52 protein-coding genes and 2 tRNA genes (2 of these 54 running past the window's edge) are annotated in these 57671 nt (G+C 75.0%); 24 read left to right on the top strand and 30 right to left on the bottom strand.

Going from position 1 to position 57671, the window contains the following annotated elements:
- The 3 genes from Q1A09_RS11820 to Q1A09_RS11810 all read left to right on the top strand — a co-directional run.
- Positions 1-477: the final stretch of a branched-chain amino acid ABC transporter permease gene (locus Q1A09_RS11820; protein ID WP_299955090.1), read on the top strand. Its footprint begins 687 nt before the window's first position; the window shows 477 of its 1164 coding nt (coding positions 688-1164); its start codon lies off the left edge, out of view; it ends in the stop codon at positions 475-477.
- A gap of 113 nt (positions 478-590) precedes the next feature.
- Positions 591-1922: an ABC transporter substrate-binding protein gene (locus tag Q1A09_RS11815; RefSeq protein WP_299955087.1), complete on the top strand. Its 1332-nt coding sequence runs from the start codon at positions 591-593 to the stop codon at positions 1920-1922.
- Between the two features lie 333 nt (positions 1923-2255).
- A complete protein-coding gene (locus tag Q1A09_RS11810) occupies positions 2256-3929 on the top strand; it encodes a VWA domain-containing protein (RefSeq protein WP_299955084.1) in 1674 nt (557 codons plus the stop codon).
- Between the two features lie 61 nt (positions 3930-3990).
- Here the strand turns inward: Q1A09_RS11810 and Q1A09_RS11805 are convergent, their stop codons facing one another.
- The 10 genes from Q1A09_RS11805 to Q1A09_RS11760 form a co-directional block, all read right to left on the bottom strand.
- Complete coding sequence (locus Q1A09_RS11805; RefSeq protein WP_299955081.1) at positions 3991-4911, bottom strand: glycosyltransferase family 9 protein; 921 nt, start codon at positions 4909-4911, stop codon at positions 3991-3993.
- A 152-nt stretch (positions 4912-5063) separates the two neighbouring features.
- Positions 5064-6431, bottom strand: coding sequence for a D-glycero-beta-D-manno-heptose 1-phosphate adenylyltransferase (rfaE2, locus tag Q1A09_RS11800; RefSeq protein ID WP_299955078.1), 1368 nt, complete (start codon positions 6429-6431; stop codon positions 5064-5066).
- Positions 6428-7123, bottom strand: coding sequence for an SIS domain-containing protein (locus Q1A09_RS11795; protein WP_299955075.1), 696 nt, complete (start codon positions 7121-7123; stop codon positions 6428-6430). Before Q1A09_RS11795 ends, rfaE2 begins: the two co-directional genes overlap by 4 nt.
- Positions 7120-8379, bottom strand: a complete 1260-nt coding sequence (locus Q1A09_RS11790) for a glycosyltransferase (protein ID WP_299955072.1) — start codon at positions 8377-8379, stop codon at positions 7120-7122. The genes Q1A09_RS11795 and Q1A09_RS11790 overlap by 4 nt, the downstream gene beginning before the upstream one ends.
- Positions 8376-9359: a glycosyltransferase gene (locus Q1A09_RS11785; RefSeq protein ID WP_299955069.1), complete on the bottom strand. Its 984-nt coding sequence runs from the start codon at positions 9357-9359 to the stop codon at positions 8376-8378. Before Q1A09_RS11785 ends, Q1A09_RS11790 begins: the two co-directional genes overlap by 4 nt.
- Positions 9356-10402, bottom strand: a complete 1047-nt coding sequence (locus tag Q1A09_RS11780) for a glycosyltransferase family 9 protein (protein WP_299955066.1) — start codon at positions 10400-10402, stop codon at positions 9356-9358. The genes Q1A09_RS11785 and Q1A09_RS11780 overlap by 4 nt, the downstream gene beginning before the upstream one ends.
- The gene (locus Q1A09_RS11775) at positions 10399-11898 is read right to left on the bottom strand and encodes an HAD-IIIA family hydrolase (protein ID WP_299955063.1); all 1500 of its coding nucleotides are present in this window, start codon (positions 11896-11898) and stop codon (positions 10399-10401) included. Before Q1A09_RS11775 ends, Q1A09_RS11780 begins: the two co-directional genes overlap by 4 nt.
- A 131-nt stretch (positions 11899-12029) precedes the next feature.
- A complete protein-coding gene (locus tag Q1A09_RS11770; RefSeq protein WP_299955061.1) occupies positions 12030-12545 on the bottom strand; it encodes a MarR family winged helix-turn-helix transcriptional regulator in 516 nt (171 codons plus the stop codon).
- A gap of 63 nt (positions 12546-12608) precedes the next feature.
- Positions 12609-13655, bottom strand: coding sequence for a hypothetical protein (locus tag Q1A09_RS11765; protein WP_299955056.1), 1047 nt, complete (start codon positions 13653-13655; stop codon positions 12609-12611).
- Between the two features lie 154 nt (positions 13656-13809).
- Positions 13810-15087, bottom strand: a complete 1278-nt coding sequence (locus Q1A09_RS11760) for an Nramp family divalent metal transporter (RefSeq protein ID WP_299955053.1) — start codon at positions 15085-15087, stop codon at positions 13810-13812.
- A 68-nt stretch (positions 15088-15155) separates the two neighbouring features.
- On the opposite strand from Q1A09_RS11760, the gene Q1A09_RS11755 reads away from it, so the two are divergent.
- Positions 15156-16442, top strand: a complete 1287-nt coding sequence (locus tag Q1A09_RS11755) for an alpha-hydroxy-acid oxidizing protein (RefSeq protein ID WP_299955050.1) — start codon at positions 15156-15158, stop codon at positions 16440-16442.
- Between the two features lie 138 nt (positions 16443-16580).
- Positions 16581-17492: a universal stress protein gene (locus tag Q1A09_RS11750; protein ID WP_299955046.1), complete on the top strand. Its 912-nt coding sequence runs from the start codon at positions 16581-16583 to the stop codon at positions 17490-17492.
- A 293-nt stretch (positions 17493-17785) separates the two neighbouring features.
- Here the strand turns inward: Q1A09_RS11750 and Q1A09_RS11745 are convergent, their stop codons facing one another.
- Complete coding sequence (locus Q1A09_RS11745) at positions 17786-20566, bottom strand: penicillin-binding protein (protein ID WP_299955043.1); 2781 nt, start codon at positions 20564-20566, stop codon at positions 17786-17788.
- 253 nt (positions 20567-20819) lie between these two features.
- On the opposite strand from Q1A09_RS11745, the gene Q1A09_RS11740 reads away from it, so the two are divergent.
- On the top strand, positions 20820-21239 hold the full coding sequence (locus tag Q1A09_RS11740) for a PaaI family thioesterase (RefSeq protein ID WP_299955040.1): 420 nt from the start codon (positions 20820-20822) through the stop codon (positions 21237-21239).
- Positions 21240-21627: 388 nt separating this feature from the next.
- Here the strand turns inward: Q1A09_RS11740 and Q1A09_RS11735 are convergent, their stop codons facing one another.
- The 5 genes from Q1A09_RS11735 to Q1A09_RS11715 form a co-directional block, all read right to left on the bottom strand.
- Positions 21628-22449: a hypothetical protein gene (locus Q1A09_RS11735; RefSeq protein WP_299955037.1), complete on the bottom strand. Its 822-nt coding sequence runs from the start codon at positions 22447-22449 to the stop codon at positions 21628-21630.
- Positions 22446-22967: a SigE family RNA polymerase sigma factor gene (locus Q1A09_RS11730; protein WP_299955034.1), complete on the bottom strand. Its 522-nt coding sequence runs from the start codon at positions 22965-22967 to the stop codon at positions 22446-22448. The genes Q1A09_RS11735 and Q1A09_RS11730 overlap by 4 nt, the downstream gene beginning before the upstream one ends.
- Positions 22968-23313: 346 nt before the next feature.
- Positions 23314-23386, bottom strand: a tRNA-Arg gene (locus tag Q1A09_RS11725).
- 23 nt (positions 23387-23409) lie between these two features.
- Positions 23410-23498 (bottom strand) — tRNA-Ser (locus Q1A09_RS11720).
- Positions 23499-23588: 90 nt separating this feature from the next.
- A complete protein-coding gene (locus tag Q1A09_RS11715) occupies positions 23589-24797 on the bottom strand; it encodes an MFS transporter (protein ID WP_299955032.1) in 1209 nt (402 codons plus the stop codon).
- 102 nt (positions 24798-24899) lie between these two features.
- On the opposite strand from Q1A09_RS11715, the gene Q1A09_RS11710 reads away from it, so the two are divergent.
- The 10 genes from Q1A09_RS11710 to Q1A09_RS11665 all read left to right on the top strand — a co-directional run bounded on the left by Q1A09_RS11710 (position 24900) and on the right by Q1A09_RS11665 (position 32631).
- The gene (locus tag Q1A09_RS11710; RefSeq protein WP_299955030.1) at positions 24900-25430 is read left to right on the top strand and encodes a CGNR zinc finger domain-containing protein; all 531 of its coding nucleotides are present in this window, start codon (positions 24900-24902) and stop codon (positions 25428-25430) included.
- A gap of 80 nt (positions 25431-25510) precedes the next feature.
- Positions 25511-26929, top strand: a complete 1419-nt coding sequence (locus tag Q1A09_RS11705) for a bifunctional phosphatase PAP2/diacylglycerol kinase family protein (protein ID WP_299955028.1) — start codon at positions 25511-25513, stop codon at positions 26927-26929.
- Between the two features lie 130 nt (positions 26930-27059).
- The gene (locus Q1A09_RS11700; protein ID WP_299955026.1) at positions 27060-27632 is read left to right on the top strand and encodes a DUF6318 family protein; all 573 of its coding nucleotides are present in this window, start codon (positions 27060-27062) and stop codon (positions 27630-27632) included.
- Between the two features lie 476 nt (positions 27633-28108).
- Positions 28109-28534, top strand: a complete 426-nt coding sequence (locus tag Q1A09_RS11695) for a hypothetical protein (RefSeq protein ID WP_299955024.1) — start codon at positions 28109-28111, stop codon at positions 28532-28534.
- Positions 28535-28660: 126 nt separating this feature from the next.
- Entirely contained in the window at positions 28661-28828 is a 168-nt protein-coding gene (locus tag Q1A09_RS11690; protein ID WP_299955021.1) for a hypothetical protein, read from the top strand.
- A gap of 170 nt (positions 28829-28998) precedes the next feature.
- Positions 28999-29181: a hypothetical protein gene (locus tag Q1A09_RS11685; RefSeq protein WP_299955018.1), complete on the top strand. Its 183-nt coding sequence runs from the start codon at positions 28999-29001 to the stop codon at positions 29179-29181.
- Between the two features lie 57 nt (positions 29182-29238).
- On the top strand, positions 29239-29424 hold the full coding sequence (locus Q1A09_RS11680) for a hypothetical protein (protein ID WP_299955015.1): 186 nt from the start codon (positions 29239-29241) through the stop codon (positions 29422-29424).
- A gap of 110 nt (positions 29425-29534) precedes the next feature.
- Positions 29535-30083: a DoxX family protein gene (locus Q1A09_RS11675; protein WP_299955012.1), complete on the top strand. Its 549-nt coding sequence runs from the start codon at positions 29535-29537 to the stop codon at positions 30081-30083.
- Positions 30084-30092: 9 nt separating this feature from the next.
- A complete protein-coding gene (locus tag Q1A09_RS11670) occupies positions 30093-31142 on the top strand; it encodes a PHP domain-containing protein (protein WP_299955009.1) in 1050 nt (349 codons plus the stop codon).
- A gap of 154 nt (positions 31143-31296) precedes the next feature.
- Entirely contained in the window at positions 31297-32631 is a 1335-nt protein-coding gene (locus tag Q1A09_RS11665) for a hypothetical protein (RefSeq protein ID WP_299955006.1), read from the top strand.
- 40 nt (positions 32632-32671) lie between these two features.
- On the opposite strand, the gene Q1A09_RS11660 is transcribed toward Q1A09_RS11665, so the two are convergent.
- The 7 genes from Q1A09_RS11660 to galE form a co-directional block, all read right to left on the bottom strand.
- The gene (locus tag Q1A09_RS11660) at positions 32672-36238 is read right to left on the bottom strand and encodes a lipopolysaccharide biosynthesis protein (RefSeq protein ID WP_299955003.1); all 3567 of its coding nucleotides are present in this window, start codon (positions 36236-36238) and stop codon (positions 32672-32674) included.
- Complete coding sequence (locus Q1A09_RS11655; protein WP_299955000.1) at positions 36231-37028, bottom strand: polysaccharide deacetylase family protein; 798 nt, start codon at positions 37026-37028, stop codon at positions 36231-36233. The genes Q1A09_RS11660 and Q1A09_RS11655 overlap by 8 nt, the downstream gene beginning before the upstream one ends.
- On the bottom strand, positions 37025-37993 hold the full coding sequence (locus Q1A09_RS11650) for a glycosyltransferase family 2 protein (RefSeq protein WP_299954997.1): 969 nt from the start codon (positions 37991-37993) through the stop codon (positions 37025-37027). Before Q1A09_RS11650 ends, Q1A09_RS11655 begins: the two co-directional genes overlap by 4 nt.
- A 70-nt stretch (positions 37994-38063) precedes the next feature.
- Positions 38064-39188 carry a GNAT family N-acetyltransferase gene (locus Q1A09_RS11645; protein ID WP_299954995.1) on the bottom strand — a complete coding sequence of 375 codons (1125 nt, stop codon included), beginning with the start codon at positions 39186-39188 and terminating at the stop codon, positions 38064-38066.
- Positions 39189-40337, bottom strand: coding sequence for a GNAT family N-acetyltransferase (locus tag Q1A09_RS11640; protein WP_299954993.1), 1149 nt, complete (start codon positions 40335-40337; stop codon positions 39189-39191).
- Positions 40334-40732, bottom strand: coding sequence for a hypothetical protein (locus Q1A09_RS11635; protein ID WP_299954991.1), 399 nt, complete (start codon positions 40730-40732; stop codon positions 40334-40336). The genes Q1A09_RS11640 and Q1A09_RS11635 overlap by 4 nt, the downstream gene beginning before the upstream one ends.
- A 4-nt stretch (positions 40733-40736) precedes the next feature.
- The gene (gene galE / locus Q1A09_RS11630) at positions 40737-41717 is read right to left on the bottom strand and encodes a UDP-glucose 4-epimerase GalE (RefSeq protein ID WP_299954989.1); all 981 of its coding nucleotides are present in this window, start codon (positions 41715-41717) and stop codon (positions 40737-40739) included.
- 125 nt (positions 41718-41842) lie between these two features.
- On the opposite strand from galE, the gene Q1A09_RS11625 reads away from it, so the two are divergent.
- The gene (locus tag Q1A09_RS11625) at positions 41843-42439 is read left to right on the top strand and encodes a metal-dependent hydrolase (RefSeq protein WP_299954986.1); all 597 of its coding nucleotides are present in this window, start codon (positions 41843-41845) and stop codon (positions 42437-42439) included.
- Positions 42440-42454: 15 nt separating this feature from the next.
- Here the strand turns inward: Q1A09_RS11625 and Q1A09_RS11620 are convergent, their stop codons facing one another.
- The 3 genes from Q1A09_RS11620 to Q1A09_RS11610 form a co-directional block, all read right to left on the bottom strand.
- Entirely contained in the window at positions 42455-43447 is a 993-nt protein-coding gene (locus tag Q1A09_RS11620) for a glycosyltransferase family 2 protein (protein WP_299954983.1), read from the bottom strand.
- Positions 43448-43633: 186 nt separating this feature from the next.
- Complete coding sequence (locus Q1A09_RS11615) at positions 43634-45262, bottom strand: hypothetical protein (RefSeq protein ID WP_299954980.1); 1629 nt, start codon at positions 45260-45262, stop codon at positions 43634-43636.
- A gap of 740 nt (positions 45263-46002) precedes the next feature.
- Positions 46003-46938, bottom strand: a complete 936-nt coding sequence (locus Q1A09_RS11610) for an ATP-grasp fold amidoligase family protein (protein WP_299954977.1) — start codon at positions 46936-46938, stop codon at positions 46003-46005.
- Positions 46939-47038: 100 nt separating this feature from the next.
- On the opposite strand from Q1A09_RS11610, the gene Q1A09_RS11605 reads away from it, so the two are divergent.
- Both Q1A09_RS11605 and Q1A09_RS11600 read left to right on the top strand, forming a co-directional pair.
- Positions 47039-48229 (top strand): hypothetical protein, encoded by a 1191-nt coding sequence (locus tag Q1A09_RS11605; RefSeq protein WP_299954974.1) that lies wholly within the window; start codon positions 47039-47041, stop codon positions 48227-48229.
- A gap of 47 nt (positions 48230-48276) precedes the next feature.
- Entirely contained in the window at positions 48277-48420 is a 144-nt protein-coding gene (locus tag Q1A09_RS11600; protein WP_299954970.1) for a hypothetical protein, read from the top strand.
- Between the two features lie 42 nt (positions 48421-48462).
- Here the strand turns inward: Q1A09_RS11600 and Q1A09_RS11595 are convergent, their stop codons facing one another.
- The gene (locus tag Q1A09_RS11595) at positions 48463-49149 is read right to left on the bottom strand and encodes a hypothetical protein (protein WP_299954968.1); all 687 of its coding nucleotides are present in this window, start codon (positions 49147-49149) and stop codon (positions 48463-48465) included.
- Between the two features lie 290 nt (positions 49150-49439).
- Here Q1A09_RS11595 and Q1A09_RS11590 point away from each other — a divergent pair, with 290 nt between their 5' ends.
- Together Q1A09_RS11590 and cysC are read left to right on the top strand one after the other, a co-directional pair.
- Positions 49440-49580, top strand: a complete 141-nt coding sequence (locus tag Q1A09_RS11590; protein ID WP_299954965.1) for a hypothetical protein — start codon at positions 49440-49442, stop codon at positions 49578-49580.
- A 48-nt stretch (positions 49581-49628) separates the two neighbouring features.
- Positions 49629-50657, top strand: a complete 1029-nt coding sequence (cysC, locus tag Q1A09_RS11585) for an adenylyl-sulfate kinase (RefSeq protein WP_299954963.1) — start codon at positions 49629-49631, stop codon at positions 50655-50657.
- Here the strand turns inward: cysC and Q1A09_RS11580 are convergent.
- The 3 genes from Q1A09_RS11580 to Q1A09_RS11570 form a co-directional block, all read right to left on the bottom strand.
- Positions 50639-51388 carry a 3'(2'),5'-bisphosphate nucleotidase CysQ gene (locus Q1A09_RS11580; RefSeq protein WP_299954962.1) on the bottom strand — a complete coding sequence of 250 codons (750 nt, stop codon included), beginning with the start codon at positions 51386-51388 and terminating at the stop codon, positions 50639-50641. The genes cysC and Q1A09_RS11580 overlap by 19 nt on opposite strands.
- 17 nt (positions 51389-51405) lie before the next feature.
- Positions 51406-51600: a hypothetical protein gene (locus Q1A09_RS11575; protein WP_299954959.1), complete on the bottom strand. Its 195-nt coding sequence runs from the start codon at positions 51598-51600 to the stop codon at positions 51406-51408.
- Between the two features lie 64 nt (positions 51601-51664).
- On the bottom strand, positions 51665-53167 hold the full coding sequence (locus tag Q1A09_RS11570) for a sugar transferase (RefSeq protein WP_299954956.1): 1503 nt from the start codon (positions 53165-53167) through the stop codon (positions 51665-51667).
- 347 nt (positions 53168-53514) lie between these two features.
- Here Q1A09_RS11570 and Q1A09_RS11565 point away from each other — a divergent pair, with 347 nt between their 5' ends.
- The 3 genes from Q1A09_RS11565 to Q1A09_RS11555 all read left to right on the top strand — a co-directional run.
- Positions 53515-54630 carry a glycosyltransferase gene (locus tag Q1A09_RS11565; protein WP_299954933.1) on the top strand — a complete coding sequence of 372 codons (1116 nt, stop codon included), beginning with the start codon at positions 53515-53517 and terminating at the stop codon, positions 54628-54630.
- Positions 54627-55976, top strand: a complete 1350-nt coding sequence (locus tag Q1A09_RS11560) for a glycosyl hydrolase family 28-related protein (RefSeq protein WP_299954931.1) — start codon at positions 54627-54629, stop codon at positions 55974-55976. The genes Q1A09_RS11565 and Q1A09_RS11560 overlap by 4 nt, the downstream gene beginning before the upstream one ends.
- A gap of 471 nt (positions 55977-56447) precedes the next feature.
- Positions 56448-57671, top strand: the 5' portion of a protein-coding gene (locus Q1A09_RS11555; RefSeq protein ID WP_299954929.1) for a glycosyl hydrolase family 28-related protein. It continues 336 nt past the right edge of the window; only the first 1224 of its 1560 coding nucleotides appear in the window; its start codon is at positions 56448-56450; its stop codon lies off the right edge, out of view.

Here is a 57671-nt window from a genome sequence, read left to right as displayed (position 1 = left end):
CTGGTCCGCAGCCGGATCGGCCGCACCTGGCGGGCGGTGCGCGACCAGGAGGTCGCCGCCGAGCTGGCCGGGATCAACCTCGGCGCCTGGCGGGTGCTCGCCTTCACGGTCAGCGCGGCCGCCGCCGGGCTCGCCGGCGGGGTGCTGGCCCTCGTCGTCCGGCTGGCCGCGCCCAGCGGGTTCACCCTGGTCCTGTCGCTGTCGCTGCTCACCGCGATCGTCATCGGCGGGCTGGGCAGCCTGCTCGGCGCCCTGCTCGGCTCGGCGCTGCTGGTGTTCCTGCCGCCGTTCGTCACCGACCTCGGCTCCGGCTGGGGCCTGGACAACACCGAGGCAGCCCAGCTGGCGCCCTTCGTCTACGGCGTGGTGCTGATCGTCGCGATGATCTTCGCCCCCGCCGGGTTCGTCGGCAGCATCCGGATGCGCTGGCTGACCCGCCAGGCCACGCGCTCGGCTGCCCGCTCGAGCAGGGGGTGAGGACGACCCGGCACGCCCGCCGCTCGCGGCCCCCCGCCCCACCACCGACTCCCGGGCAACGCAGCCCGGGCCGCACCAGAGGAGAACCGTTGTCCAGATCCTCCCGACGCCTCATGACCGTCCTCGCCGCAGCCACCGCCGCCTCCACCCTCGCCGCCTGCGGCGGGGGCGGCGACGACGGCGGCGGTGGCACCAGCAGCGGTGACAGCGGGTCCAACGAGGCCTCCGACATCGGCATCACCGAGACCTCGATCAAGCTCGGTGCCCACTTCCCGCTCACCGGTGTGGCCGCCCCCGGCTACAGCGAGATCCCGACCGGCGCGCAGGCGTACTTCGACTGCCTCAACGAGCAGGGCGGGGTGAACGGCCGGGAGATCGAGTACATCTACCGGGACGACGCCTACAACCCCACCAACACCAGCCAGGTGGTCCAGCAGCTGGTGCTCGAGGACGAGGTCTTCGCCATCGTCGGCGGGCTCGGCACCCCGACGCACAGCGCCGTCCTGGACTTCCTGAACAGCGAGGGCGTGCCCGACCTGTTCGTCTCCTCCGGCTCGCTGCTGTGGGGCGACGACCCGGAGACCAACCCGTACACGTTCGGCTGGCAGACCGACTACACGAGCGAGGGCAAGATCATCGGCGACTACATCGCCGAGAACTTCCCGGACGCGCAGGTCGGGCTCTTCCTGCAGGACGACGACTTCGGCGAGGACGGCGAGGCCGGCATCCGGGAGTACATCGACGACCAGATCGTGGCCGCCGAGCGCTACACCCCGGGCAACACCAACGTCGGCCCGCAGATCGCCGCGCTGCAGGCCGCCGGGGCCGACTTCGTCGTCGGCTTCAACGTGCCCAGCTACACCGCGCTCTCCCAGCTGACCGCGCTCCAGCTGGGCTACGACCCGCAGTGGTTCTACTCCAACGTGGGCTCGGACCCGACGCTGGTCGGCAACCTGCTGAACAACTTCTCCGAGGGCCAGGTGAGCGACGCCAGCCTGCTCGACGGCGCGCTGACCACCGACTACCTGCCGACGGTCGACGAGCCGGACAACCCGTGGGTGCAGGAGTTCCAGCGCATCTGGGACGAGTGCGGCGGTGAGGGCGAGCTGACCAACTACCGGATCTACGGCATGTCCCAGGCCTACACCACGGTGCAGGCCCTCCAGGCGGCCGGGCAGAACCCGACCCGCGACGGCCTGGTCGAGGCCATCGAGACCGCCGGCTCGGAGTGGGAGGGCCCGGTGCTCGCACCGTTCCGCTACTCCGAGGACAGCCACATGGGCACCGCCGGCATGTCGATCAGCCGGGTCACCGGCACCACGACCGAGGAGGTCGCGCCGGTCCAGCTGACCGACATCGGGGACGCCGAGATCGAGGCCTACGACGGCGAGCCGGCCGAGGTCCCCGAGAACGGCATCCCGGACGAGGAGTCGGTCGTCGACTGAGGAAGGACCCCTCCTGCCCCACCCGGCACGAGGGTCGGACGGGCCGTCGGTCTCTACGCGGAGGCCGGCGGCCCGCCCGCACGTCCGGGCCCGGGCACGACCCCGACGGTCGGTCCGCACCGCGTGGTCGTGCGGTCCGCCGCTCAGCGCGCAGCGGGCCCGGACGGGTCCGCTGCGAGGACGCTCGGGAGGGGGTCCAGAGGGCCGTCGATCTCGCCACACGAGGGCTCGACGGGGGCTGTTGCCTGGGTAGAGTGACCGTCCGACCGCTGCCCGTGCGCGGCCCGCGTGAGCGGGGACCAGCTCGGTGCCACGAGACGACGGAGAACCCAGATGGGGCGCCACGCCCACACTCGCGCCCACGCACGGGCCCGGACGCGGACGCCGGGCCGCCGGCCGGCCCTGCTCGCCGGCCTGTCCGCCCTGCTGGTCGCGGCGGTCGTCGCCGCGCTGGTCTGGTGGGTCTCCGGCCGGGACGGCTCCACCGCCGAGGCCGCCGAGTGCGCGGACCGCGAGACCGTGCGGGTCACCGTCGCCCCCGAGCTGGGCGAGCTGGCCGGGCAGCTGCTGGCCGACCCGCTGCCGCTGGGCGGCTCCTCCTGCGCCGTCGCCGAGGTCACCGCCACCGAGCCGCTGCAGACCCTGGCCGCCCTCGGCTCGCTGGACGCCGCCGCGCTGCCGCAGGTCTGGGTGCCGGACTCCTCGTTGTGGACCGCCCGCGCCGGGAGCACCGAGCTCGAGGCCGCCGGGTCCCTGGCCACCTCCCCGCTGGTGCTGGCCACCAGCCGGGCCGCCGCCGACGAGCTCGGCTGGACCACGACGCCGCCGACCTGGGGCGAGGCACTGGGCACCGGCCGACCGCTGGCCGTCCCCGACCTCGCCGCCAGCGCCGAGGGCCTGTCGGTGCTCGCCGCCGTCCGCCAGTCGCTGGGTGGCGACGAGGATGCCGACAACGCGGTCGTCCAGGCCGTGCTGGCCGCCGGCCGCGGCGACGTCCCGACCGTGGCCGACGCCCTCGCGGCCGGCACCGACGGCGGGGCCGACGCCCCGCTGGTGCCGGTCAGCGAGCAGGAGGTGCTCACCACCAACCAGGCGGCGGGCTCGGACTCACTCGTCGCGGTCTACCCCAGCGACGGCTCCCCCGCGCTCGACTACCCGGTCATCCGCGTCGGGGCCCCCGAGGACACCGCCGCCGTCGACGCCGTCGTCAGCGCGCTGACCGCCGACTCGGCCGCCGCGGAGGCCCGCGCAGCCGGCTTCCGCGACCAGGAGGGCACCGCGCCCGAGGGCGCCGGCGCCGGGACGGGTGTACAGGAGGCCGCGCCGGAGCAGCTGCAGCTGGACCCGGCGGCGCTGCAGGCCCTGCTCGGCCGGCTGTCCAGCCTGGCCACGCCCTCCCGGCTGCTCACCGTCATCGACGTCTCGACCTCGATGAACGCCCCGGCCGGGAACGGCACCCGGGCCACGCTGGCCCGCGACGCGACCAAGAGCGCGCTCACCCTGCTGCCCGACTCCTACTCCGGCGGTGTCTGGGCGTTCGCCTACCAGCTGGACGGCGACCGCGACTGGGTCGAGCTGGCACCGCTGCGCACCTTCGGTGCCGACGCCGGCGGGCAGACCCACCGGGAGCTCATCGACCAGCAGTTCGACACCCTGCCGAGCCTGCTCTCACCCGGCGGCACCGGGCTCTACGACACGACGCTGGCCGCCGTCCGCGCCGCCCGGGAGGCCTACGACCCGAACGCGGTCAACAGCGTCGTGCTGATCACCGACGGCGACAACGACGACGACGAGGCCGGCGTCCAGCTCGAGCAGTTGCTGAGCACGCTGCGCGCCGAGGCGGACCCCGCCCGGCCGGTCAAGGTCATCGGCATCGCGCTGGGCCCGGACGCCGACCTCGGGGCGCTGGAGCAGATCGGCGAGGCGACCGGCGGCGCCGCCTACCAGGCACTGGACCCGGAGGACCTGCAGGGCGTGCTGTTCGACGCCATCCGCCGCCGCAGCTGAGGAAGGACCCCCGGTTCCCCCCACGCTTCGCAAGCTCAGCGCGGGCCCCTGAACGGGGCCGTCAGCCCCGGGCCGCGAGGAGGGTGTCGAGGGCGATGGTGACCTCGTCGACGGTGACCCGGGCCAGCGCGGGGTCCAGCTCGGTGCCGTGCGGGTCGCCGGTGCCGTCGCCGTGCCAGAGCACGACGTGCTGCGGTCGGGGCGGCGGGCCCCACAGCGCGGGGGACACCGGGCCGAACAGCACCACCGACGGCCGGCGGTAGGCGGTCGCCAGGTGCGCCACCCCCGTGTCACCGCAGACCACGACCCGGGCGGCGGCGACCACGGCGGCCAGCTCCAGCGACGTCGTCCGGCCGGCCAGCACGGCGTCGTCGGAGAGCCCCGCCAGCTCGGCGACCCGCTGTGCGAGCTCCTGCTCCGCCGGGCCGCCGGTGACCACCACCCGCTCCCCCGCCTCGGCCAGGTGCCGGGCGACCGCGGCGAAGCGCTCGGCCGGCCAGCGGCGGCCGGGGAAGGCGGCGCCCGGGTGCACGACCGCGACGTCGCGCACCGGTGGCTCGACGTCCGGGACGGCGAGGTCGAGCGCGTCCGGGTCGCAGGCCACGCCGAGGCCCTCGGTGACCAGCCGGCACCAGCGGCGCACCTCGTGCTCGTCGGCGTACCAGGTCGGGCCCGGGTAGCCGCGGCTGTCGAAGGTGAGCAGCCGCCGCGGGTGCAGGTCGGCGACGACGACGTGCGAGGCCGGGCCCTTGCCGTGCAGGTCGACCGCGAGCTCGGGCGGCGGCGCCGGCCAGTCCAGCGGCTGCAGCTCGCCGGCGGGCAGCACCTCGTCGACCGCGTCGACCAGCCCGGCCAGTGGCGCCAGCGCGCGGGTGGTGGCCAGCACCAGCCGGTGGTCGGGCAGGGCGGCCCGGATGCCGCGGATCGCCGGCACCCCGGTCAGCAGGTCGCCGAGCCCCAGCGGTCGCAGCACCACCGCCACCGGCCGCCCGTCCTCCGGATCCCGGCCATGTTGGCCAACATGGCCGGAGGAGGGGGCGGGGAGGCGGCCATGTTCGCCAACATGGCCGGAGGTCCGGCGCCGCGGCAGGGGCCCGCGCTGAGCTCGCGAAGCGTGGGGGGCCGTGGGGTCCTTCACCACACCCGGGAGCGCTCGACCAGGGCGGTGGTCGAGTGGCCGTCCAGGTAGGGCAGGACGACGGCCTGCCCGCCCCAGGTCTGCAGCACCGCGGCCTCGGGGAGGTCGGCGCCGGCGTAGTCGCCGCCCTTGGCCCACACGTCCGGGCGCACCTGCTGCAGCACCTCGCTGGGGGTGTCCTCGTCGAAGACCACGACGGCGTCCACGAACTCCAGCGCCTCCAGCACCCGGGCCCGGTCGGTCGCGGTGACCAGCGGGCGGGTCGGCCCCTTCAGCCGGCGCACCGAGTCGTCGGAGTTGATGCAGACGACCAGGCAGTCCCCCAGCCCCCGGGCGGCGCGCAGCGTGGCGACGTGACCGGCGTGCAGCAGGTCGAAGCAGCCGCCGGTGGCCACCACCGTGCCGCCGGCCGCGCGCACCCGGTCCAGCAGCGCGTCGACGCCCGGTGCGGCGGGCTCGCCGGGACCGGCCGGGACGGCATCCCATGCGGTGGCCCCGCCCCGGCCGACGAAGGCCCCGGCGGCGGCGACGGCGGAGGTGACCGCCTCGCCGGTGACCGCTCCCCCGGCCAGCGCCACCGTCACCGCGGCGGCGAAGGAGTCACCGGCACCGCACGGGTCGCCGCCGGTCACCGGGGTGGCGGGCACGACCATCGGGGCGCCCTCACCGTAGGAGAGCAGCGCGCCGCGGGCACCGATGGTGACCGCGACCGCGCCGACGCCCCAGCGCCGGATCAGCGCCTCGGCGCGGGCACCGACGGCGGCCAGCCCTTCGCCCTGCACCTCGCCCCCCACCTGGGCCCCGGCCACCCGGGCGGCCTCGGCGCCGTTCGGGGTGACCAGCCGGGTGTTCGGCACCGGGTCGGCGCCGCGCGGGTGCGGGTCCCAGACGACCGGCCCCCGGGCGGCCGACAGCGCGGCCCGCACATCGGGCGCGGACGTCGTCCCCCGGCCGTAGTCGGCGACCAGCACCGCGGCGGCGTCCCGGATGGCCGCGGCCGCGGCGGCCGGCAGCGGACCGAACGTGGTGGTGGTGCCGCCGGCGTCGAGCCGGGCCACCGAGTGGTCCCCGACCCGGATCCGCTGCTTGACCGCGGTGCCGCTGGTCGCCGGGATCTCGATCAGCCGCACCCGGCCGGCCAGCAGCGCGCGCAACCGGTCCGCGCCCGCGTCGTCGGCGAGCGGGGCGACCAGGGTGACGTCGGCGCCGGACTGGGCGGCCAGCACCGCGGCCAGCGCGGCACCGCCGGGGCGTTCCCGGGTCTCGACGTCCTCGACGACCGGCACCGGCGCGTCCGGGGTGAGCCGGGAGGCGGTGCCGACCAGGTCGACGTCCAGCAGCGCGTCGCCGACCACGACGATCACTTGATCACCTCGACGTGGTTGGTCGAGGAGACCCGCGGCGACTCGGCCAGCACCGCGGCGTCGAAGGCGGCGCAGAGCAGGTGCAGCGCGACCAGGTGGCACTCCTGCACGGTGGCCGTCCACGGCGAGTCGATGCTGACCACGTCGTCGGCGACGGCGGCCAGCGGGTTCGGCGCCGGCCCGGTCATCGCCAGCACGGTGATCCCGCACTCGCGGGCCCGGCGGGCGGCGGCGACGGCGTTCGGCGACCGGCCGGACGTCGACAGCAGCACCAGCACGTCGCCGTCCCGGCCGTGCGCCTCGACCTGGCGGGCGAACAGCTCGTCGGCCGGGTAGTCGTTGGCGATCGCGGTGAGCGAGGAGGTCTCCGCGGTCAGGCAGATGGCGGAGAACGGCGGCCGGTCCGCGCGGTACCGGCCGACCAGCTCGGCGGTCAGGTGCTGGGCCTGGGCGGCGCTGCCGCCGTTGCCGGCGGCCAGCAGCCGGCCGCGGGCCGGGCCGGTGAGCACGTCGGCCAGCAGCCGGCCCCAGCGGTCGAGGACGTCGACCTGGTCGGTGAGGCTGCGCAGCGCCACGGTCAGCGAGGTGACGTGGTCGTGCCCGGTGAGGTGGGTGCAGGTGTCGGGCGAGACGACCTCGAGCTCCGACGACGGCGCGGTGGTCATGACGTTCCTCTCGGCGGACGGGTTCATCGGGCTGCCTCCACGGGGGTGCGGGCGGCGAGCACCTGGCGGTAGACGGCGTCGGTGTCGGCGACGACCCGGGACCAGCGGTAGCGGGTGCGGGCGCGCTTCACGCCGGCGGCGCCGTAGGCGGTCCGGCGGTCCTCGTCGGCGAGCAGCGCGGCGAGCACGCCGCCCAGCGCCGCCGGGTCACGGGGCGGCACGAGCTCGCCGGTGACCCCGTCGGCGACGGTGTCGACCAGCCCGCCGACGGCGGTGGCGACCACCGGGCGGCCGCAGGCCATGCCCTCCAGCGGGGTGATGCCGAACGGCTCGTACCAGGGCACGGCCAGGACGACGTCGGCGGAGCGGATCCAGGACGGCACGTCGGCGCGGGCGATCGCGCCGGTGAACACCAGCCGGTCGCCCACCCCCAGGGAGTCGGCGATCTCCCGCAGCCGGCAGACCTCCGGGTCGGCATCCAGCTCGTCGGTGGGCGGCCCGCCGACGACGACGAGCTCGGCGTCGGGCACCGCGGTCAGCGCGCGGACGGCGTCCTCCTGGCCCTTGCGCTCGACCAGCCGGCCGAGCACCAGCAGCCGGTGCCGGTCGGTGCGCGGGGCCACCGGGCCGCGCGGGGTGAACACGGCGGTGTCGACGCCGCACGGCACGATCGACACCCGGTCGGTGGTGAGCCCGAGGCGGCGCAGCTCGAACACCTCGTCGGTGCAGGTGGCGACCACGTGGTCGACGTCGGCGCAGAGCCCGCGTTCGAGGTCGATCCGCTGCTCGGGGGAGGTGTCGGCGTCGCCCTGGTGCCGTCGCTTGACCGAGCCGAGGGCGTGGAAGGTCTGCAGCACCGGCACGCCGAGGCCGGCGGCGGCCTGCACGGAGGCCAGGCCGCTCATCCAGAAGTGCGCGTGCACGACGTCGGGGGGCGCGGCGGCCCACTCGGCGCGCAGCACGTCGGCGAAGGTGCCCATGTGCTGCAGCAGGTCGTCCTTGGGCAGCGCGGTGGCCGGGCCGGCGGTCACGTGGGAGACGACGTAGCCGTCGGCGGTGGTCACCCGGTCGGGCAGGTCGGGGTCGTCGCGCCGGGTGTGCACGGTGACCTGGTGCCCACGGCTGGCCAGACCCGCGGCGAGCGCGGCGACGTGCACGTTCTGGCCGCCGGCGTCGACGCCGCCGATGGCGGCCAGCGGGCTGGCGTGCTCGCTCACCAGGTCGATCCGCAGCGTCGAGGTGCCCTGCGGCGCCGGGGAGACGCTCACCTGGTCGCTGGTCATCGGGTCACCTCGTCGAGCAGCCGGTCCCAGTCGGTGAGGAAGCGCGCGAGGCCGTACCGGTCCAGCGCGGCGGCGCGGGCGGCCTTGCCGGCCAGCCGCGCCCGATCGGGGTCGTGCACGAACTCGCGGAGCGCCGCGGCCAGCCGGTCCGGGCGGGTGGAGATCACCCCGGCGTCGGCCGGCACCGCCTCGACCGCCTCGGTGGTGGCCAGCGCGACGACCGGCATGCCCAGGTGCATCGCCTCCAGCAGCGAGAGGCCCAGCGATGTCCAGCGCACCGGGTGCACGTACACCCGGCGGCGGGCCAGCTCGGCGTGCATGGCGGCCTGCGGCGGGTCCTCGTGCAGCGCGACCCGGTCGGGGTCCAGTCCGTAGCGCTCGTGCAGCCCGGCCAGCCCCATGCCGAACACGTCCAGCGGGGCCTCGGCGGCGAACCGCGGCAGCAGGTCACCGCCGGTGTACCGGCCGCGGCGCACCGGTTCGTTGACCACGACGCCGGCCCGGGCCAGCTCACCGGTGTACAGCTCGCCGGGGTCGACGATTCCGTGCTCGATGACGGTCGTCGGCGCCGAGCCGTTGTCGTAGAACAGCTCGTTGAAGTACGTGACGTGCGCGATCGGGATCGTGTCCTGGTCGGCCATCGGGTGCCGGGTTTCCGGCACCCCGCCGGCTTGGGGGCCTGCACTTCCGGGAGCATTGTGCTCCAGGAAGACCGCGGGCAGGTCGCGGCCGGGCTCGCGGCCCAGCCACTCGCGGACCAGCTCGAGGTCGCGCTCCCGCTGCAGCACGACGACGTCGGGCTGCTCCTCGCGGAGCTGGTCGGGGGTCACCTCGCGGGCCGACGACGGCCAGTCCCAGGTGCGGGCCCGGCCGAGACCGTCGGGGCCCCGGTCCGGGACGACGGGCAGCAGGTAGTCGTGCCCGCCCTGGACGAACGCCGTCGTCCAGGAGCCGTGCACGTGCCAGAGCAGGACCTTCATGCGCTCACCAGCTCCTCGACAGCGGCGACGACGTCGGCTGGGCTCACCGACGAAAGACAGGGGTGGCCGGCCACCGGGCACTCGCGCGCCCGGGTGTCGCGGCAGGGGGCGGACTGGTCGCCGAGCAGCACGGTGGGCACGCCGTAGGGCGCCCACCGCACGGCCGGCACGACCGGGGAGAACAACGACACGACCGGCGTGCCGACGGCGGCGGCCAGGTGCGCCGGGCCGGTGTTGCCGACGACGACCGCGGCGGCACCGTCCAGCAGCGCGGCCATCTCGGCCAGCGTGGTGGCGCCGCCGAGGTCGGTGCCGCGGGTGCCGGCGACGGCGGCGGTGAGCGCCCGCTCCCCCGGTCCCCCGGTGACCAGCACCCGGTGGCCGGCGTCGGCCAGCGCCTCGACCGCCGCGGCGGAGTGCTCCGCGGGCCAGGCCCGGGCGGGCACGGAGGCGCCGGGGTGCAGCACCACGTAGCCGGGCCGGTGCTCCACCGCAGGAAGCGGGCGGCGGACGGCGAGCCGCCCGTCGTCGCCCTCGGGCAGCTCGAACCCGGCGGCGCGCGCCAGGGACAGGGCACGCTCGGGCTCGGGCAGGTCGTCGTCCACCCGGTGCCGGACGTCGAGCAGCGAGCCGGGGTAGTCGACGCTGATCGCGCTGACCCGCCCCACCCCGGCGGTGCGCAGCACCAGGGCCAGCGGCAGCGGCGACTGGTGGAAGGACGTCGAGACGACCGCCTCGTCGACGCCGAGGGCGCGCACCCGGTCGGCGAGCGCGGCGATGTCGGCGGCGTCGACCGGCTGCGGGGAGCCGTCGATCCACGGGCAGTGCCAGGTCAGCACCTCGTCGACGCCGGGCAGCAGCTCGGCGGCGGCGGTGCCCTGCGGGCTGGCCAGGAACACCACCCGGTCGGCGCCGGCCGCGACCGCGCGCACGAGCGGCCCCTGGAGCAGGACGTCCCCGGCGTTGTCCAGCCGGGCGACCAGCACCGTCCCCGCACGCTCCCCTGCGATCTCGCGCGCGGGAGCGCTGGAGGAGGGGGTCACCAGGCGCCTGCCAGGACGTCGTCGACCGCCTCGGTGAGCGTCGGCGCGCGGTGCGTGGCGGCGGTGACCTCCTCGGGGCGGGTGACCGGGGTCGGCACCAGGATGCCGACCGCGCCGGCGGCCTCGGCGGCCAGCACGTCGGCGGAGATGTCGCCGATCAGCACGCAGCGGGCCGGGTCGACGTCGAGTTCGGCGCAGGCGGCCTTGACCATCCCGGGTGCGGGCTTGCGGCAGTCGCAGCCGTCCTCGGGCGCGTGCGGGCAGACCTGCACGGTGTCGAAGGGGCCGAGCAGCTCGGCGACCCGGGCGTTGACCGCGTCGGCCTGCGCCCGGGTGATCAGCCCGCGACCGACCCCGGACTGGTTGGTGACCAGCCCGATCCGCACACCGCGGGCGCGCAGCGCGTCCAGCGCCTCCCGGGCGCCGTCGACCGGGCGGACCAGCGCCGGGTCGCCGTTGTAGGGGACGTCGTGGACGAGCGTGCCGTCCCGGTCGAAGAGCACCAGGTCGGGCAGCCCACGCCAGCGGGTGACCGTGCGGTGCTGCACCGCACCGCGGAGGAAGTGCCAGGTGGCCAGCGGCGGGATGACCGCGCTGGTCAGCGCCATGGTGGTGACCTCGTCGCGGGTGCGCGGGCCGGGTGCGATCCGGGCCCGGGCGAACTCCGCGGTGCCGGCGACCCAGCCGAGCGCGGCCAGCGCGGCTGCCCTCGGCTTGCCGGCGACCAGCAGCCCGACCGCGCCGAGCGCGGCGGCGGTGACGGCGAGGTGCCGGGGACGGCGGCCGACGGCGGCGTCGGCACGCTCTCGCCAGGTCGGGCCGTGCAGCCGGCGCATCAGCACGTCGTCGGCGTTGCCGGCCTGCACCCGGGCGGACACCCAGCGGTCGGTCGGCCGGACGGGGTGGGTGATCCACCGCTGCCCGCGGGTCAGCCTCGAGCCGGTGTCCATGACCCGGAGCGCGAGGTCGGAGTCCTCCCGGAAGGCCCGGGGGAATCGCTCGTCGAACCCGCCGACGGCAGCGAGCGCGGCGCGGCGGTAGGCGAGGTCGGCGGTGATCCAGCTGCTGGTCGCCAGGCCCGCGGTGCCGCGCTCCCAGTCGGTGGGGCGACGGTCGGGAGGCAGCGGCACCCGGACCCGGCCCTGGGTGCCGGCGGCATCGGCGGGCAGCGCGACCAGGTCGGCGGCCAGCGCCTCGTACCAGTCGGCGTCGGGGACGACGTCGTCGTCGAGGAAGGCGATCCACTCGGTGCGCGCGGTCCGCCAGCCGAGGTTGCGGGCCACCGCCGGGCCGCCGCCGCCGGTGCGCACCACCCGGACCGGCGGGAGCCCCGGGCGCTCGGGCCGCAGCGGCTCACCGGTGGGCCGGTCGTCGACCAGCACGATCTCCGCCGGACGCGGCCCGGTCGCGCCGGCCAGCGCGTCGAGCAGGACGTCCAGGGACGGCCGACCGATGGTCGGCACGACCACCGTGCAGTTGGCCAGCGCACCCGTCATGCCCGGCTCCGTGCCCCCAAGATCGCCGACGAAACACTACGGGCTTGAAGTTTTCGGCGACCGGACGGTGACGTACCCGGTCGGGTGACGCGCGCACGCCGGGAAGTCGTGTCGCTGGGCTCCTCTCTCCGTCAGTGCGGACGGCGGGCGGCGGCGGAGACCCGGGCCAGCGCGTCGGTGACCACCGAGGCGTCGTCCCCGAGCAGGGTCAGCAGGTGGGCGACCAGGTCGTCGTGGGTGACCGTGGCCGCCCGCACCCGCTCCCGGCCGACGTCGGTGAGCTTGGCGTGCAGCAGCCGCCGGTCGCCGTCCAGCCGCTCGCGGGTGACCAGCTCGTCGTCCACCAGCCGGTTGACGGTGCTGGTGATCCCGGGCCGGGACAGGCCGACGGCCTCGGCGAGGTCGCCCATCGACGCCCGCTCCCCCGGTGACTCCGCGACCCGGCGCAGCACCTCGAAGCCGGTGAGCGAGAGGCCGTGCTGGCGGTGCAGGGCGGAGTCGACGCGGCGGGTGATCCGATCGTGCACCTGCACGATCCGCAGCCAGGTCTCCGGCGCGCTGGGACCGGCGGCGGCCAGCCCGCGCACGTCCCGGGGCACCCCGCGCGGGGGTGCGGCGTCGTGCAGTCGGTCCGCGTGCTGGTCCATGTGCGGTTCCTCGTCGCCGATCTCGTCAGTCCTCGTCGCTGGTGCGGTGGGGCGGGCGGCCGGTCAGCGGGGGCCCGTGGTGCCGTGCCGGCCGCGGGTGCGCCGCGCCCCGACCAGTCCGAGCGTGCCGGCCGCGCCGACCAGGGCCAGGCCGGCGGCGACCGCCGCCGGTGAGCCGGTCGGCCCGGTCACCGGCCGGGACCGGGCGGCGACCTGCAGGTCCAGACCGGCGGTGGCGGCGGACTCACCGCCGACGAACTGCACCGTCGCCGTGCCCAGGGCGGCGCTGCGCGGGATCTGCACGACCGCCTGCACGCTGCCGTCGGCGGCCGCGGCCACCGTGGTCAGCGGCTCGGCCAGCCCGGCGATGCCCACCGCGACCAGTTCGCCGGGCACGAAGCCGGTGGCCCGCACGGTGACCACGCCACCCGGGGAGACCGACGCCGCGGAGGCGCTGCCGGCCGTCCCGCTGGGCTGATCGCGGTCCGGAACACCGCCCTCGGCGGCGGCGGTCGACGGGACGCTCGGCGACGGTGAGGGCGGGGCGCTGCGCGGCGGCGAGCTGGCGGCCGGGCCGGGGGTCGACGTCGGCTCACCGACCGGCGCCGGTGCGGTGGACGGCGGGCTCGTCGAGGGCTCGGTGGTGCCGCTCGGCGCCGGCGCGGTCGGGGACGGCGTCGGGGCGGCGGTGACCGCGGCGCAGTCCTCGGCGCTGGGCCGGGTGTAGGTGCTCAGCTCCAGGGGCTGCTCGGGCGCCCCGTCCTCGTCGGTGACCGCGACCGAGACGTCGACGGTCACGCCCCACTCGACGTCGGTGCTGACCAGCTCCACCTGCTCACCGGGGCCGACCAGGGCGGCGTCCTGCTCGGTGACACCGTCGAACACCAGCGCGACGCGGTGCGGCTCGCTGCCGTTGGTGACCAGCGTGCGGACGACGCCGGGGCCGCAGCTGGGTCCGTGCGTCACCGTCGCGGTGGGCCGGCGGGGGTCCTCGATCGCGGCGGCCGGAGCGGCCAGGACGATCCCGGCCGCCAGCAGCCCACCGGCGGCCAGAGCCACGACGAGGGCAGCGGGCAGCCCGGTGCGGGCGGACGATGACGTCGGCAGCACGCGTTCCCCCGTTCTCGTCCACCCGGTGGACGGCGTCCGGACGTCCCTGCCCAGGATCTGCACCCACCATGCCCGCCCCGGCCGGGGACTTGCTGCTCCGTCACACCCGTCACTTCCGTGTCGCTGGCGTGTCGCAATGGGCGCGTCGCCCAGGTCAGCCGATCAGCCCGGCCAGCTCGTTGACGCAGAGCACGACGAAGAGGGCGGCCGCGCCGGCCAGCAGGGTGTTCGACAGCCAGCCGCTGCGCCACTCCCGCGGCGTGCGCCGTCCGTTGAGCAGGTAGAGCAGCGTGCCGGCCAGGAACGGCATGAAGAACGCGCCGAAGGCGCCGTAGGCGACGACCAGCGCGAACGGCCGGCCGAGGAACAGCAGCGCCATCGGCGGGAAGGTGAGCCACAGCAGGTAGCCGCGGTAGGGCCAGCTGCGCTCGACCGCGCCGGTGAGCTGCCCCTCGGCCTTCCGGCGGTTCCGGACGAAGTCGGCGAACAGCAGGCTCACCCCCTGCCAGACGCCGAGCAGCGAGGAGAAGGAGGTGGCGAAGAAGCCGACCAGGAAGAGCGTGGCGACGACCGGGCCGAACCGGTCGCGGAGCACCTCGTCCAGGTCGAGCAGCCCGCGGTCGCCGCTCTCCAGCGCGATGCTGCTGGCGTAGAGCAGCTCGGCGCCGACGATCAGCATGGCGACGACGAAGACCCCGGTGGTGAGGTAGGCGACCCGGTTGTCCAGCCGCATGACCCGCATCCAGGAGGCGTCCCGCCAGCCCTTGGCGTTCACCCAGTAGCCGTAGGCGGCCATGGTGATCGTGCCGCCGACCCCGCCGACCAGGCCGAGGGTGTAGACCGCCGACCCCTCGGGCAGCCGCGGCACCAGCCCGCTGACCACCTCGCCCAGGTCAGGCGTGACCAGCACGGCCAGGCCCACGACGATGACGAACATGACGCCGATCAGCGCCGTCATCGCCTTCTCGAACACCGCGTAGTTGCCGAACCAGACGAAGGTCAGCCCGGCCAGGCCGCAGAGGATGCCCCAGGCCCAGATGGGCAGCGCCGGGAACAGCGCGGCCAGCGGCAGGGCGGCCGACGTCATGGCCGTGGCGCCGTAGACGAAGCCCCAGATGGCGACGTAGACGGCGAAGTAGACCGACGTCCACACCCCCAGGGAGCGCCAGCCGGCGAAGATCGTCGAGCCGGTGGCCAGGTGCCAGCGGCCGACCGCCTCGGCCAGTGCGATCTTGACGACCACGCCGAGGACGACGGCCCACATCAGCGCGTAGCCGTACTCGGACCCGGCGATCAGGGTCGCCACCAGGTCACCGGCGCCCACGCCGGTCGCGGCCACCACGATGCCCGGGCCGACCAGCCGCCACTTCCGGGTGGGCTGCGGTCCGGCGTCCGGCGCCGGGTCGACGTGCTGGGTCTGCGGGTCGTCCACGGTGACTGCTCCCCTTGCTCGGCGGTCCAGGGAGCGTACGGGGAGAGCCAGGTCACTACGGTGGCCCGATGAGCTCAGCGGCAGGGACCGGGCGGCGACGGCAGGACGCGGTCTACCGCGCGGGCGTCTACGGCAGGCACCCGCGGGTGCCCACCGTCTACCGCGCACTGGCTCGCGAGGCGAGGCGCCGGCTGGACGCGCGCGCCTACGGCTACGTCGCCGGCGGTGCCGGCGACGAGGCCACCCAGCGGGCCGACCGGACGGCGTTCGACCACTGGTCGGTGGTGCCCCGGGTGCTGCGGGACGTGAGTGCCCGGGACACCTCGGTCGAGCTGTTCGGACGGCGACTGCCCGCCCCGGTGCTGCTCGGGCCGGTGGGCGCACTCGAGCTGGTGCACCCCGAGGCCGACCTCGCCGTCGCGCGCGCGGCCGCGGCGGTCGGGGTGCCGATGGTCTTCTCCAACCAGGCGTCGGTGCCGATGGAGACCACCGCCGCCGCGATGGGCGACGCCCCGCGGTGGATGCAGCTGTACTGGTCGACCTCCGACGAGCTGCTGGAGAGCCTGCTGGGCCGGGCCGAGGCCAGCGGCTGCGACGCCGTCGTCGTCACGCTGGACACCACGATGCTCGGCTGGCGCCCCCGCGACCTGGACCTGGGCCACCTGCCGTTCGCGCTGGGCAAGGGCATCGCGCAGTACACCTCCGACCCGGTGTTCCGCCGGCTGGTCGAGGAGCGGGCGGCGACGACCGGGGCACCCCGCGACCCCCAGCCGCGGCCGAACCTCGCCGCCGTCCGGGCGCTGGTGGGGATGGCCCGCGCCTGGCCCGGCCCGCTGGTGGAGAACCTGCGCTCACCGCTCCCCCGCGCCGCCGTCGAGACCTTCCTGTCCATCTACTCCCGGCCCTCGATCACCTGGGCCGACCTGGCCTGGCTGCGCGAGCGCACCCGGCTGCCGATCGTGCTCAAGGGCGTGCTGCACCCCGACGACGCCCGGCGCGCGGTCGACGAGGGCGTCGACGGGCTGGTGGTCAGCACCCACGGCGGGCGGCAGGTCGACCGCTCGATCGCCGCCCTGGACGCGCTGCCCGACGTGGTGGACGCCGTCGCCGACCGGGTGCCGGTGCTGTTCGACAGCGGGGTGCGCAGCGGCGCCGACGTGCTGGTCGCGGTGGCCCTGGGCGCCCGCGCCGTCCTGCTGGGCCGGCCGTACGCCTGGGGGCTGGGCGTAGCCGGCGAGGACGGCGTCCGGCAGGTGGTCGAGGACGTGCTCGGCGAGTTCGACCTCACCCTCGGCCTCACCGGGCACACCGCGGTCGACCAGCTCACCCGCGAGGTCCTGCGCCGCCGTCCCTGACCCCCAGAATGGCCATCTCGGTGGCGCGGCGGGAGGCTGTGCGGACCCAGCCGCCGAGGAGGTCATCGGAGTGAGCGCCCCGTCCGCGCGACAACAGCTGTTCCGGCGCGAGCCGGCCACGCTGCCGACGAGGGGCCGATGACCGTCCTGCTGGGCTGGGAGGCCGCCGAGCACGGCGGCGGGGACGACGCCGCCCTCCGGCTGGCGGCGGGGCTGGCCGGCGCCGAGCGGTCGCCGGTGGTGGTCGCCACCGTGGTGCCCCCGGACGACGGGGGCTCGATCGCCTCCCGGGTCGACCGGGAGTACCGGCAGTGGCGGGCCGCGCTGACCGCCACCCGCCAGGCCGAGGCGCTCACCGGGCTGCGCGCGGCCGGGGTCGACGACGTCCGCGCCGCTGTGGTCCCGGCGTCCTCGGTGCCCTCCGGGCTGGTGGAGGCCGCCGGCCGGTACCGCGCCCGACTGCTGGTGCTCGGTGCCGCCGCCGAGGCCCCGGCCGGCCGGTTCGCCGCCGGTTCGGTCGCCGAGCGACTGCTGCACAGCTCGCCGGTGCCGCTGGCCCTGGCGCCCCGCGAGTGGGCGGCGCCGGCGGCTCCCCGGCGGCTGACCTGCGCCTGGGCGGGCACCGCGCGCTCCCGGGAGGCGCTGGCCGCGGCCCGCGGCTTCGCCGACCGATGGGGGGTGCCGATCCGGCTGGTCACCTTCGTGCCGGAGCGGGCGGCGATGCTGCCCTCGGAGACCGGCCTCCGGATGGAGCAGGTGGTCAGCGAGGAGTGGGCCGCGCAGGTGCAGGGCTCGCTGGACGAGGTGGTGGCCGGCTGGCCCGGTCCGGGTGCGGCACCGGAGACGCTGCTGGCCCGCGGCGCCGGCTGGGCGGGGGCGATCGCCGCCGTCCCCTGGGAGCCGGGCGACGTGCTGGTGGTCGGCTCCTCCCGGATCGGGCCGCTGACCCGGGTGTTCGTCGGGTCGACCGCGACGAAGATCCTGCGCGCGACGACCGTGCCGGTGCTGGTCGTCCCGCGTGGCGCCGGGGGCTCGCCGACGTCCCCTTGACGGCATGCTGTGGCCTGGGTCACAGTGAAGGCCGGGCGGGGGAAGCCGGTACGAGTGGCTCTCCACCGCTGGAGAGACCGACCAACGCGGCCAGACCGTCAGGACCGGCCCCCCGCCCGCCACACTCCCCCGGCACGCCTCCGCTCGGCTGGTCGAGGCGGGGCCGGCCGCGACTCGGGTGACGCTCCGTCCCGGGCGCCCGCCCCGGCCCCGGACCGGACCTCTCCCTCGGCTCCGTGCCGGGCTCTCTGCTCGGCCCGGCCGCGGGTCCTCGGCTCGGTCCTCGTCCGGGACTACGGCTCCGGGGTCGGCGCGGGGGCCGGATCGGGGGTCGGCTGCGGCGCGGGCTCAGGGGCCGGCTCCGGGCTGGGCTCCGGCGACGGCTCGGGAGCCGGCTCCGGCGCGGGGATGGGCTCCGGATCCGGGCTGGGCACGGGCACGGGAGCCGGCTCGGGCTGCGGCTCCGGCGAGGGCTCGGGGGTCGGCTCGGGCGCGGGGGGCGGCTCCGGGCTGGGCTCCGGGATCGGATCGGGCGACGGCTCCGGCTGAGGTTCCGGCGTCGGCTGGGGCTCCGGGGTCGGCTCGGGCTCCGGGGTCGGCTCGGGCTCCGGGGTCGGCTCGGGCTCCGGCGAGGGCTCGGGAGTCGGTGACGGCTGGGGAGTCGGCGTGGGCTCCGGGGCCGGGGTGGGCTCCGGGCTCGGTTCCGGGGTCGGCGACGGCTGCGGCTCCGGGCTCGGTTCCGGCGACGGCTCGGGGGTCGGCTCCGGGGTGCGGGGCGGCGGCGGCGGAGGCGGGGTCCAGTCCGACCCGTTGCTGACCAGGACCCGCACGGCGTGCCCCTCGGGGACCGTCGTCCCGCTCGACGGGGACAGGCCGATGACCCGGCCGGCCGGCAGGTCGCCGTCCACCGTCGTCCGCTCGACCTGCAGGCCGGCGTCGGCCAGCAGGGTCCGGCAGCGGTCCAGCCGGGCACCGACGCAGCCGCGGGGCACGGTGCTGCCGGTGCCGTCCAGGTAGCGGGCGTCGGCCGGCGGGAAGGCCGCCGTGGGCCGGCCGTCGAGCACCGGCGCCATCGCGTCGTGCCAGACGGTGGCGGCCTTGCCGCCGCCGAACCCGCCGACGTCCTGGTTGCGCACCGGGTTGTAGACCATCACGCTCGCCGCGAACTCCGGCGTGTAGCCGACGAAGGTGACCGAGTAGTTGTCCTGCGTGGTGCCGGTCTTGCCGGCGATCTGGTGGCCGGGCACGTACGCGCGGCGGCCGGTCCGGCCGGGGTTGCCGGGCTCGACGTCCTTGCGCAGGGCCTGGGTCAGCGTCGTGGCGATGCCCGGGGCGATCACCTCCGGGGTGCACTGCGGCCCGCCGACGAGCGGCTGCCCGTCGGGGCCGGCCAGCGGCTGCCCGGACCGGTCCAGCACGGCCTCGACCAGCCGCGGCTCACAGTGCGTGCCCTGCGCCGCCAGCGTCGCGTAGGCGTTGGCCAGCGCGAGCGGGCTGGTCGCCTCGGCCCCGAAGGTGAACGACCCCCGGTTCTCCGCGACCACCTGGTCGGCGACGGGGTCCAGGCTGGTCAGGCCCATCCGCTGGGCGATGCGCACCGGGCCCTCGACGCTGCCCAGTGCGTCCTCCAGCGCCAGGAAGTAGGTGTTGGAGGAGCGGTAGAGCGCCTCCTCCATGTCCAGCCGGCGGGGGTACCGGCCGGCGTTCTGCACGTCGTAGGGGCCGTCGCCGTCGCGGTACACGGTCGAGACGTAGGGGTCGGAGGTGCGCAGCTCCAGGTCCAGCCCGAAGCCCCGCTCCAGCGCGGCGGCCGCGGTGAAGACCTTGTAGGTCGAGCCGGCGCCCTGGCCGGCCACCGCGGGGAGGTCGACGGTGGTCTGGGCCGGATCGGTCTCGCTCAGGCCGTAGGTCCGGTTCACCGACATGGCGAGCACCCGACCGGTGCCCGGCTGCACGTTGACGTAGACGGCGGCCCGGGGGTCGTCCAGGGCGAGGGTCTGCACGACGGCGGCGTCCCCGGCCCGCTGCACGGCCGGGTCGAGGGTGGTCTGCACGGTCAGCCCGCCGTCCTGCAGCTCCTCCCGGGTGAGGCCGTACTGCTCGGCCAGCACCTGCAGCAGGTGCCCGCAGAAGAAGCCGCCCATGGTGGCCTCGGTGCACCCGTTCGGCGGGCTGCCGCCGTCGACGACGCCCAGGGGCTCGGCGCGGGCGGCCTCGGCGGCGGCCGGGTCGAGCAGCCCCACCTCGGCCATCCGGGTGAGCACCAGGTCCCGGCGGGCGAGGGCGTGCTCGGGCTCGGTGACCGGGTCGTAGTACGCGGGGCTGCGGACGACGCCGGCGAGCACCGCGGCCTGGGCCGCGGTGAGCTGGTCGGCGGTGGTGCCGAAGTAGCGGCGGGCAGCGGCCGAGACCCCGTAGGCGCCGTTCCCGAAGTAGACGGTGTTGAGGTAGCGGGTGAGGATCTCGTCCTTGCTGTACTGCTCCTCGACGGCCAGGGCGATCTGCGCCTCGCGGAGCTTGCGGCCGACCGTGTCGGCGGTGGCGGCCTCGCGGCCGCTGGCGTTCCCGGCCGTCTGCAGCCGCAGCTGCTTGACCAACTGCTGGGTGATCGTCGACCCGCCCTCGGTCACCTCACCGGCCGCCAGGTTGCGCACCAGGGCCCGGAGCAGGCCCCGGGAGTCGACGCCGGCGTGGTCGCGGAACCGGGCGTCCTCGATGGCGATCAGCGCGTCGGTCATCACCGGCGCGATCTGGTCGGGGGCCAGCGGCTCCCGGTTGCGCCGGTAGAACTCGGTGATCAGCGAGCCGTCGGCGGCCAGCACCCGGCTGTTGCCGGGCAGCCGGGTGTCCACGGCGGCGGTCTCCACCGGGTGGGCGAGGGCCGCGCCGCGCTCGGCGACCACCCCGGCGCCGCCGATCCACGGTGCGGCGACCCCGGCCACCAGCGCGCCGGCGACCACGACCGCCAGGGTCAGCCGGGCGACCACCCCACCGGGACGGCGACGCCGAGCGGGCACCGGCTCGGCGGTGGGCAGCAGCCAGGGCTGCCGGCGCGGTTCGTCAGGGGCGCTCATCGCGGGCCCCGGTGGTCACGGCGTCGCGCCTGCTCCCCTGTCGCCGGCACACCACCGGAGGACCACGTCGACATCCACACCACTCCCGGACAGCTCACGGACGCCCCCGGTCGGGGACGTCGACCCCTTCCTTGGTGCCACGCGATCGGCAGCCCACCCACCTGGGCGCCGCTTCTCCACACGATCGTCATGTGCGCACCGGGACGCCGGACGCGCTGCCGGCCGCCGGTCCGCGGGTCGTACCGTCGCCGGCGTGACCTCCTCCGACGACCTGCTGGCCGAGCGCGTCCGCGGGGTGCTCGAGGTCCCGCTGCACGCCTGGCTGGGCCTGCGACTCGCCGACCCGGACGCCCCGGCCGCCGGCCTCGTGCTGCCGGTGCGGGAGCCGGCGCTGAACAACGGCGGGGTGCTGCACGGCGGGCTCGTGGCGGCCCTGCTGGACGTGGCTGCCTACGTGCACCTGCTCCCCCACCTGGGGCCGGGCGAGAACGCGGTGACCCACGACGCGACCAGCTCGCTGCTGCGGGCGGTGCAGCCGGGCGCCGACGTGCTGCTGACGAGCACGCTGCTGCGACTGGGCCGCTCGGTGGCGTTCCTGCGGTCGGATGCGACGGTCGAGGGGGTCCTGGTCGCCTCCGGGCAGGTCACCAAGTCGGTGTTGCGGCCCCGCTGAGCCCGGTCGGCCCCGCGCGCCGGCCACCGCGTCAGCGACCGCCCCCCGCCAGGGCTCGCCGTGGCCGGTCAGCACCAGGTCGGCGTCCAGCTCCGCCAGTGGCTGCAGCGCGGCACGGTCGCCGTCCGGGCGTGGGAGGAGAAGCCGGGCAGCAGCTGTGGACCGGTCGACGCGGAACACGCCGTCGGCGACCTGCTGGACGTCGCTGCGCTGCAATCCACGAACTCGGCGCAGGAAGACGAACGGCCCCGCACTCACCAGGAGTGCGGGGCCGTTGCGCTGCGGCGGCCGCCCACAGCGGTGTTGTCAGCACACGACGGAGTTGCTCGTTTATTCGCGGTGGGCGCTTGGACCAGGCTGCTCAGGTCCGAGGCCACCGTCGAGGCGGCTACTCGTAGCAGTCCTGGTCGAAGTACTGCAGGGTCAGCTCGGCGACGGCCCCGTCAACGAACGCGATGCGGTACACCGCGCGGTCGCTACCGGGCACCCCGACCTGACCGCGCCCGAACTCGCCGTGCAGCTGGAAGGACGGGTAGGCGTCCTGCACGGCAGCGAGCGAGCTGCCGATGCCGACGCCCTCGGGAGTCCGGACGCCGGGGTAGGCGTCGATGGTGGCGACCCCGAGGTTCTCGGAGTGCAGGACCAGCGCCTCCCCGGCGGGCGCACCAGCCAGTGCGGCCCGCCAGCTGCACGTCTCACCGGGGTACTCGTCCCGGAACGGCTCGACCAGGCCCGTGGTCTCCGCCTGTTCCCGACTCATGCCGAGCCGCAACGAACCGAGTCCCTCGGGTCCCAGCACGACGGCAGCGGCGCCGCCGGCCGGCACCTCGGCCTCGGTCGACGGGGTCACGGGCGCGGGCACCGGGACCGGGGTCACCGGCTCCGGCGACGGGGGCGTCGGCTCGGGCGACGGCTCGGGCGATGGGCTCGGCGAGGGGCTCGGCAGCTCGGGCGACGGGCTCGGCGCCTCCGTGCTGACGGTCGGCGTCGGATCGGTGGCCAGACCGCCCTCCGCGCCACCCAGGAGCGCGCCGCCGAGCGGGATCCCGGCCGCGATGACCACGACGGCCAGCAGTGCGCCGCCCACGCCGATCCGCTGACGGTGTTGCTGCTGCCGGCGCCTGCGCAGCTGATCCAGCAGGTCCGGGGCGGGCTCACCGACCAGGTCGGCGTCGCGGTGCAGTGCGGTGCGCAGGTCCAGGTCGTTCATCGTGCTCCCTCCGGGGTGGGGACGGTCGTGGTGGTGGACTGGTCGAGCAGGACGCGGAGCCGGGCCAGCCCACGGGAGGCCTGGCTCTTCACCGAGCCCACCGAGCAGCCCAGGGCCTCGGCTGTCTCGGCCTCGGTGAGGCCCTCGTAGCAGCGCAGGACCACCACCGCCCGCATCTTCGGCGGCAGGTCCTCCAGCGCCTGCAGCGCCCGCCCCGCCCCGATCCCGGCCGACTCACCCACCGGCAGGTCGGGCACCTCGTCGATGAGCACCTCGTGCACCCGACGGCGCCGGCGCCAGCTCGTGTGCGTGGTGACCAGCACCCGCCGCACGTAGGCGTAGGCCGCCTCGCGATCGGCCAGCCGATCCCAGTGCCTCGACGTCTTCAGCAAGGCCGTCTGCAGCAGGTCCTCCGCCTCCCCCCGGTCGGAGGTCAGCAGGAACGCCACCCGCAACAGCGCCGGCGACCATCGCGTCACGAACTCCGCGAAGTCGTCGTCGAACCCAGCTCGCGCCACCGCAACCCCCCTCGGCTCGGGCCACGGCGGCCCTCGTCCACCCATAGACACGCTCCCCGGCGCGCCAGAGGTTGAGTGGCCGATCGGGATTCTGTGGCAGTCCCCCCTTCGGGTCGCCCCAGGCGCGCGGGGGGCGGGCGCGACGAGCCTCGCCACCGCGATGTCCGGCGTGCCCTCGCCGACGCCGCGGCCGGAGAGCGAACGCCCTGCTGTGCTCACAGGTCACCGGCCGGAGACGCCGGCCGTGGCACGGGCGACGAGGGCTGCGCTGCGCACGCTTGCCAGCAACACGAACGGCCCCGCACTCACGAGGAGTGCGGGGCCGTTGCGCTGTCTCAACCAGACGTGCACCCGAAGGGACTCGAACCCCTAACCTTCTGATCCGTAGTCAGATGCTCTATCCGTTGAGCTACGGGTGCGTGGTACCTGTTCAGTTGTAGCGCGGAGGCTCCGGGATTTGAACCCGGGATGGGGATTAACCCAAACCGCATTAGCAGTGCGGCGCCATAGACCGGACTAGGCGAAGCCTCCCGGGGACCGGGTCTCCCCGGAACCACCGAGAGAGAAGGCTACCAGCGCCGCTGGGCAGCCCCCCACGGGGGTCGGGAGCCGCCCCTCGGGTCAGGCCGGGACGGCGTCGCGCCGGGCGGCGGCGGGCAGCTCGGGACGGCGTCCGGGCAGCAGCGTCACCGCCACGGCCAGCGCCGCGGCGGTGGTGGCCATCACCAGGGCACCGGCCACACCGGCCGAGCTCTCGATCAGCCAGCCACCGACGGCCGCGCCGATGGCCGAGGCGCCGAAGGTCACCGTGGACAGCCAGGTGAAGGCCTCGGTGACCGCCGAGGCGGGGGCGATCGAGCCGACGAGCGAGCTCTGCACGGTCAGCGTGGGGGCGATCGCCGTCCCGCCGAGGAAGAGCAGCGCGGCCAGCAGCCACGGGCTGGACACCGCGGCGAGCGGGGCCAGGCCGATCGTCACGCCGAGCAGGCACCAGCGGTACTGCCGGGGCAGCGAGGCGCTGACCACCCGAGCACCGAACCAGAGGCCGCCGCCGGCGGAGCCCAGCGCCCAGACGGCCAGCAGCACACCGGACATGCCCGGCGAACCGGCCGCGTCGGCGAAGGCCGGGACGGCGACCTCGAGGCCACCGATGCCGAACATCAGGGCGGTACCACTGAGCAGCACCCGCGGCATGCCCGGCGTGGCGACCGTCGCCAGCAGCGGGCGCGGCGGGGCGACGACCGGCTGCCACGCCCGCATCGGTGCACTCGTCGCGATGCCCAGGGCGCCGGCCACGCCGAGCACCCCGGCGACGGCGAGCGCTATCGAAGGGCTGGCCAGCAGGGTGAGCGCCGCGACCAGGGTCGGGCCGGCGACGAAGACCAGCTCGGTGGCGGTCGCGTCCAGGGCGTAGGCGGTGGGGCGCACCCGGGGGTCGACCCGCGACCACAGGGCACGCACGGTGCCCGACACCAGCGGGGTGCTCGCACCGACCGCGCCCGCCGCGGCCAGCATCAGCGCGACGGGGGCGTCGGACAGGACGACGAGGGCGACGGCGGCCAGCAGCAGCGGGTAGAGCGCGGACTGGGTGAGCAGCACCCGCCGGGGGCTGCGCCGGTCGGCCAGCCGGCCCAGCACGGGCGCGAGCACCGCCGTCGCGATGCCGTAGGTCGCCGAGACAGCGCCCGCCACCGCGTACGAGCCGGTCTGGTCCTGCACCATGAGCAGCAGCGCGAGCGGCACCATGGAGGACGGCAGACGGCCGGCGAAGCCGGAGAACAGCAGCACCGGGGCGGCCGGAAGCCGCCACACGGTGAGGTACGAACGCATGACTGGACTCACTTCAGGACGTGCGAGACAGGGAATCGTAGGTGGTCAACAGCGGTTGACCCCCTACAGATTCCGAACGGTATCACGGCGGTAGGGAGTCAAATGGACTACGACACCTACGGGTCGAACGCCGTCGAGCTGGCCATCGACCTGGCCAACGCCGACCGCGACGACCCGCAGTGGGTGCAGCTGTTCCTCGACGCCCACGACGAGTGGTTCACCGAGGGGACGGCGCTGGAGCTGACCACCACGGACGCCGGGTCGGTGGCGCGGACCGCGACGCTGGTGCGGGACGTGGCGCTTGCCGACAGCGAGCCCGACGTGATGGCCCGGCTCAACGCACTGCTGCAGCTCGCCTCCCCCAAGCCGTACGCCACCGACCACGACGGCGAGCTGCACCTGCACTACGCCCGTCCGGACGCCGACGCCGTCGAGCAGCTGACGACGACCGTGGCCATGGGGCTGTCCCAGGTGGTCGTGCAGCACGGCTGGCAGCGGCTGGGGGTCTGCTCCGCCGAGGGCTGCGGGCACGTCTACGTCGACACGTCCCGCAACGCCAGCCGCCGCTACTGCTCCAACACCTGCGCCAGCCGCTCGACGGTCGCGGCCTACCGGGCCCGCCAGCGCACCTGATGAAGGGCCTGGCCGCCCCCCACCTCTCGCCCGCTCGCGGCGGACCCCTGCGGGGAGGCCGGAGGAGCGCACTCTCACCGTTGAGCTGGGACGCCGCTCTGCTCGCCCGCATCGGCCGGCTGCCCACCACGCGGATGGACCGCTGGCTGCGCCGGCTGTCGACCTTCGCCGACCACGGCAAGCTCTGGCTGCTCCTGGCTGGCGTGCTCGGGTCCCGACCGGGCCGGTCGCGCCGGGCCGCCGTCCGCGGCGCCGGGTCGCTGCTGGTCTCCAGCGCACTGGTGAACGCCGTCCTGAAGCGGTCGTTCAGCCGGGTGCGGCCGGATCTCGCCGCCGTCCAGGGCGACCGCGCGCTGCGGCGCGCACCGCACACCTCCTCCTTCCCCAGCGGGCACTCGGCGTCCGCGGCGGCGTTCGCCACCGGCGTGGCCCTGGAGAGCCCGCTGACCGGTGCGCTGATCGCGCCGCTGGCCCTCGGCGTCGGCTACTCCCGCGTGCACGTCGGGGTGCACTACCCCGGCGACGTCCTGGCCGGGATGGCCGTGGGCAGCGGGGTCGCGCTGGCCACCCAGCACTGGTGGCGGGTGCGACCGACCGACCCGGCCCGCGTGTGGCGGGCCTGGGACGCGCCGGCACTGCCGGACGGCGACGGCCTGGTCGTCGCGGTCAACCCGCGGTCCGGACGGGAGGACTACGACCCGGCCGCGGACATCGCCGAGCTCCTGCCGAAAGCCGAGGTGCTGGAGCTGACCGAGGACGCCGGAGTGGCCGAGCTGCTCGGCGAGGCCGCCCGGTCGGGCCGGGCGAAGGCGCTCGGCGTGGCAGGCGGGGACGGCAGCGTGGCGGCCGCCGCGGCGCTCGCGCTGGAACACGGGCTGCCGCTGGCCGTCGTGCCGGCCGGGACGCTCAACCACTTCGCCCGCGACCTCGGCGTCGCCACGCCCCCCGAGGCGGCGACCGCGGTCATCGGCGGAAGCGCCGTCCAGATCGACGTCGCCGAGGTCAACGGCGTGCCGTTCCTGAACACCGCCAGCATCGGCAGCTACCCGGAGATGGTGCGGCGCCGCGACCGGCTCAGCGGGCGACTGGGCACGTGGGCTGCGCTGACCGTGGCCACCGCCCAGGTGCTCCGGCGCGGGTCGCCCGTCGAGCTGGAGGTCAACGGACGGCGCATCTCGGCCTGGATCCTGTTCGTCGGCAACGGCTGCTACGTGCCCAGGGGACTGTCCCCGGCCTGGCGGCCGCGCCTGGAGGACGGCCTGCTCGACGTGCAGTACCTGCGGGCCGACCTGCGCTTCGGCCGCACCCGGACGGTGCTCGCCACGCTGTTCGGGGTGAGCGAGCACAGCCGGTGCTACGCCGAGTTCCAGGCACCGGAGCTGCGCGTGCGGGTGCTGTCGGGTGCCCAGCAGATCGCCTACGACGGCGAGACCGGTGAGACGTCGACGGAGTTCCTGTTCCGCAAGCGCGAACGGCTGACCGTCTACTGCTCCCGCTGACGCTAGTGCTCTGCTGCCCCCTGGGCAGCAGCACCAGCGTCCACAGGTACGGCTTTCGGGGGACGCGACAGCCCGCTGACCTGCGTAGTCTCCGCAGGGATTCTGCTCGCGGGGCTCAGGAGGACGACGGATGCGACTGGTCAGGACGGTTGCCGCCACGGCCGTGGGCGTCGCACTGCTCGCCGGGTGCTCGAACGGCGGGACGGCCAACGAGACGCTGCCCTCGGCGTCGTCGTCAGCCGCGGAGACCAGCGAGTCACTCCCACCGCTCGGCCCGCCGGACATGCCCATGCCCGCCGAAGCCCGCGAGAAGACAGAGGCTGGCGCGATTGCCGCTAGCCGCTACTTCATTCAACTGACCGTTCGTGCCTACCAGCAAGGTGACACCGAGCCAGTCCTTAACTTGAGTCGCGACTGCGAGTACTGCAAAGACTTGACCACAGGGGTGACGGAAGACCAGACAGCTGGCAACCGCATTAGCGGCGGCGACGTGACATTCGTCGACCCGGGCCAGGCTCGCCTTGACGGCGACAACGTCGAGACGGCTTTCACGGTGGACCAGACCAGCCTTTCCGTCTTCGGTCCCGACGGCGAGGAAATCGCCGATCGAGCGCAGCCAAGCTTCAGGGTATTCACGGCCCTTGCAGCGACATGGAGCCCACAGCTGCAGGCTTGGCTCGTGAATCAGGTGACCATCACTTGAGGGCCGCTGCATACGCACTGACCATCGGAATCATGTTGGCCCTCGGTACACCAAACGCTGCAGCCGCACCCTGCTATGGCTGCCCGTCACCCCCAACTCCAACGACGTCGATTGGTAGCGGATCACTGGTAGTTAGTTTCGTGGACGGCACGCCGGGCGCCGACGTTCGCAAGGCGTACGCCGCAGCACCGCAGCCAGTGCTCTACCAGTGGCGACTGCGAACCCCATGCCAAGCTGACGAAGAAGAGATGGGAGCCTGCGAACCAGGTGCGCAAGCGTGCCCTGCGACACCTGGTGCCGTGGTGGTCCGCTACGAGGTCGGAAGACAACGGCTGGTGCAAGCGGGTGCAGTTGAGGTGGATGGCATTGCTCCACCCCCCGGAGTGCCGGTGGGCGAAGGGTATGGAACCTGGGTCAATGAGGGCAGCACCTGTGTCGACGTCACGGACTTGAATCCGCCGCCGTCGCCGGATGAGGTGTTCCGGTACTTCCAGACGCTGCCACTGCCGGAGCTGGCCACCCGCCAGCAGCCGCCCGGCGAAGCGCTCGTCGGCCTGCCGGTCGTCTTCTTCACCGACAGTCCGACGACGCAGACGTTCACCGTCGACATCCGCGGCTTCGCGGTGGTCATCGTCGCGAGGGCGCAGAGCTACGCCTGGGACACCGGCGACGGCGCCGTGCTCACCACCACCGAGCCCGGCGCCCCCTACCCGGACCAGACGATCACCCACGACTACGCCGCCGGCACGTACACGGCGTCGTTGACGACCACCTGGGCGGCGACCTACTCCGTCGACGGCGGCGTGCAGGCCGACGTCCCCGGGACGACCACCACCCAGGGTGAGCCGGCGACCTTCACCGTCCGGCAGGCGCGCTCGGTCCTGACCAGCCCGTACGACTAGCAACCCGCCACCACCCGCTCGCCCTCCGACACGCCGCACCACCGCGCCGGGTGGTGCCAGGCCACACCATTGCGCGGCACCCTTGCCGCAGGCATGATCCGTCCACCTCAACGAGGAGGTGTACGGATGTCCTGGTGGGCATGGGCGCTGGTGGCGTGGGCACTGGTCGCAACCGGTGGTGCGCTGTGGCTGGGCCAGGCGGCCTTGGCCGTCAAGCGTCAGGAGCGGGAAGACCGCAACCGGCCCGTCGCCGGCTTCGACCAGCCGGCGGCTGACCACCGCCTCGCCGGCTGAGCGGCGGGTGACTCACCTGTCACAGCAGCCACTGCCACACCGAGCGTGGTCATCAGGCGCTGGAGTTGTCTGACATCGCCCATGATCACCCAACGGAGTCGCGGCGCCTCATCAACTGTTGCCCACGCAAGTCTGCGTGGACACCAAGCCTGGCCGATTAGAAACGTCTCGTGGTCGTCGCCGTGGTCTCCCTCAGCTGGGTCGTCGTCTCTGCCGGGCTCGCCCTGGCCGTCGGTGGCGGCATCCGCCTGGCCGATCGCCGCGCCCCGTTCACCGACCACCTCGCCGGGCTGCCGGCCGACCTCACCGTCGACGACGTCCTCGGCGGCCGACCGGTCCAGCCCAGCCACTGACGCGGTCGCGCCGGCCGTGGACTCAAGGAGCCGGCCACCCTGGTCGATGACCAGGGAGTGACGACGACGCTGCTGCTCATCGCCGCCGTCTGGATCGTCGTCGCGGTCATCGCCGCACTGTGGGTCGGCGCCGCGATGCACCGCGCCGACCAGGGCGAACGCGCTCGCCTCGAGCGCGAGCGAGCCGCCCGGGACGAGGCGGCCCCGGACTCCCAGCAGGACGACGGCCGGTACAGCGCCTGACGCTCGCCCAGCGATGATCGGCACTTCTCACTACGGTCACGGATCAGAGGTTGTCCTGGCGCTGACCAGGGCACTGCACCGCTGACGTCACCGATGGGAAGAGGTTCCAGATGTTGGTCCGCCGGATCGCCCGGCCCATGCTCGCCGCCACGTTCATCTACGGGGGGATCGACACCCTGCGGAACCCGCAGTCCCGTGTTCCTGGCGCAGCACCGGTCGTCGAACAGATCACCGAGATCGCCGAGAAGCAGCTGCCCGTCGAGGTCTCGCACGACGTCGAGCAGTGGGTGAAGATCAACGCCGGCGTGCACGTGGGTGCCGGCACCCTGCTCGCGCTCGGCAAGTTCCCCCGCTTCTCCGCCCTCGCCCTGGCCACCTCGCTGGTGCCCACGACGCTGGCCGGCCACCGCTTCTGGGAGCACACCGACCCGAAGGAGCGCTTCGGGCAGACCAGCAACTTCCTGAAGAACGTCGGCATGTTCGGCGGGCTGCTGATCGCCGCCGTCGACACCGAGGGCAAGCCGTCGGTGGGCTGGTGGGCCAAGCGCACCGCCAACTCGGCAGCTGCGGCCGCGGAGGCCAGCTACGAGAAGGCCTCGAAGAAGGCCGTCAAGGCGCAGAAGCGCGCCGCCAAGCAGACGAAGAAGCTCACGCACTGACCTGACCGCATGAGCACGGCACTCACGCCCGCGGGCGCGCTCCGGAGGATCGCCTTCCTCCTGGAACGCGCCCGCGAGCCGTCCTACCGGGTGCAGGCTTTCCGCACCGCGGCCGGCATCGTCGCCGGCCTGGACGACGGCGAGCTGGCGCGCCGGGTGCGCACCAAGACGCTCACCGACCTCAAGGGGATCGGTGACAAGACCGCCGCCGTCGTCCTGGAGGCGCACCGCGGCGACGTCCCGGCGTACCTGCAGCGGCTCGAGGAGTCCTACGCCGAGCTGGCGCCGCTGGCCGGCGAGGCCGCCGCGCTGCGGGCGGCGCTCAAGGGCGACCTGCACGCCCACTCGGACTGGTCCGACGGCGGCAGCCCGATCCGGGACATGGCCGAGGCCGCGATCTCCATCGGCCACGAGTACCTCGCGCTCACCGACCACTCCCCCCGGCTCACCGTCGCCAACGGCCTGTCGCCCGCGCGGCTGGAGCAGCAGCTGGACGTCGTCGCGGCGCTGAACGCGGAGCTCGCCCCGTTCCGCATCCTCACCGGCATCGAGTGCGACATCAACGTCGACGGGTCCCTCGACCAGACCGACGAGCTGCTCGGCCGGCTCGACGTGGTCGTGGCCAGCGTGCACTCCGAGCTGCGCGCGCCGGCGGCCCAGATGACCGAGCGGATGCTCGCCGCGGTGGAGAACCCGCACACCGACGTCCTGGGTCACTGCACCGGCCGACTGGTCATCGGCCGCAAGCAGCGCAACGGCACCCAGCGGCCGCGGCCGGAGAGCGAGTTCGACGCCGACGCCGTCTTCTCCGCCTGCGTGGACCACGGGACGGCGGTGGAGATCAACTCCCGGCCGGAGCGGCTGGACCCGCCGCGCCGGCTGCTGACCCGGGCGGTGGAGCTCGGCTGCGACTTCGCCATCGACACCGACGCGCACGCCCCCGGTCAGCTCGACTGGCAGGACGCCGGGTGCACCCGGGCCGTGGAGTGCGGCGTGCCGGCCGACCGCGTGTCCAACACGTGGTCGGCCGAGGAGCTGCTGGCCCGCACGCACGGCTGACCGCGACCGCTGCTGACCCAAGGTGACGAGCTCAGCGGGCCCACGGGTCGACCCGGCGCAGCCCGCCCACCGGCGGAACCCGGGGCCTCAGCGGATCGTTCCTCTGCACACACCCTCAGCCGGGGGTCCTCGGAACCGCACCGCGGGGGTGTCCGTGAGACGTCGCCACCTCCTGGCGCTGGCCGTGCTGATGTCCCTCCTCGTCGGCACCGTGGTCGCTGCCCGGGTCGTCCCCGGCCCGTGGCGCTCCGGCGGGGAGACCCTCGAGCGGGCCGAACTGGCCGAGGAGCCGGCGACGTGGCCCACGTGGGGCTTCACCCACACCCAGTACAGCGCCGACCACGGGTCCAGCCAGGCCGTGCAGTCCGTCGCCCGGTCGTTGACCGGCCAGCCGCTTGTGCAGGCCCAGGCCCTGATGGGCTGGGGGGCCGGCAACCCGGAGCCGACGCCCGGCGAGTACGTCTTCGACAGCCTGGACAGCCGGATCGACTTCATCCGCCGGTCCGGCGGGGTGCCAGTGATCACCCTGTGCTGCGCGCCCGACTGGATGAAGGGCGGCGAGGAGGGCGAGACGGACTGGTCGGAGCTGGAGACCGCCCCCGAGCCGGAGCACTACGCCGACTTCGCCCGGCTGGCCGCCGTGGTCGCCGAGCGCTACCCGGACGTGCACCACTTCATGGTCTGGAACGAGTTCAAGGGGTTCTGGGACGAGGAGGCCGACACCTGGGACGCCGTCGGGTACACCGACTTCTACAACCAGGTGCACGCAGCGGTGAAGGCCGCCAACCCGCAGGCCCTCGTCGGTGGGCCGTACGTGACCCTGGGCCTGGACACCGACGCCCGGGGAGACCGGTCGAGCGCGGCCACCGATGCCGCGACCCTGGTCAGCGGGACCTGGGGCACGGTCGACCCGCGCCCGCTCGAGGCCTTCGACTACTGGCTGGCCAACAACGACGGGGCGGACTTCGTCGTCGTCGACGGGCACGCCGTCGCCCAGGAGGGCAGCACCGATCCCTTCGAGGCCCTCCCGATGTTCTCCGCGGTGAACGAGTGGATCCAGGAGCGGACCGACCTGCCCATCTGGTGGGCCGAGTGGTACCTGGACCCGGAGGTGCGCGAGTGGCCGGCCGACCAGCAACAGGCCGTCTACACGGCGGCGATGATGGAGCTCGCCCGCAGCGGCGCGGAGACCGTCCTGTACTGGAACCCGCGACCGGCGGACGCCTCCTGCGCCGGCTGTCTGTGGACGGACACGTCGTCGGGCGACGGTGGGCAGACCCTGGACCTGCTGGCGGTGCTGCAGGACCTCGCGCGGTGGTTCCCGGCCGGCACGGAACTGCAGGACGTCGACGTCCCGGCCGGGGTGGCGGCTCTCGCGCAGCGCGAGGCCGTGCTCCTGGTCAACACGACCGGCCGGTCGATCACCGCGACCGTCAACGGCGACCGGCTGAGGCTCACCCCCTACGACGTCCGGTGGGTGACCACGTGACCCGGCCGGGCCGGAACACCACCCGCTGACACAGGGCCGGTCAGCTGCCCAGCACGAGCAGGCGCTCCACCACCACGGCGGCCAGCCCGAGCAGCAGCGGGAGGGCCGCCCAGCCCGACCGCCCGATCACCGGGTCCACACCCCCCGGAGCCCGGACCCGGCGAAGCTCACGCCAGCCGAGGACGACGACGAGCAGCACCAGCAGGACGACCCCCAGCGGCGTCCACGGCGTGCTCAGCAGCTGCGCGCCGGTGGCCGTCACCGGCTGCGCGGCCTCACCGTCGGGCGTGCCGTCGGCCGCGTAGACCACCGCGTCGTCGTTCTCCGTGACGACCCGGATCCCCGGGGACGCCGCCATCGCCTGCCGGAACTCCTCCCCCCAGCCTGCCGGGTAACCGGCCCCGAACTGGAGGCTCGCCTCCAGCCCTCGGGTGGTGAGCAGGAACGCGCCCGCCCCCTGGGCCTGCAGCTCGGCGACGACGTCCTCGACCTCGGAGGCGTCCCGCGGCACCTGGACGCCGTTCCAGCTCACCCGCTCGACGTCCCGGGACCCCAGCGGGCTGAACGGGGTCGTCCCCTCCTCCCCGGTGGAGTCGGGGAAGAGCACGACCGCGGCGTCCACGTCCTGCTGGTAGATCTCCTCCACCGCGGCGATCTCGGCCGGCCGGATCCGCTCGAAGGCCTCGTTGCCGTACCGGGCGACGAAGAAGCCGCCGGCCAGCACCAGGGCGCAGGTCCCGGCGGCGACCAGGGCCCGCGCCCCGGGCCGCGCCGCCGCTCTCGGGAAGAACGCCAGCGCCATCAGGCAGCAGGCGGCCGGCAGCGCGAAGAAGTAGATGCGCAGGCTGATCTCGCCGCCGTAGTCCTGCAGCCCGAACGCGCTGAACGGCACGACCAGCAGCACCAGCAGGACCCGGTCGTCGAAGCCCCGCAGCCGCCGGCGCAGCACCCCGACCGCCGCGAGGCCGAAGACCACCAGCGCGAAGGCGATCCGGGTGCGGACGACCAGCTGGTGATCGGCGTCGCCGCCCTGCGCACGCCCGCTGACGCTGGAGGTGAGGTTGCCGGTCAGGTCGCCCAGCCCGGACAGCAGCCCTTCCAGGTTCCCCGACCAGTAGGTGGCCGCCATGAAGCTGATCCACGAGCCGAGGAGGACGGCCAGCAGCAGCGGCAGGCCCCGTGCGGTGTTCCGGCCGACCACGACCAGTGCGGCGCAGACGAACAGCATGAGGAACGGGGTCAGCTGGTGGCTGACGGTCGCGGCGACGAACACCCCGACGAGCAGCAGCAGGAGACCGGCCCGCTCCCCCGCCCCGACCTCCCGGGGCGGCACCGTGCCCGGGACCACCGGCGGGAAGAAGCGACCCCAGACGCGCCGCACGCCCGGCCAGGCCGGCAACCGGACCAGCGGGGCCCCCGACTGCGGCCGGAACCAGGTCACCAGGACCGCGACGAAGACGAGGTAGAGCAGGTAGGTGGCGCCCTGCGGGGAGAAGTAGTCCTGGCCCACCCAGTTCAGCGAGGCGAACAGCCACAGCGCGAACCACCGCGCCCGCCAGGTGGCGCGCACCGACCGCAGCAGCAGGGCCAGCGGCAGCAGGTAGAGCAGGTTGCTCACCAGCGGCGTGAACGTCATGACCTGCTGCAGCGACCCCGCGTCCTCCCCGACCAGGAAGCCGAAGAGGGCGAAGAAGCCGGGCCAGCTGAACCGGCCGTCGATGTTCGGGGCCACCGTTCCGGTGCGGGTGATGAACTCGACGAAGCCGGCGTGGACGTAGGAGATGGGGAACCGGGCCGCTGCCTCCAGCACCGTGGTGACCCCGTGCAGGAGGACCACGAGCACCACGAGCTGGGTGCCGAGCAGCAGGGGTCGGGCCCGGCGCAGGGACAGCGCCCCGATGAACGCCACGGTCAGCAGCGCCACGCCCACCAGGGAGGCGACGGGCAGGACGGACACCAGCCCCAGGCCGTTCATCGCATCGAGCCGGACACCGGCCAGCGGCACCGCGAACAGCGGCACCGCGAGGGCGGTCAGCGACCAGAGGCCGGCCACCGCCCGCCGCTGCCGCCGGGCTGCCGGGTCCGGCACGGCGTCGGGTGTCGGCGCGAGGCCGGCGCCCGCCGGGACCGCCGTCCCCGGGCCGTCCGCGGACGGCGGCAGGGCCGTCAGGGTCGTCGACTGCTGGTCCGGGAGGTCTGTCACCGCTTCTCCTTCGGTCGTCGGCTCACGCAGGAAGGCCCGCAGCTGCAGCAGGACGGCGGATGCCACGACCACCTGGCTGAGCAGCACGGCCAGGCCCACGGTGGTCGGCAGCGAGACGCCGAGGTGGTCGGCCAGCCAGTCCTGGTGCAGGACCAGGAAGACCGCACCGATCATGAGCAGACCCCGGGCGGCCTGCACCCGGACGATCTGGTGGGCCCGGCCCTGCACCCGGAGCACCCCGACCCAGATCTCGGTCACCGCCCGCGGCAGTGTGGACAGCACCAGCAGGAAGAGCAGCAGCGCCCCGTTGACGTAGTTCTCCCCGAACACCCGCAGCAGCGGGCGCGCCGTCAGGGCCACGACGACGACGGCGACCAGCAGCAGCAGCAACGCGCGGGTCAGCGCGGCCCGGCAGTTGGCGGCCAGCCCGGCGCGGTCGTACACCCCTTCGACGCTGAGCGAGGTGCCCAGGCCGATGGCGACCAGGTCGAGCAGGGTGCCGATCACCCAGACCACGTAGAAGTAGGCGTAGACCTCCGGGACGACGGCCGCGGCCACCATCACCGGCGCCAGGTTGACCGTGGCGAACATGATCACGGCACCGAGGTAGTCCCCGGCGAAGAACCGCCGGACCTCCGCGCGGGTGTAGGTCGGCGCGCGGTTCCCGGCCGCGCGCAGGTGCCGATTCAGCAGCCGGCCGAAGATCAGCCCGTTGGTGGGGATCAGCACGATCGCCATCGGCAGCACCCAGGACAGGAACAGGCCCTCTTCCGGGGAGACCGACGCGAGGGTGACCAGCAGCACCAGCTTCAGGACGCCGAAGCTCACGTTCTTGACCGGGACCCACACCGAGCTCCGCAGGCCGGTGAGGACGCCGTCCTGCACGGTGAACACGGCCGCGACCACGACCGCCGCCAGGAACCACCACCGGAACGTGGGATCGCGGAAGAGGTCGAAGGAGGGGCCCCAGAGGTCCAGCGTGGCGAGGAAGCCGACCGCCAGGGCGAGCACCACGCCGGCGCTGAGCAGGTAGGAGGCCAGCACCACCTGGCGGACCGACCGGCCGCTGGCCGGGAGGAACCGGTTCAGCGAGCCGCTGACGTTGAAGGCGACCAGACCGGACAGCAGCATCAGCACCGAGATGGCCGTCGACCCGCGGCCGGCGTCGGCGTCGTCGTAGTGCCGGGCGGCGAACAGCCAGTAGAGCAGCCCGAGCACCCCGGTCAGACCGGTGTTGATCATCAGGGCGTACGCGTTGCGGAAGAACGGCTCGGCCAGGTGCGCGCGGACGCGCGCCGACCAGCCCGCTGCCGAGGGCGCCGGCGCGGCGGGCGCGGGGGCGTCGACCGCAGTGGTGGTCGCCGTCTCCTCGGGACCGCCGACGTCGGTCCGGATGTCAGCCACGGGCGCACGTCCGGCTGATCGCGTAGCGGGCGCGACGCACGACGGCGTACCCGGCGGTGAGGGTCCGGTCGACCCGGTAGGCGGGTGCAGGGACCTCGACGTCGACGAGGCGGCTGAACACCTGCAGGGACGTCGACCGGCGGACGGTGAGCCGGGGCACGGCCAGCGGGTCGGCGTTCCGTGCCGCCCGGGTGTTGTGCACCGCTGCCGCGGACGCGTAGCCGGCGGAACGGACGTCGCGCCGGACCCGGGCGCTGTGGTGGCCGAAGGGGTAGGCCAGCGTCGTGACCGGCTGCCCGAGGCGGTCCTCGAGCAGGTGACGGCTGTCCCGCAGCTCGCCGGCGAGGGTCGGCGGGTGCAGCTGGTCCAGGTGCGCGTGGCTGTGGCTGTGCGCGCCCACCTCGACGCCGCTGGAGACGACCTCGTCGAGCTGGCTCCAGGAGAGCGTGGCATCGAGCGGGTGGCCGGCCGGCTCGTCGGTGCCGGCGACCCACCCCGTGGTGACGAAGAGGGTCGCCCTGGACCCCCGGGCGTCCAGCAACGGCAGCGCCTCGCGGTGGAAGTCCGCGTAGCCGTCGTCGAAGCTCAGCACCACCGGCCGCTCCGGCAGGGGCGTCCCGTCGCGCAGCGCCTCGGCCAGCGCCCCGAAGGTGAGCGTGCTGAACCCGTTGTCCGCCAGGAAGCCCAGCTGCGCGGCGAACTCCCGAGGGTGGACCGACAGGCACCGCGTCCGGTGGGGTGGGTCGGCGGAGATCGAGTGGTACATCAGCACCGGCACGGTGGCCGTCATGGGGCCGCCCCCACCGGCACGCCCTGACGCCGGCCGTCGATCGTGCCGCGGGCATAGCCCATCCCGGCCGCGCCGAGACCCACCGCGATGGCGCCGGCCCGCCGCAGACCGGCGAGGTCACCGTGCGCCGCCTGGGCCAGGCCCCGGCCGACCCCGCGCCGGAGGGCACCGATCGTGTAGTCGCGCTCCGCGGACAGCCCGTCGGCGACGCCGACACTGCGGGTCACGGCGGCCTTGGACAGGCCCTCGGCGTAGCACCGGGAGCGGAAGTAGGCGAACCGCTGCCGGGCCGACGACACCCGGTGACCGATCACCGCCCGCGGCTCGTAGACGAAGACCGCGCCGGGGATGCGGTGGCTCGCCCGGATGCAGAACTCCGTCTCCTCGCAGCCGAGCGGGCGGCTGTTGCCGGACGTGCGGCCCATGTCGACGGGGAAGCCACCGGCCACGGCGAAGACCGACCGGCGGAAGCAGGCGTTGCCGCCGAGCAGGTTGCGCACCGGACCGGGCTCGCGGCCGGTGTAGGTGCAGCCCAGCACCCAGTCGAACTCCTCGGGGAACCACGCCGGGCGCCGGGTGGCCCACAGCGGCAGCGTCGTCCCCCCGACGCCGAGGACCTCCGGGTCGGCGAAGCCGTTCACCAGGAACTTGAGCCAGTCGGGTTCGGCGACCGCGTCGTCGTCGAGGAAGGCGATCAGCTCGCCCTTCGCGGTGGCGACCCCGGTGTTCTTGCCGCCGGACAGGCCGCGGGTCTCGCGGTTCTCGATGACCAGCACGTCGGGGAGCTCGGCCCGCAACCGCGCGTGCAGGGCCGGGTTGTGGTCGACGACGAGGATGACCTCGTCCGGTTCCAGGGACTGGGCGCGCACCGAGGCGACCGCGGCGAGGACGTCGTCCCACCGGTCCTCGGTGTACGCGCAGATGACGACCGACACCAGGGGCGCGGCGTCGCGGGGGATGCTCATCGGGCACCTCGACTCTGTGATGGGCTGGCTGGTCTCCGTGCTGGTGGCCGCGGAGTGCGTGGGCAGCGGGTCACGGCGCCACCGCCGGGCCGTCGGTGCGCCCGGACCGCCGGGACAGCGAGGTGGTGATGCGGCCGTAGCGCTGCAGCGTGGCGTCGGCGGCCTTGAGCAGCCGGGGTGAGGCGGTGACGAACTGCCTGGCCCGGCCGGTCGCCGCCGACCGGGCCCAGTGCAGCGCGCCGGCGGGTGTACGTCGCAGCACCCGGCCCGCACCGACGTGGGCGTCGCGGCTCTTCAGCGTCTGCTTGTAGACGTCGAGCGTGCCGGGGCCCATGTGCAGCTCGGTGACGCCGACGCCGGCCAGGTGCTCGGCCGCCGCCAGCTGGACCAGCATCCCCGGCGAGTACGCGGAGAAGGCCCGGTTGAAGCCGGCGTGCCACCCGGCGGCCGTGCCGTGCGAGACCAGCAGGAAGGCGGCCGCCGCCAGCTCCCCGCCGCCGTGGACCGCCGACAGCACGCCGGAGAAGGTCGCGGTCCGCGTGTGCAGCAGCTCGTCGAGGATCTCCGGCACCCCGGTCCAGGTGGACCGGTCGCTGCGGCCGGTCCGCCGGTACTGGTCGGACTTCCAGCTCATCAGGGTGCGGAGCTGCGCCGAGTCCTGCGTGTCACCGGCGAAGCACGCGTCCTCGAAGGCCCGCTCGAACCTCCGCCGGCGTTGCCCGAGCTTCTTGTGGGTGCTCGGCGCCCGCTGCCGCAGCTCCTCCAGGTAGGCCGGGAAGCCGTCCGAGAGGTCGATCAGCGGCGACGGCACCCGGACCATCGACGCGCTCTCGAAGGGCTCCTGCCCCTCGACCAGGCAGTCGAACTCCCACACCGACAGCCCGCAGGCGCGCAGCAGCCGGTCGACGTCCCACTCGGCGCCCGGCGCGTGCACCAGCCCCTGGCAGGCCGTCATGTTCCGCGCGATGGGGCCGCCGACCCCGCCTCGCGCGTGCTCGAACGGGAAGAACCCGACGGTCTTGGACCCGTCGACGAGGACGGCCACCCGGGCCTGCGGGCGGTGCCGCCCGACGACGACGCTGAACTCCGGCGCCAGGAACGGGTGCTGGTAGGCGGGTGTGGCCTGCTGGAAGTCCCGCCAGGACTGCAGCTCGGGCTCGCCGAGCTCGTGCGGGCGGACGACGGTGATCTGCACTCAATCTCTCCCTGCTGCTGGGCCGGTCGGGGACACGGGGGCGGCGCCGTTCACGGCGGGCGCCCGGCCGGCCGGTGCGGCATGGCTCAGGCGCCCGTACGCCTTGAGGACCCGGTCGGCGGAACGGAAGAGGACCGGGTTGGTGGTGACCGTGTGCCGCAGGCGCCGGACAGGCGTCCGCCGGGCCCAGTGCAGGCCCGCGGCCGCCGACGGCCGGGCGACCCGGCCCTCGGCGACGACGGCGTCGTGGGTCTTGAGCAGCTCCTTGTAGTCCTTGTGGCCGGGGCCCATGTCGATCGCCGGGATGCCCGCGGCCGCCGCGGCACCGGCCATGCCCCGGTGCAGCAGCAGACCGGGCGAGGACCTGGCGAAGCGGGGGTCGTAGGTGGGGAACCACGTCGGCAGCACCGTGCCGCTGCTGAGCCCGAAGTGGGCGGCGACCAGCTCGTCCCCGGCGCGGAGCACCGACAGCCGACCGGTGCACCCCTCCGCCCGGGTGTCCAGCAGCCGGTCGAGCAGCTCGACCACCCAGCCCTGGGCGAACCGGTCGGTGCGCCCCGTCCGCTGGTACTGCGCCGACTTCCAGCGCATCAGCGCCCGGAGGGCCTGCGGGTCCCGGGCGTCGAAGTCGAACCGGACCTCGCCCACCTCACGCGCCAGCCGGCGGCCACGGCGGTCCAGGTCGCGCAGCCGGGACGACGCGGCCGACCGCTGCGCCCACCAGGAGTCGTAGCCGCCGCTCAGGTCGATCACCGGGGACGGCACGTGCAGGGTGTGGAACGGCACGAACGGCTGCTGACCGACCAGGAGGTGGTCGAAGTCCCACACCGCCAGCCCGCACGAGCGCAGCAGCTCCCGGGGCGACCACTCCGCCCCCGGCGCGTGGACCAGCCCCTGGCAGTCGGACAGGCCGGGGGCCACCGCGACCCCGTAGCCCAGGCCGCGCGGCTCGAAGGGGAGGAAGCCGACGATCCGCCCGCCCTCCTCCAGGACGGCGACGCGGGTCCGGGGCCGCACCTCGCCCACCGCGATCGTGAAGTCGGGCGCGAGGAAGGGGTTGTCCAGCGCCGGGTCGGCGCGCTGGAAGCCGCGCCAGGTGGCGAGTTCGGCGGCACCGAGTTCCGACGGGGCGACGACGGTCGTCCTCATCGCGGTTCCCTGCTCCCCGCCGTCGCCCGCGCCGGGGCGGTGGCGGTTCCCGGCCCGGCCGCCCGGCGCCAGAGCACGGTCCACACCGCCCCGCTGATCAGGCCGACGGCCAGGACGCCGCCCGGCCGGGACCACGCGTCCGCCGACACCATCGTCTGCGCCACGACCGTGTCGACGGCCAGCACGGCGCCCAGGGCGAGCACCGTCCGGCTGAGCGCATCGGCCCTCCGGAGCGGGCCGGCCACCGCGACCGCGGGGGCGACCACCAGGAACGCCGCGGCCGTGGCCGTCGCGGCACCGCCGGAGCTCGCCCGGACCAGCAGGGCGACGAGCACGGCCGAGGCGACGATGAGCACGCCGACGCCGACCCCCACGGCCCCGCTCCGGCGGGTCACCCGGTCACCCACGACGTCCACCGGGATTCCAGCCCGCCCACGCCGAGGAGACCATCTCCTTGACGTCCAGGCGGGCCCGCCAGCCCAGCGCCTGCTCGATGCGCTGCGCAGAGGCCACCACCCGCGCAGGGTCGCCGGCCCGGCGCGGCCGGACGTCCGGCCGCGCCCAGTCCTGCCCGGCGCAGCCGGTCACGCTCAGGATCACGTCGACCATCTCGCGCACCGAGACGCCCTCGCCCCGTCCGACGTTGGCGGTCAGCGCGGCGAGCCGGCCGGCCGCGAGCGCCTGAGCGGCCGCCACGTGTGCGGAGGCGACGTCGCCGACGTGCACGAAGTCGCGCACGCAGGTGCCGTCCGGGGTGTCGTAGTCGTCGCCGAAGACGAGCGGTGGCTGCCGGCGGGCCAGCCGCTGGAACACCATCGGGACCAGGTTGCTCGTGCCGGCGTCGGCGAGCCCGGGCTCCAGTGCCCCGGCCACGTTGAAGTACCGGAGGTTGGCGAACCGCAGGCCCGTCGCCGCGGCGACCTCGGTGACGATCCGCTCGCCGACCAGCTTCGTCGTCCCGTACGGGTTGACCGGCGCGCAGGGGACGTCCTCGGTGACCGTGGGCACGTCCGGCGCGCCGTACACCGCGGCGCTGGAGGAGAACAGGAACGTGCCGACCTCGGCGCGGGTCAGCGCCTCGAGGACCCGGCGGAGGCCCTCGACGTTCTGCTCGTAGTAGTAGAGCGGGCGGTGGACCGACTCCTCCACCTGCTTCTTGGCGGCGATGTGCACGACGCCGTGGACACCGCGCCGGCGCAGCACCCGGCCGAGCAGGTCGGCATCGAGCACGCTGCCCTGCACCAGCTCGACGTCCGCGACGCGTGCGGCGTCCCCCGTGGAGAGGTCGTCGTAGGCGACGACCTCCTCCCCCGCCTCGAGCATCGCGCGCGTGACGTGGGCCCCGATGTACCCGGCCGCGCCGGTGATCAGCCAGCACATGGCCGCGGGAGAACGGTGGAGGTGAGCTGCGAGGATGCCGCGGTGGCCCGTTCCGCGGGCCGTGCGGGCCGTGGCCCGCACGGTGGGCACGCCACCACGCGGACAGCCCGAGAGGACCGGCGAGCATGCGCCACCGGAACGGAGCGACCGACGCGACTCCCCCGCCGCGCCCGTCGTCGCCCGGACCGTGGGCGGTCGCGGCCCTCTGCGCCGGCGCCGTCGGCCTCATCGCGGTGATCGACCTGGTGCTGCAGGCCCGCCGCTGGCCGGTGCCGGTCGTCGCCGTCCTCGACGAGCCGGCGCACCTGGCCACCGCCGCCCTGCTGCTGGCCGCCCTGCTGCCCCGCCGGGCGCGCGGCCTCGTCCCGTGGGCGCTGGCCGGGGCGGTGCTGATCGACCTCGACCACGTCCCGCTGTACCTCTGGGACGCGGTCGCCGCCGGCGTACCCGGGCGCCCGGTCACCCACTCGCTCTGCACGGTGCTGGTGCTCGCCGCCGTCGGGCTGCTGGCACCTCGGCGCGTCCGGACGGCGTTCTCCGGCCTGGCCCTCGGCGTGGCTCTGCACCTGGTCCGCGACCTCGCCACCGGACCGGGCGCACCACTGTGGTGGCCGGCCGGCCCGGCGAGCGTCACCGTCCCCCATCCCGCGTACCTCACCGTGATGGCGCTGACCGCCGTCCTGGCGGTCGGCCGTCACCTGCGCACCCGACGCGTGGCGTGACATCTGCGTGCCCCGTCAGGCCGTCAGCGCCTGAGGCGCATCGCCCAGGGACGTCGCCGGCGCCACGACGTTCGGCTCCTGGACCTCGTCCACCGGGGCGGCCGCACGCTCGGGACGGCGCACTGCTCCGCGCCGCGCCTTGCCGTTGACCCGCTCGACCAGCAGCGCCCGCAGCACCCGGGTGCCATCACGCCAGGTGTTGAGGTGGCTCTCCCCGTGCACCCGCGGGTGCTCGAAGCTCGGCACCTCGGTGATCCGCATGCCGGCCTTGGCCATCCGGGTGTTGATGATCGTCTCGATCTCGAACCCGTCGCCCCAGCGCCTGCCGCCGGCCACCGCCGGCCGCGGGTCCAGTTCCAGGCAGTCCAGGCAGTACCGCCAGAAGGCGTTGTAGCCGTAGCAGAGGTCGCTGTACCGGGTGCCGAACAGTGCGTTCGCCAGCTGGTTGAGCCACCGGTTGCCCCAGGCCCGGGTCTGGGTGATGTCGGCGCTGCCGCCACCGGCCGTGAACCGGCTGCCCTTCGCGAAGTCCGCGCCGTCGACCAGGGCAGCGACGAACGAGGGGATCTCGTCGGGGTCGGCCGAGCCGTCGGCGTCGAGCATCACGACGACGTCGCCGGTGGCCGCCGCGAAGCCGCAGGCCATGGCATTGCCCTTGCCGCGCCGGTTCTGCATCACGACCCGGACGTCCGGACGCAGTGCACGCGCCACCTCGACGGTGCCGTCGACGCTGTGACCGTCGACCACGATCACCTCGTGCACGTCCGCGGGCAGCCGCCGGAAGACGTGCGGGAGGTTCTTCGCCTCGTTGTAGGTCGGGACGACGACGCTCACCCGCGGCTGGTCGCTGCCCACCGTCGAGGGCTCCGGGTCGGCTGGTCGCTCGCCCGCCGGGGGGACAGGCGGCAGCGACGCCACCACGTTGGGCCGGTCACCCGAACGCCGGGCCGGCGGCACACCCGGCCCGACGTCCGCGGCGGGACGGGAGATGGGGTTGGTGAGGGACATGGTGACGCCTCTCTGGAACGGGACGGTCTGAGAGATCGGGTCGAGTGGCCCCTACGGGCAGGCCGGCGCCGGTGGAGCGACGAGGTCGTGGGTCCGGGGCGCGCGGGAGTCGGGTTGCGGGTACGACACGGCGGCATCGGCCCCGGTCGCAGCAGCGCGGAGGCGGATGGAGCCGGCGGCCGACGGTCAGTCCGGGCGGAAGGGCGTGCCGTCGACGATCCGGGCGGTGCGGGCGGCGCACCCACGCTCGCGCTGCACCCGGAAGCCGGCCGGTGACGCGGCCGCCACACCCGTGTCCGGCGCGCACGGCGGGAGCACGCCTGTCCCGGCGTCCCGCTGGGTCCCGCCGCCGGAGACCGTGCTGCCGGCCGAGGAGCCCGAGGGTGCGACCGGCACGGGCGGGGGCATCGGTGTCGGCAGCGAGTCGAGGGGCTTCTCCTGCACCGGCAGAGCCGGGGCGGCGTTCGTGATCGGGCCCGCGTCCGGCCACGGGGTGTGCGCGACCACAGCGCCGCCGCGGAGCACCGTCGACGTGTCCGGGCGGTGGTCCGGCCCCCGGTCGGTGGTCCTGGTGGCGTGCCGCCCCGCATCGCGAGCCGTCTCCGACGCACCCAGCGAGCCGGCCCCCGCGACGGCCCGCGGGTGCGTACACGGGCCCGTGCACGCGTCCTCACAGGCGTCGTCCGGGACGACCACCGGCGGTTCGGACGTCGACCGCCCGACCGCCGGGTCAGCGCAGCGGCCCCCGCGGTCGTCCGCACCGGACGACGTCACGGCCGCCGGTCGCCCGCAGCCGGTTCCCAGGACCGCGGCGACAGTCGCCCGCCCGGCGCCGGCCCGTGGCGCGCCGCCCACCGGCGAGTGGCACTCCGCCGACCCGGTCGCCCCGTGGCCGGGCGGTCCAGCGGTCGGGGTGTCCACCGTTCCGGAGTCCCCCGGCCCCTGCTCGCAGCCGGACCCTGCCGGGCCCTCGGGCTGCACCGGCTGGTCCGAGGACGTCGGGTCCGGCACCGCGACGTCGGCCCCCACCGCCGCGACCGGCGCACTCGGCCCCGGGCAGCTCGGCTGGTCGGGGGCGGGCGTGCCGACGGCGGGCACGGACGACGGCGGGGTCGCCGGTGCGCTGGCCGGCGGACCGTCCTGCACCGCGCCACCGCCGGTCCCCGTGGACGGCCGGTCGACGCCAGCACCGGGGTCCGTGGGCGGGCGAGAGCCACCGCCGGGCCGGGTCGACGGCCGCGGGTCCCCTGCACCGCCGCCCCCGCCCACCGGCTCCTCGCCCTCGACCGGCTCGACCGGCTCGACCGGCTCGACCGGCTCGACCGGCTCGACCGGCTCGGGAGCCTCGACCGGCGCGACCGGCTCGGGGCCCTGCACCGGCACCTCCACGGGCCCTACCTGGTCGACCGGCTCGGCAACCACCACCGGCTCGACCGGCTCGGGAACCACCACCGGCTCGACCGGCTCGGGAACCTCCATCGGCTCGACCGGGTCCACCGGCTCGACCGGCTCGGGAACCTCCACCGGCTCGGGAGCCTCGACCGGCACGTCTTCCTCGACCGGCACCTCGGCGTCCTCGACCGGCACCTCGCCCTCGACCGGCACCTCGGCGTCCTCGACGGGCTCGCCATCGCCGCCCGCGGCGTCGGTCACCGAGGTGAGTGTCACCAGCGCAGGCGGGGCGACCACGTCGGCACGGGCAGACGTGGCCAGGGCGGTGACCCCGAACCACGCGACGACCAGGACGGATCCGCCGAGGAGGAGCCGCCGCCGTGCCAGCGCGCACGCGCTGTGCAGCGCGGTCCCGATGGGCACCGTGCCGGCGACGGGGACGTCCCCCGGGAGTGCGTCAGCGGCCGCGCTGCACACCGTGCCCCCGCGCTCCGCCACATCGCCCCCCGCGTGCACCTCGTCGGCCGTCTGCCCCTGCTGGCAGCTCCGGCGGATCGACTCGTGGGGGGAGGCTCGCGGGGTTGTTGACAGAGCGTCAACTACTTACGCGATGAGCTGGCGCGTTCCCGGCGAAACTTCACAGAGCGTCATCGAGCGGCGGCCCAGCGGCGTATTTTAGTGACTTTGCACACATGGAGCTTCACGCTCAGTCTGGCTGGGCAGGGGCGGCAGCCGAAGGGGGCGCGGAGGCGATGCCGGCGACTCAGTGCGAGCCCGGCAGCCACCGGGGCCACGGCCCCCGGAAGCGGGGGCAGTCGCACAGCGCGCAGTCGGAGCCCCGGCGGTAGTGGGCGTGCGCCTGGCGCGGGTGGCCGCACACGCTGCACGGCCGGTCGGGCTCCTGCCCACCACCGATCGCCCGGCGGAGGGCCCCGAGGAAGCCGCTCACCGAGCCCGCCTCCCGACCGGCCGATCCGGCGAGGGACACCCGTTGCCGCACCGTCGTGGCCGGGCCCCGGCACGGGCTCTCGCAGGCATGTGATCCGCTCCGGTCGCCGTAGGGATGGCCGCTGCGCCCTCCGTCCTGGAGGTCGACGGAGAGATGCTCCCGCAGACCGTCAGCTGAGCCGACCCCCCGGGGGGTGCGGTCCGACTCCGGTACGTCACCACGCTCCGCCCCGACCGGCGGGTGCCTCGCGGGGGTCGAGCCGGCGGCGACCGCGCAGCTCACCGACCGGGGCCCACCTCGCGGTGGAGGCGTCCCGCCGGGCAGGCAGCTGCCACAGCGCGCCCAGCCGCTCGTCCAGCACCGGGTCGAAGCGGTCCAGCCCGCCGCCGGGGTAGGGGGTCAGCTCGCCGAACCAGACCTCGCCGGCGACGTCGAAGAGGTCGACCCGGATGAAGTCCAGCCCCTCCCCCAGCGCCTCGGCGACCTTCGTCAGCTCGGGCAGCGAGGCCGGCGGCGGCGTCACCGGCCCCGGTGGCACCGCCTCGGCGACGTCGACCGGCGTCCAGTCCGGGGTGTACAGCCGGCGCCGGTGCTGCCCGAACCGGCCGGTGTCCACCTGCACGAGCTCCAGCCGGCCGCCGAAGACCAGCATCTTGTGGTCGGCCGGCACCTCGCCGGCCGAGCCGATGAACTCCTCGACCAGCAACGTCCGGCGGGCCTGGCTGTAGACCCACTCGCCGCGGTCGCGGAACAGCGGCTCGTCCAGCCAGCCGGTGGTGAGCCGGCGCAGCGCGGCGACGTCGGGCCGGCCGGCGCCCAGGTGCACCCGCATGGTGCCGTGGTTGGGCTTGAGCACCCACCGGTCGGGCAGGTCGACGTCGGCCAGCTCCGCGACGTCGGTCCCGGTCCAGAGCACCCGGGGCACGCTGAGCGAGGGCAGCACCCTCGCGGCGTGCTCCTTCATCGCCAGCTTGTCGCCGAGCCGGCCGATCAGCGGCCGCCGGTCGTGCACCACCCGCCAGTTGACCTTCTCGGTGAACGTCCGCGGCGGGCGCCCCGGCCAGCGGCCGTGGGCCTGCCGGTACAGGACGGCGCGCTTGGCCGGCAGCGGCAACCGCCGGACGACGGCCGGTGGCAGCAGTGGGGCCACCCGGGCGCCTCCTCGTGCGGTCGACACAGCTCACACAGTCTGGGCCAGCGGGTGCACCGACCGGCTCCTAGGGTCGGGGCGTGAGCACGGCAGCGGCCTCTTGACCTCGAGCGACCACCCCGAGCTCGCCGCCGGCGTCGGCTTCGTCGCCAAGGACCCGTGGCACCCGGCGATCCGTCGCGAGCACATGATCGCCGGTCAGCTGGTCCGCCGCGGCGCGCCGGTGCGGTTCGTCCAGGCCCCCAGCGACTGGCGCCGGCTGCGCACCGACCCCGGCAACTGGCAGCGCCACCTGCTCCGGGGGCACTTCCGGCCCGCGGCGCCGGGCGTCACCGTCTCCGAGCGATCGACGTTGGTGCCGGGCCTGCGCGGTCCGGGGGCCGAGCGGGTCGACGCGGCGCTGCTCGGCGGCTTCCTGCGGCGCTCGGGCTGGACGCCGGGGCTGACGGTGCTGATGTTCCCGTGGGAGTGGCGGGCGGCGCGCTCGCTCGGCGGCCGGGTGGTCTTCGACTGCACCGACGACTGGGCACGGCTGCTCCCCCAGGCCCGTGGCCTGCCCGACCAGCTGCGCCGGATCGCCGACGAGGCCGACGAGGTGGTCGTGGTCAACGAGGTGCTGTCCGACCTCTTCCCCGGCCGGACGCCGGTCGTCGTCCCCAACGGCACCGACGAGGAGCTGCTCACCGCTGCCCGGACCGTGCAGCGGCGGGAGCGGCACGCGGTCTACGTGGGCAGCGTCGCCGAGCGGTTCGACGTCGAGCTGGTCCGCCAGGTGCTCACGACGCTGCCGGACTGGACGCTCACCGTGCACGGGCAGCTGGTCTTCCCCCAGCGGGCGCAGGCCGCGGCCGACCGCTTCCTGGCCCTCGAGCAGGAGTTCCCGGGGCGCTTCACCTACGCCGGGTTGCTCGCCCGCGACCGGCTGCCCGCGGTGCTGGACGCGGCCACCGTGGGGCTGATCCCCGACGTCCCGAGCCGCGCGCTGGGCCAGTCGTCGATGAAGGCCTACGACTACTGCGCCCGCGGGGTGCCGGTGGTGGCGACCGCCGGCCACCTGGAGCACTCCAGCGACGTGCCACCGCACACCGCCGTCGTCCGGAGCGCGGCGGAGATGGCCGAGGCGATGGTCGCCGCCGCGGACGAGCCGCGCGGGTACGCCGAGGCCCGCGTCGCGTGGGCCGCCGACCGCACGTGGGACCGGCGCACCGACGCCTGGCTGGACGCTGCGCTGGGGAATCGACCGGTGGGTGTGACAGGAGTGCACGAGTCACGAACTCGCAACGCCTGCTGACCGTGTGTCGACCGGGTCGGGACACAGCGTCGCCCTAGCTTTCCGACATGACGCAGACCGCAACTCCTCCGGTCGCCGGGTCCACCGACCCCGCCATCGCCCTGGCCGACGCCCTCCAGGCCGGCTTCGCCGCCCAGCAGGCCGCCCAGCGACGCACCAGCATCCCGGCGAGCCGCCCCGCCATCCCCTGACCACGCGGACGCCCGGGGCCGTCGGCCCCGGGCGTCCGGAGCTCAGCGACCGGTCTCGGCGGCCCGACCGGGCTGCACGACCGGCAGCTCGAGGGAGTGCGCGTCGTCGGTCCGGCGGGTCCAGCCGGCCGGCAGCACCAGCCGCGGCGCCACACCGATCAGGACGGCGACCAGGAAGGCCACGCCGGCCAGCGCCTCACCGCTCTCCTCCACGAAGGTGGCCGCCGCCCCTCCCCGGGCCCCCCACTGCTGGGCGGCGAACGCGGAGACCGCGGAGAGCACGACCGAGGCGAAGGCGTACGCGCCCAGGCAGCTGAGCACCCGGCGCCGGTCACGTCGCTCGTGGCGGCTCAGCCACCACAGCCAGCCGACGGCCGCCAGGGCGAGCGGGGCGGAGAAGAGCAGGCCCCGCAGGGGGTCGCTGCCCGCGACGGCGCGCACGAACGTCACGTGCACGTCGCCGCCGGCCTTCACGGTGGCGATCCCGGCGGCGATGACCGCGACCGCGGTCCACCAGGTGCGCCGTCCGGGCATCCGGCCGGCGCCGAGCCCGGCGGCGACCGCGGCGGCGGCGAACAGGCCCGCGACGAACAGCCGCGCCAGGGAGAAGGGCGCGTCCATCGACAGCGTCCGGGCGAGGGACGGCGCGGCACCGGTCACCCGGGTCAGGTAGCCGACGAGCTCCAGGGTCACCGCGATGCCGGCGAGCACGAACGCCACCGTCGGCACCGGGACACGCCGACGAGACGTACGCACTGTTCTCCCAACCGCCACACAGCGTGTCTACCGGACGGACCGCCCCGTCCCGGTGCAGTCGGGAGCCCGCCGTCACCCGTGGGGGTGACGGGGCTCGTGGGGCGGACCGGCCCGCGCCGCCGCATCCTGAGGCGGTGCTGTCCGCACTGAGGTGCCGCCGACGAGCGGCCGGCCGGGCCGGGTCGACAGGTGTCCGTCCGGTGTTCACCCGCACGCAGCGGGATCGGAGCCTGCCGGGAACGCGCCGCGGGGAGGATCCGGCTGTGCCGCTGCTCTCCGATGCCTCGCGTCACACCCGCCGGCGCGTGCTGCACGTGCACCGCTTCCGCCGACTCGGCGACGACCCGTTCAGCGGCGGGAGCCACTACGGCTGCCGCTGCGGCGTCGTCCGGGCCGGCTTCTGACCCGGGCCACGACGCACCCACCCGCTCGGCGCTTGCCAGACTGCTGCCATGGCGCAGACCCGGACCCGGCTCACCCACGCCCAGTTGGCTGAGCTGGCCCGACACGCCTTCGGGCTGAGCCCCACCCCGCCCGAGCTGCCGTCGGACACCGACTTCGAGGACGCCGAGGGCGTGCTGGTCGCCAGCACCGGGGCCGCGGGCCTGGCCGTCCGGGATATCCCCCGCTGGCGTGCGCCGGCCGAGGTCCGGGCCGAGCTGGACCGCCGGGGCTGGTCGCAGCCGGCCGCCTGGGTCGGCCGGCCCCCGGAGGACACCGGCGGGCTGCCCGACCGGCTGGTCGTGCTGCTGCCGGTCGCCGGCACCGCCCCGGACGCGGCGGAGATCTCGCTGACCGCGGCGGCCTGGGCGCAGCGGTCAGCGGACCGCGAGCTCATGATCGTGCCGGTGCCGGTGACCGCGGCGAGCCCGGAGATCGGCTGGCCGGAGCTGGCCACCGCCTACGGCGCCGGGCCGGTGGCCAGCCGGGTGGACCCGGGCCCCGTGTCGACCGGCGGGCGGGTCGTCGTGTTCACCGGGCTGTCCGGGGCCGGGAAGTCCACCATCGCCGGCCGGCTGGTGGAGCTGCTGCTGGAGGCCGGGCGCACGGTGACCCTGCTGGACGGCGACGAGGTGCGCACCCACCTGTCCGCCGGGCTCGGCTTCTCCCGCGCGGACCGGGACACCAACGTGCGGCGGATCGGCTGGGTGGCCGCCCAGATCGCCAAGCACGGCGGCTGGGCGGTGTGCGCGCCGATCGCGCCCTATGCCGCGAGCCGCGCCGAGGTGCGCCGGCTGGTCGAGGAGCAGGCGGGGCCGGGCTCCTTCGTCCTGGTGCACGTGGCCACCCCGCTGGACGAGTGCGAGGCCCGGGACCGCAAGGGTCTGTACGCCAAGGCCCGGCGGGGCGAGATCGCGGAGTTCACCGGCATCAGCGACCCGTACGAGGAGCCGACGGACGCCGAGCTCACCATCGACACCCGGCGCAGCTCGGTCGACGAGAGCGCCCGGCTGGTGCTGGACTACCTCACCGGCAGCTGAGCGATCGCCGCCAGCAGCTGGTCGGCCAGCTCGGGGCGGCAGACGACCAGGTCGGGCAGGTGCGGGTCGGGCTGGTTGTAGCGCAGCGGGGCACCGTCCAGCCGGCTGGTGTGCAGGCCGGCGGCCCGGGCGACGGCGACCGGAGCCGCCGAGTCCCACTCGTACTGGCCGCCGCCGTGCACGTAGGCGTCGGTGGCCCCGTCCAGCACCGACACGGCCTTGACCCCGGCCGAGCCCATCGGCACCAGTTCGGCGTCCAGCCGGACGGCGAGCTCCTGGACCAGCGCCGGTGGCCGGCTGCGGCTGACCGCCAGGCGGAGCGGCCCCGGCCGGCGGGCGGGGAGCGTCACCGGCTCGGCGGTGCTCGGCGTGCGGCCCTCGGCGGGGAGCGCGACGGCCCCGGCGACCAGGTCACCGGCCTGCCACAGCGCCACGTGCACCGCCCAGTCGCGGCGGTCCGGCTCGGCGAACTCGCGGGTCCCGTCGAGCGGGTCGACGATCCAGACCCGGTCGGTGGCGAGCCGGGCCCGGTCGTCGACGCCCTCCTCCGACAGCACCGCGTCCTCCGGTCGGGCGGTGCGCAGCCGTTCGAGGAGGAACCGGTGGGACTCGGCGTCACCGGCGGCCTTGCGGGCGGCGGCGTCGGCGAAGTGACGGCCGCGCACCCGCAGCAGCAGTTCCCCGGCGGCCGTGGCCAGCTCGGCGGCGAGGGCGGCGTCGGAGGTGGTCACGCCGGATACTGTCCCAGTCACCGCGAGCGCCGTCCCGGGGACGCGGCCGCCGTCAGCACCGCGGCCACCCCGAGCAGCCAGCCGGCGATGACGAACAGGTCGCCGCGGTGCACGCCCCGGCCGGGCCGCAGGACGACGAGGACGGGCCCCTCGTCGGCGTACCGGCCGGTGACCAGCAGGAACGCGAAGCAGGTCAGCACGGCGACGGCCACCGAGGCAGCCAGCCAGCGGACCGCGGTCCAGGACGTGCGGGTGCCGGTCCGGCCCGGCGAGAGGTCAGTACGCGCCGGAACCGCGGACCACCGCACCCAGCGTCTTGCCCAGGATCATCAGGTCCATCGCCAGCGACCAGTTCTCCACGTAGCGGACGTCGATGCGCACCGAGTCGTCCCAGGAGAGGTTCGACCGGCCGCTGACCTGCCACAGGCCGGTGATGCCCGGCTTGACCAGCAGGCGGCGGCGCATGTCGAAGCCGTACTGCTCGACCTCGCGGGTCACGTGCGGCCGGGGCCCCACCAGCGACATCGAGCCGCCGATGACGTTGAACAGCTGGGGCAGCTCGTCGAGGGAGAAGCGCCGCATCACCGCGCCGACCCGGGTGACCCGCGGGTCGCGCTTCATCTTGAACTGCACGGCGTTGCCCTCGTTCATCGCCATCAGCGCCTCCATGCGCTTGTCGGCGTCGGGCACCATGCTGCGGAACTTGAACACGTGGAAGGGCTCGCCGCCCTTGCCGATCCGCTGGTGCCGGTAGAACACCGGTCCGCGGCTGGTGGTCTTGACCGCCAGCGCCAGTCCGAGCAGCACCGGCAGCAGGACGACCACGGCGAGGAAGGCGACCGAGCGGTCGAAGACGTCCTTGGTCACCCGGCGCAGGCCGTGGAACTCCGGGCGCTCCAGGTGCAGCAGGGGCAGGCCGCTGACCGGGCGGATGCCGACCCGGGGGCCGGCGAACTCGGTGACGGCGGGGGCCAGCAGCAGCTCGGCCTCGGTGGTCTCCAGGTCCCAGCCCAGCCGGCGCAGGCTCGCGCCGTCCAGCTCGGGCGAGGGCAGCACGGCGACGGTGTCGACCTCGTACCGGCGGACGACGTCCACGACGTCGGCGAAGCTGCCGAGCACCGGCAGGCCGTCGAAGACGGTGCCGGCCGGCTCCGGGGTGGGCAGGCAGACGCCGATGACCCGCAGGCCGTGCTTGGCCTGGCGCTCCAGCTGGGCGTGCAGCTCGGCGGTGCCGTTGCGGTGGCCGACCAGGATGGCGGTCTGCTGGAACCGGCCGTGCATCCGCTGGCTGTGCAGCCGGGCCCGCTGGGCGTAGCGCAGCAGCAGGGTCAGCGCGGTGGCCAGCGGTACGGCGACCACCACGAAGCTGCGCGCCAGCTCGAGCTTGAACGCCCAGGAGATGGTGCCGACGGAGGCCAGCAGCAGCGCGGCGGCGAAGAAGACCCGCCGGAACTCCTCGGGGCCGACCCAGAGGAAGCGCTCCTCGTAGGTACGGGCGATCGCCATGGCGGCGACCCAGACCAGGGGCATGATCAGCACCGGCCACGGGTCCACCGTCATCGACAGCGGACCGGTGTCCGGGACCAGCCGGCCGACCAGGGCGGCGAGCACGGCCACGATCGCGTCACCTGCGACGACCCGGCGGACGTAGGTGCTGCGCCAGGCGCGGCGCGCGGCCGTGCCCTCGCCGCGGAGCCGGGCGACGGACCAGAAGCGCCGCCGGGCGACCACGTCGGTGCGTAGCTCGGCGACCTCGTCAGTGGAGTCGAGCAGTGACAATGTGTAACTCCCGGTGCAGTTCCGGCCCGGCTCTTCTCACCCGGCGTCTCGTCGTCGTCGTCGGGAACCTCGCTGTTCGACCGACCCAGGGGAACGTACGGTCTCGCAGCTCATCGCGCTGCCCCTCGTCCACGCAGCGGACAGTGAGCCCGCTCGTCACCCTGTGTATCTCGCCACGCGCAATCACACCTCCCGCGCGATTGCTCACCCTCCGTGGTGACGCGCAGGGATCGCAACGCGCCGTTCAATCGTGGGCGACCTGATGGACTCATCGTGAGATGGCTCACGTTTGGCCACTTTCCGGTGTCAGCGAGCGGGGTGCCTGCCGATGTGGTCATGCTCGGGGCGTGGGCCTTGCAGACAACCGGACCGTGCGCATCCTGCACGTCAGCCAGCCCGTCGAGGCCGGCGTCGCCAAGGTGGTCGCCGGGCTCGTCGGCGACCAGTGCCGGCGCGGCTGGGACGTCGCCGTGGCCTGCCCGCCGGAGGGCTGGCTGGCCACTGTCGTCCAGGAGGCCGGCGCCCGGCTGGTCCCGTGGCAGGCCACCCGCTCCCCCGGCCCCACGGTGCCCCGCGAGACGCTCGCGCTGCGCCGGGTCATCGCCCAGGTCGCCCCCGACGTCGTGCACCTGCACAGCGCCAAGGCCGGGCTGGCCGGCCGGCTCGCGCTCCGCGGCAGCCGGCCCACCGTCTACCAACCGCACGCCTGGTCGTTCGAGGCGGTCACCGGGCCGGTCCAGGTCGCCACCCGGCTCTGGGAGCGGACCGCCCAGCGCTGGACCGACCTGACGCTCAACGTCAGCCAGGCCGAGCTGGACACCGGCCGGGCGGCCGGCCTGACCGGCCGCGCGGTCGTCATCCCGAACGGGGTCGAGCCCGACGCCTGGACGCCACGGGACCGGGCGGCCAGCCGCGCGACCCTCGGCCTGACCTCCCCCGACGCACCCACGGTGGTCTGCGTCGGGCGGCTGGCCCGGCAGAAGGGCCAGGACATGCTGCTGGAGGCCTGGACCGCCGTGCGCCGGGCCGTCCCGACCGCGCAGCTCGTGCTGGTCGGTGGCGGGCCCGACGAGGCGGCCCTGCGCGCCGCCGCCGGCGACGGGGTGCACTTCGCGCCCGGTGAGCGGCTGGCCGACTGGTACGCCGCCGCCGACGTGGTCGCCGTCCCCTCCCGCTGGGAGGCCGGCCTGCCGCTGGTGGCGATGGAGGCCATGGCCAGCGAGCGCAGCGTCGTCGCGTTCGACGTCGCCGGGATCGGCACCTACCTTGGGGAATCGGGCACCGCAGTGCCTCCGTTCGACGTCACCGAGCTCGCCCGGGAGCTCACCGCCCGACTGCTCGACCCGGCGCTCGCCGCCCAGGAGGCCGCGACCGGCCGCACCGTTGCGTCCACCCGGTTCGCCGCGGCCACCTCCCGCGAGATCACCGCCAGTGCGCTGCTGACCCTCCTGGAGCCTGGATGACCTTGCTGCCCGCCGGCCCGCCCGCACCCCTCGTCACCCCCGGGTGGACCGTTCCCCGGCTGCCCACCGCACGGCGCAGCGCTCTCGTCGGCGTCGTGCGGATGGCGATGGCCAGCACGGGCACCGACGCCGGTAGGTCGGCACCGACCGGACCGGACGCCGGCGCGACGAGCGGTGGTCCGGGCGGTCGGCCCGGACGCGGCCGGATCGGCCTCGTCCTGGGCGCGATCGCCGTGGCCGTCGCCGTCCTGGTCGGGGTGCTGACCCTCCTGGGTCGGGACGATGGGGGAGTCCCGGTGGCGGACTTCGGGGCGGTGGGCGACGGCGTCGCCGACGACGGCGCGGCCCTGCAGGAGGCGTTGGACGCCGTGCCCGAGGGCGGGACGCTGGTGCTCGAGGACGGTGCCACCTACCGGTACTCGCAGGTGCTGACCGTGGACAACCCCGGCCTGACGATCGAGGGCGCCGGCGCGACGCTGCAGGCCTCGGACGAGACCGCCTCCGCGCTCAAGGTCGTGGCCGACGACGTGACGGTCACCGGGCTCACCCTGACCACCCCCAACATCACGCAGCGGTGGGACCCCTTCGAGTCCACGATGGTCTGGGTCGCCGCCGACTCCGCCGTGCTGCGCGACGTGCACGTGCAGGGTGCGGGCGGGGCCGGCATCGCAGTGACCGACGGCGCCGGGGACTTCCTGCTCGACCGCGTGACCGTGACCGACAGCCGGGCCGACGGCATCCACATCACCGACCAGGCCCACGACGGCCGGGTGGTCTCCCCCGTCACCACCGGCACCGGCGACGACGGTGTCGCGGTGGTGTCCTACATGAAGGACGGCGGCCCCTCCGAGCGGATCACCATCGAGTCCCCCACCGTGAACGGGACGACGTGGGGCCGCGGCATCTCCGTGGTCGGCGGCAACGACATCACCTACACCGACGTCACCGTGCGCGACACCGACGCGGCCGGCATCTACGTCGGCAGCGAGGGCGACCCGTACTGGACCTACCCCTCGGTCGACGTGCTGGTGGACGGCGGCACGGTGACCGGCGCGAACACCAACGCCGACAAGGACCACGGCGCCGTGCTGGTCTACGCCGGCAACGCCGACACCACGACCAGCGACGTCACCGTGCGCGACCTGACCATCAGCGGCACGCGCACCAGCTCGCCCTGGGACGTCGGCGTCCTGGCCGACCCGGACTCCGCGGTCGAGCAGGTCACCTTCGAGGACTTCCGGATCAGCGAGGGCCCGGCCGTGCCGTTCTACACGAACGAACCCGCCGCGGTCCGGCTCACCGAGCTCGAGGACGACGGCGCCCCGGTACCCGACCAGGGCGACTGACGCCCCGGCGCGTCCCGTCGTCGCCGTCCCATGCGTGGACCAGGCGACCTGATCACCCACTGTCCCCCTGCACCAGCGTTGGTGCAGGGGGACAGCTGTCGATGCGGGGGGACGACGGTCGGGCGAGCGCCGGCGGGAGGGTCCGACGGCACGATCCGGTGACGGTCGCGGACGTCGCGTCCCGGTGGTCACACGGAGCGCCGGGACTGCCGATGACATCGCCGAGGACCGTGCGCCAGGGGTTGCTGGGACTCGTGTGACGCCTGACCCGATTGTGTGCGGTTAGTAGCGCGTCGTTCACGGAGCGTCTTCGTTCGCGGCTCATCCTGGGTGCGTGGGGACGCCGTACAGCGCTGTCGGGTCCTCCGCGGTCGACCGGGCCGGGGCGCCTGGCGCCCGGACCGCGACCGTGCCAGCCCTACGCACAGCCGGCTCAGCCCCACGCCGCGCGCTCTGCCTCCTGGAGGCCCGATGACCTCGCTCCACCACGCCCGCTCCGACGTCGACGAACTGGCGTTCCTCGACCCGACCCCGGACGAGGCCGCGCCCCGCGGGCGCAGCCGGCGGGCGGCGGTGCTGGGCACCGCGTTCGCCGTGTGCCTGACCGCCGTCGGCGTGCTGTCCGTGCAGGGCGTGCACTCGGCGGACGCGCCGGTGCCGGACCTGGTCACCGCCTCACCGAGCGCCGCCGCGCTGCAGGCAACGTCCCCGACCTCCGGCGCGCAGGCCCCCAGCGCCGCCGCGGTGCCCCCGGCCGGCTCGACCGCGGCCGCCCCGGCCCCGTCGACCACGGAGCCGGCGACGGCCCCGGCCCCGGCTCCGCTCGCGTCCCCCGGCGCCTCGGCGCCGGCCGCCGGCGCCGGGCCCGCCGCCGCACCTGCGGCGGCCGAGCCCGCCGTCCAGCCCGCCGGCACCGCCGCCCTGCCGGCCGCGCCCGCCCCGATCGCACCGCAGGCCGTGTCCGCGGCCCGGGGCGTCCTGCCCGTCGAGAGGTTCGGCGCCACGGGTGACGGGCGCACCGACGACACCGCCGCGCTGCAGAAGGCGCTGGACAGCGTGCCGGTCGGCAGCGTCCTGCAGCTCAAGGCCGGCGCGACCTACCTGCACTCCGACGTGCTGCGCCTGAGCCGGTCGAACGTCACGCTGTCCGGGCCCGGCGCCACCCTGCTGGCCACCGACGAGGCCCGGTCGTCGTTCCACGTCACCGGCTCCCGGGTGACGGTCACCGGGGTCACCTTCGGGCTGACTGCCTCCACCCGCCGCTGGGACGCCCCCGCCCAGGACAAGGTCCGGGTCTGGGGCGACGACGTCGTGCTGCGCGACGTGCACGTCCAGGGCGCAGCCGCCGCCGGCATCTTCGTGGACGGGTCCGCGCGCTTCCTGCTGGACCGGGTCACCGTGTCCGACAGCCGCGCCGACGGCATCCACATGAGCAACGGTGCGACGGACGGCCGGGTGGTCTCCCCGGTCACCAACCGCACCGGGGACGACGGGGTCGCGGTCGTGTCGTACAAGTCCGACGGCGTGGTGAGCGCCCGGATCCAGATCACCTCGCCGACGGTCAACGGCACCACCTGGGGCCGCGGCATCTCCGTGGTCGGCGGCAACGACATCACCTACACCGACGTCACGATCCGGGACACCGACGCCGCCGCGGTGTACCTCGGCAGCGAGGCGGAGTACGACACCTACCCC

The sequence above is a fragment of the uncultured Modestobacter sp. genome (assembly GCF_947486615.1).
In the GTDB taxonomy this organism is placed as follows: Bacteria; Actinomycetota; Actinomycetes; order Mycobacteriales; family Geodermatophilaceae; genus Modestobacter.
Note: the sequence above shows the minus strand (reverse complement) of the source record. Positions and strands in the feature narration are given on the sequence as shown.

Coding starts and splice junctions, on each gene's coding strand:
- Q1A09_RS11715 (WP_299955032.1), bottom strand. CDS start 24,797: ATGCGTTCGTACCTCACCGTGTGGCGGCTTCCGGCCGCCCCGGTGCTG.
- Q1A09_RS11815 (WP_299955087.1), top strand. CDS start 591: ATGACCGTCCTCGCCGCAGCCACCGCCGCCTCCACCCTCGCCGCCTGC.
- Q1A09_RS11650 (WP_299954997.1), bottom strand. CDS start 37,993: ATGAGCATCCCCCGCGACGCCGCGCCCCTGGTGTCGGTCGTCATCTGC.
- Q1A09_RS11770 (WP_299955061.1), bottom strand. CDS start 12,545: ATGGACCAGCACGCGGACCGACTGCACGACGCCGCACCCCCGCGCGGG.
- Q1A09_RS11795 (WP_299955075.1), bottom strand. CDS start 7,123: ATGAACCCGTCCGCCGAGAGGAACGTCATGACCACCGCGCCGTCGTCG.
- Q1A09_RS11625 (WP_299954986.1), top strand. CDS start 41,843: ATGCGCCACCGGAACGGAGCGACCGACGCGACTCCCCCGCCGCGCCCG.
- Q1A09_RS11700 (WP_299955026.1), top strand. CDS start 27,060: ATGCGACTGGTCAGGACGGTTGCCGCCACGGCCGTGGGCGTCGCACTG.
- Q1A09_RS11710 (WP_299955030.1), top strand. CDS start 24,900: ATGGACTACGACACCTACGGGTCGAACGCCGTCGAGCTGGCCATCGAC.
- Q1A09_RS11560 (WP_299954931.1), top strand. CDS start 54,627: ATGACCTTGCTGCCCGCCGGCCCGCCCGCACCCCTCGTCACCCCCGGG.
- Q1A09_RS11690 (WP_299955021.1), top strand. CDS start 28,661: ATGTCCTGGTGGGCATGGGCGCTGGTGGCGTGGGCACTGGTCGCAACC.
- Q1A09_RS11600 (WP_299954970.1), top strand. CDS start 48,277: ATGACGCAGACCGCAACTCCTCCGGTCGCCGGGTCCACCGACCCCGCC.
- Q1A09_RS11640 (WP_299954993.1), bottom strand. CDS start 40,337: ATGAGGACGACCGTCGTCGCCCCGTCGGAACTCGGTGCCGCCGAACTC.
- Q1A09_RS11750 (WP_299955046.1), top strand. CDS start 16,581: ATGACCGTCCTGCTGGGCTGGGAGGCCGCCGAGCACGGCGGCGGGGAC.
- Q1A09_RS11745 (WP_299955043.1), bottom strand. CDS start 20,566: ATGAGCGCCCCTGACGAACCGCGCCGGCAGCCCTGGCTGCTGCCCACC.
- Q1A09_RS11790 (WP_299955072.1), bottom strand. CDS start 8,379: ATGACCAGCGACCAGGTGAGCGTCTCCCCGGCGCCGCAGGGCACCTCG.
- Q1A09_RS11775 (WP_299955063.1), bottom strand. CDS start 11,898: ATGACGGGTGCGCTGGCCAACTGCACGGTGGTCGTGCCGACCATCGGT.
- Q1A09_RS11675 (WP_299955012.1), top strand. CDS start 29,535: ATGTTGGTCCGCCGGATCGCCCGGCCCATGCTCGCCGCCACGTTCATC.
- Q1A09_RS11755 (WP_299955050.1), top strand. CDS start 15,156: ATGAGCTCAGCGGCAGGGACCGGGCGGCGACGGCAGGACGCGGTCTAC.
- Q1A09_RS11785 (WP_299955069.1), bottom strand. CDS start 9,359: ATGAAGGTCCTGCTCTGGCACGTGCACGGCTCCTGGACGACGGCGTTC.
- Q1A09_RS11735 (WP_299955037.1), bottom strand. CDS start 22,449: ATGAACGACCTGGACCTGCGCACCGCACTGCACCGCGACGCCGACCTG.
- galE (WP_299954989.1), bottom strand. CDS start 41,717: ATGTGCTGGCTGATCACCGGCGCGGCCGGGTACATCGGGGCCCACGTC.
- Q1A09_RS11670 (WP_299955009.1), top strand. CDS start 30,093: ATGAGCACGGCACTCACGCCCGCGGGCGCGCTCCGGAGGATCGCCTTC.
- Q1A09_RS11810 (WP_299955084.1), top strand. CDS start 2,256: ATGGGGCGCCACGCCCACACTCGCGCCCACGCACGGGCCCGGACGCGG.
- Q1A09_RS11620 (WP_299954983.1), bottom strand. CDS start 43,447: ATGTCCCTCACCAACCCCATCTCCCGTCCCGCCGCGGACGTCGGGCCG.
- cysC (WP_299954963.1), top strand. CDS start 49,629: ATGGCGCAGACCCGGACCCGGCTCACCCACGCCCAGTTGGCTGAGCTG.
- Q1A09_RS11655 (WP_299955000.1), bottom strand. CDS start 37,028: ATGACGGCCACCGTGCCGGTGCTGATGTACCACTCGATCTCCGCCGAC.